48 protein-coding genes and 1 pseudogene (1 of these 49 only partly in view) are annotated in these 56,806 nt (G+C 72.1%); 30 read left to right on the top strand and 19 right to left on the bottom strand.

The window, feature by feature from the left end:
• Nucleotides 1-1,187: the 5' portion of an FAD-binding protein gene (locus tag ATL40_RS09245; RefSeq protein WP_098469289.1), read on the bottom strand. It extends 100 nt beyond the left edge of the window; 1,187 of the gene's 1,287 nt are visible here — the first part of the coding sequence; its start codon is at nucleotides 1,185-1,187; its stop codon lies beyond the left edge, outside the window.
• A gap of 73 nt (nucleotides 1,188-1,260) precedes the next feature.
• On the opposite strand from ATL40_RS09245, the gene ATL40_RS09240 reads away from it, so the two are divergent.
• Both ATL40_RS09240 and ATL40_RS09235 read left to right on the top strand, forming a co-directional pair.
• Nucleotides 1,261-1,998 (top strand): alpha/beta hydrolase, encoded by a 738-nt coding sequence (locus ATL40_RS09240; RefSeq protein ID WP_245866927.1) that lies wholly within the window; start codon nucleotides 1,261-1,263, stop codon nucleotides 1,996-1,998.
• A 26-nt stretch (nucleotides 1,999-2,024) separates the two neighbouring features.
• A complete protein-coding gene (locus ATL40_RS09235) occupies nucleotides 2,025-2,780 on the top strand; it encodes an alpha/beta fold hydrolase (protein ID WP_098469287.1) in 756 nt (251 codons plus the stop codon).
• Nucleotides 2,781-2,823: 43 nt separating this feature from the next.
• On the opposite strand, the gene ATL40_RS09230 is transcribed toward ATL40_RS09235, so the two are convergent.
• Both ATL40_RS09230 and ATL40_RS09225 read right to left on the bottom strand, forming a co-directional pair.
• Nucleotides 2,824-3,276 carry a hypothetical protein gene (locus ATL40_RS09230; RefSeq protein WP_098469286.1) on the bottom strand — a complete coding sequence of 151 codons (453 nt, stop codon included), beginning with the start codon at nucleotides 3,274-3,276 and terminating at the stop codon, nucleotides 2,824-2,826.
• Nucleotides 3,273-4,910 carry a coiled-coil domain-containing protein gene (locus ATL40_RS09225; protein WP_098469285.1) on the bottom strand — a complete coding sequence of 546 codons (1,638 nt, stop codon included), beginning with the start codon at nucleotides 4,908-4,910 and terminating at the stop codon, nucleotides 3,273-3,275. The genes ATL40_RS09230 and ATL40_RS09225 overlap by 4 nt, the downstream gene beginning before the upstream one ends.
• Nucleotides 4,911-5,127: 217 nt before the next feature.
• Between ATL40_RS09225 and ATL40_RS09220 the strand changes: the two genes are divergently transcribed.
• The 3 genes from ATL40_RS09220 to ATL40_RS09210 all read left to right on the top strand — a co-directional run bounded on the left by ATL40_RS09220 (nucleotide 5,128) and on the right by ATL40_RS09210 (nucleotide 8,460).
• On the top strand, nucleotides 5,128-6,459 hold the full coding sequence (locus ATL40_RS09220) for a prolipoprotein diacylglyceryl transferase (protein WP_098469284.1): 1,332 nt from the start codon (nucleotides 5,128-5,130) through the stop codon (nucleotides 6,457-6,459).
• Complete coding sequence (locus tag ATL40_RS09215; RefSeq protein WP_098469283.1) at nucleotides 6,459-7,454, top strand: DUF8094 domain-containing protein; 996 nt, start codon at nucleotides 6,459-6,461, stop codon at nucleotides 7,452-7,454. Before ATL40_RS09220 ends, ATL40_RS09215 begins: the two co-directional genes overlap by 1 nt.
• A 61-nt stretch (nucleotides 7,455-7,515) precedes the next feature.
• Nucleotides 7,516-8,460 (top strand): tetratricopeptide repeat protein, encoded by a 945-nt coding sequence (locus ATL40_RS09210; RefSeq protein ID WP_098469282.1) that lies wholly within the window; start codon nucleotides 7,516-7,518, stop codon nucleotides 8,458-8,460.
• Between the two features lie 185 nt (nucleotides 8,461-8,645).
• On the opposite strand, the gene glgB is transcribed toward ATL40_RS09210, so the two are convergent.
• The 3 genes from glgB to ATL40_RS09195 are packed head-to-tail and all read right to left on the bottom strand — an operon-like array spanning nucleotide 8,646 to nucleotide 16,073.
• The gene (glgB, locus tag ATL40_RS09205; protein WP_098469281.1) at nucleotides 8,646-12,308 is read right to left on the bottom strand and encodes a 1,4-alpha-glucan branching protein GlgB; all 3,663 of its coding nucleotides are present in this window, start codon (nucleotides 12,306-12,308) and stop codon (nucleotides 8,646-8,648) included.
• Complete coding sequence (treS, locus tag ATL40_RS09200) at nucleotides 12,308-14,062, bottom strand: maltose alpha-D-glucosyltransferase (RefSeq protein WP_098469280.1); 1,755 nt, start codon at nucleotides 14,060-14,062, stop codon at nucleotides 12,308-12,310. Before treS ends, glgB begins: the two co-directional genes overlap by 1 nt.
• Complete coding sequence (locus tag ATL40_RS09195; protein WP_098469279.1) at nucleotides 14,055-16,073, bottom strand: alpha-1,4-glucan--maltose-1-phosphate maltosyltransferase; 2,019 nt, start codon at nucleotides 16,071-16,073, stop codon at nucleotides 14,055-14,057. The genes treS and ATL40_RS09195 overlap by 8 nt, the downstream gene beginning before the upstream one ends.
• Nucleotides 16,074-16,338: 265 nt before the next feature.
• Here ATL40_RS09195 and ATL40_RS09190 point away from each other — a divergent pair, with 265 nt between their 5' ends.
• Nucleotides 16,339-17,463, top strand: coding sequence for a 6-phosphofructokinase (locus ATL40_RS09190; protein ID WP_098469278.1), 1,125 nt, complete (start codon nucleotides 16,339-16,341; stop codon nucleotides 17,461-17,463).
• A gap of 103 nt (nucleotides 17,464-17,566) precedes the next feature.
• Nucleotides 17,567-18,274, top strand: a complete 708-nt coding sequence (locus ATL40_RS09185) for a hypothetical protein (protein ID WP_098469277.1) — start codon at nucleotides 17,567-17,569, stop codon at nucleotides 18,272-18,274.
• Nucleotides 18,275-18,371: 97 nt separating this feature from the next.
• On the opposite strand, the gene glgX is transcribed toward ATL40_RS09185, so the two are convergent.
• Nucleotides 18,372-20,660 (bottom strand): glycogen debranching protein GlgX, encoded by a 2,289-nt coding sequence (glgX, locus tag ATL40_RS09180; RefSeq protein ID WP_098470395.1) that lies wholly within the window; start codon nucleotides 20,658-20,660, stop codon nucleotides 18,372-18,374.
• A 129-nt stretch (nucleotides 20,661-20,789) separates the two neighbouring features.
• Between glgX and ATL40_RS09175 the strand changes: the two genes are divergently transcribed.
• Genes ATL40_RS09175 through ATL40_RS09155 form a run of 5 tightly spaced genes read left to right on the top strand, consistent with a single transcriptional unit; the run spans nucleotide 20,790 to nucleotide 25,302 of the window.
• Nucleotides 20,790-21,599: an electron transfer flavoprotein subunit beta/FixA family protein gene (locus ATL40_RS09175; RefSeq protein WP_098469276.1), complete on the top strand. Its 810-nt coding sequence runs from the start codon at nucleotides 20,790-20,792 to the stop codon at nucleotides 21,597-21,599.
• A complete protein-coding gene (locus ATL40_RS09170; protein ID WP_098469275.1) occupies nucleotides 21,596-22,468 on the top strand; it encodes an electron transfer flavoprotein subunit alpha/FixB family protein in 873 nt (290 codons plus the stop codon). Before ATL40_RS09175 ends, ATL40_RS09170 begins: the two co-directional genes overlap by 4 nt.
• Nucleotides 22,469-22,475: 7 nt before the next feature.
• A complete protein-coding gene (locus ATL40_RS09165; protein WP_098469274.1) occupies nucleotides 22,476-23,420 on the top strand; it encodes a phosphotransferase in 945 nt (314 codons plus the stop codon).
• On the top strand, nucleotides 23,420-24,118 hold the full coding sequence (locus tag ATL40_RS09160; protein WP_098469273.1) for a hypothetical protein: 699 nt from the start codon (nucleotides 23,420-23,422) through the stop codon (nucleotides 24,116-24,118). Before ATL40_RS09165 ends, ATL40_RS09160 begins: the two co-directional genes overlap by 1 nt.
• Nucleotides 24,115-25,302: a cysteine desulfurase family protein gene (locus ATL40_RS09155; RefSeq protein ID WP_098469272.1), complete on the top strand. Its 1,188-nt coding sequence runs from the start codon at nucleotides 24,115-24,117 to the stop codon at nucleotides 25,300-25,302. Before ATL40_RS09160 ends, ATL40_RS09155 begins: the two co-directional genes overlap by 4 nt.
• 189 nt (nucleotides 25,303-25,491) lie before the next feature.
• Here the strand turns inward: ATL40_RS09155 and ATL40_RS09150 are convergent, their stop codons facing one another.
• From ATL40_RS09150 to ATL40_RS09140, 3 genes are read right to left on the bottom strand one after another with little or no spacing between them, the layout of a single operon-like run.
• Nucleotides 25,492-27,105: a succinic semialdehyde dehydrogenase gene (locus tag ATL40_RS09150; protein WP_169925926.1), complete on the bottom strand. Its 1,614-nt coding sequence runs from the start codon at nucleotides 27,103-27,105 to the stop codon at nucleotides 25,492-25,494.
• A 4-nt stretch (nucleotides 27,106-27,109) separates the two neighbouring features.
• Complete coding sequence (locus ATL40_RS09145; RefSeq protein WP_098469270.1) at nucleotides 27,110-28,138, bottom strand: NAD-dependent epimerase/dehydratase family protein; 1,029 nt, start codon at nucleotides 28,136-28,138, stop codon at nucleotides 27,110-27,112.
• Nucleotides 28,135-29,472: a DUF4921 family protein gene (locus ATL40_RS09140; RefSeq protein ID WP_098469269.1), complete on the bottom strand. Its 1,338-nt coding sequence runs from the start codon at nucleotides 29,470-29,472 to the stop codon at nucleotides 28,135-28,137. Before ATL40_RS09140 ends, ATL40_RS09145 begins: the two co-directional genes overlap by 4 nt.
• Nucleotides 29,473-29,605: 133 nt before the next feature.
• Between ATL40_RS09140 and ATL40_RS09135 the strand changes: the two genes are divergently transcribed.
• A complete protein-coding gene (locus ATL40_RS09135) occupies nucleotides 29,606-30,940 on the top strand; it encodes a family 20 glycosylhydrolase (RefSeq protein WP_169925925.1) in 1,335 nt (444 codons plus the stop codon).
• Here ATL40_RS09135 and ATL40_RS09130 read toward each other — a convergent pair.
• The 5 genes from ATL40_RS09130 to ATL40_RS09110 form a co-directional block, all read right to left on the bottom strand.
• Nucleotides 30,913-31,872, bottom strand: a complete 960-nt coding sequence (locus ATL40_RS09130) for an ROK family protein (protein WP_169925924.1) — start codon at nucleotides 31,870-31,872, stop codon at nucleotides 30,913-30,915. The genes ATL40_RS09135 and ATL40_RS09130 overlap by 28 nt on opposite strands.
• Nucleotides 31,869-32,705, bottom strand: coding sequence for a carbohydrate ABC transporter permease (locus ATL40_RS09125; protein WP_098469266.1), 837 nt, complete (start codon nucleotides 32,703-32,705; stop codon nucleotides 31,869-31,871). The genes ATL40_RS09130 and ATL40_RS09125 overlap by 4 nt, the downstream gene beginning before the upstream one ends.
• Nucleotides 32,702-33,658, bottom strand: coding sequence for a carbohydrate ABC transporter permease (locus tag ATL40_RS09120; RefSeq protein ID WP_098469265.1), 957 nt, complete (start codon nucleotides 33,656-33,658; stop codon nucleotides 32,702-32,704). Before ATL40_RS09120 ends, ATL40_RS09125 begins: the two co-directional genes overlap by 4 nt.
• Before the next feature lie 72 nt (nucleotides 33,659-33,730).
• The gene (locus ATL40_RS09115) at nucleotides 33,731-35,077 is read right to left on the bottom strand and encodes an extracellular solute-binding protein (RefSeq protein ID WP_098469264.1); all 1,347 of its coding nucleotides are present in this window, start codon (nucleotides 35,075-35,077) and stop codon (nucleotides 33,731-33,733) included.
• A gap of 44 nt (nucleotides 35,078-35,121) precedes the next feature.
• The gene (locus ATL40_RS09110; protein WP_098469263.1) at nucleotides 35,122-36,264 is read right to left on the bottom strand and encodes an ROK family transcriptional regulator; all 1,143 of its coding nucleotides are present in this window, start codon (nucleotides 36,262-36,264) and stop codon (nucleotides 35,122-35,124) included.
• Between the two features lie 84 nt (nucleotides 36,265-36,348).
• On the opposite strand from ATL40_RS09110, the gene ATL40_RS09105 reads away from it, so the two are divergent.
• Genes ATL40_RS09105 through metG form a run of 4 tightly spaced genes read left to right on the top strand, consistent with a single transcriptional unit; the run spans nucleotide 36,349 to nucleotide 40,656 of the window.
• Nucleotides 36,349-37,284: an ABC transporter ATP-binding protein gene (locus ATL40_RS09105; protein ID WP_098470394.1), complete on the top strand. Its 936-nt coding sequence runs from the start codon at nucleotides 36,349-36,351 to the stop codon at nucleotides 37,282-37,284.
• Nucleotides 37,277-38,236, top strand: a complete 960-nt coding sequence (locus tag ATL40_RS09100; protein ID WP_245866924.1) for an ABC transporter permease — start codon at nucleotides 37,277-37,279, stop codon at nucleotides 38,234-38,236. Before ATL40_RS09105 ends, ATL40_RS09100 begins: the two co-directional genes overlap by 8 nt.
• Complete coding sequence (locus tag ATL40_RS09095; protein ID WP_098469262.1) at nucleotides 38,233-39,066, top strand: ABC transporter permease; 834 nt, start codon at nucleotides 38,233-38,235, stop codon at nucleotides 39,064-39,066. Before ATL40_RS09100 ends, ATL40_RS09095 begins: the two co-directional genes overlap by 4 nt.
• A 45-nt stretch (nucleotides 39,067-39,111) precedes the next feature.
• Entirely contained in the window at nucleotides 39,112-40,656 is a 1,545-nt protein-coding gene (metG, locus tag ATL40_RS09090) for a methionine--tRNA ligase (protein WP_098469261.1), read from the top strand.
• A 170-nt stretch (nucleotides 40,657-40,826) separates the two neighbouring features.
• Here metG and ATL40_RS09085 read toward each other — a convergent pair whose 3' ends face one another.
• Nucleotides 40,827-41,264 carry a TA system VapC family ribonuclease toxin gene (locus tag ATL40_RS09085; RefSeq protein WP_098469260.1) on the bottom strand — a complete coding sequence of 146 codons (438 nt, stop codon included), beginning with the start codon at nucleotides 41,262-41,264 and terminating at the stop codon, nucleotides 40,827-40,829.
• Nucleotides 41,261-41,509 (bottom strand): antitoxin, encoded by a 249-nt coding sequence (locus ATL40_RS09080; RefSeq protein ID WP_098469259.1) that lies wholly within the window; start codon nucleotides 41,507-41,509, stop codon nucleotides 41,261-41,263. The genes ATL40_RS09085 and ATL40_RS09080 overlap by 4 nt, the downstream gene beginning before the upstream one ends.
• Nucleotides 41,510-41,647: 138 nt before the next feature.
• Here ATL40_RS09080 and mnmA point away from each other — a divergent pair, with 138 nt between their 5' ends.
• The gene (gene mnmA / locus ATL40_RS09075) at nucleotides 41,648-42,847 is read left to right on the top strand and encodes a tRNA 2-thiouridine(34) synthase MnmA (protein WP_098469258.1); all 1,200 of its coding nucleotides are present in this window, start codon (nucleotides 41,648-41,650) and stop codon (nucleotides 42,845-42,847) included.
• Between the two features lie 200 nt (nucleotides 42,848-43,047).
• Here mnmA and ATL40_RS09070 read toward each other — a convergent pair whose 3' ends face one another.
• Complete coding sequence (locus ATL40_RS09070; RefSeq protein ID WP_143556922.1) at nucleotides 43,048-43,983, bottom strand: hypothetical protein; 936 nt, start codon at nucleotides 43,981-43,983, stop codon at nucleotides 43,048-43,050.
• A gap of 207 nt (nucleotides 43,984-44,190) precedes the next feature.
• Here ATL40_RS09070 and ATL40_RS09065 point away from each other — a divergent pair, with 207 nt between their 5' ends.
• From ATL40_RS09065 to ATL40_RS09050, 4 genes are all read left to right on the top strand, one after another.
• Complete coding sequence (locus tag ATL40_RS09065) at nucleotides 44,191-44,565, top strand: aminomethyltransferase beta-barrel domain-containing protein (protein ID WP_098469256.1); 375 nt, start codon at nucleotides 44,191-44,193, stop codon at nucleotides 44,563-44,565.
• A 46-nt stretch (nucleotides 44,566-44,611) separates the two neighbouring features.
• Complete coding sequence (locus tag ATL40_RS09060; protein WP_143556921.1) at nucleotides 44,612-45,457, top strand: hypothetical protein; 846 nt, start codon at nucleotides 44,612-44,614, stop codon at nucleotides 45,455-45,457.
• A 42-nt stretch (nucleotides 45,458-45,499) separates the two neighbouring features.
• Complete coding sequence (locus tag ATL40_RS09055; RefSeq protein ID WP_098469254.1) at nucleotides 45,500-46,609, top strand: uroporphyrinogen decarboxylase/cobalamine-independent methonine synthase family protein; 1,110 nt, start codon at nucleotides 45,500-45,502, stop codon at nucleotides 46,607-46,609.
• A 135-nt stretch (nucleotides 46,610-46,744) separates the two neighbouring features.
• Nucleotides 46,745-47,239 (top strand): GNAT family N-acetyltransferase, encoded by a 495-nt coding sequence (locus ATL40_RS09050; protein ID WP_098469253.1) that lies wholly within the window; start codon nucleotides 46,745-46,747, stop codon nucleotides 47,237-47,239.
• A 70-nt stretch (nucleotides 47,240-47,309) separates the two neighbouring features.
• On the opposite strand, the pseudogene ATL40_RS15695 reads toward ATL40_RS09050, so the two are convergent.
• Nucleotides 47,310-47,411: pseudogene (locus tag ATL40_RS15695) on the bottom strand (type II toxin-antitoxin system VapB family antitoxin); the annotation flags it as partial.
• 72 nt (nucleotides 47,412-47,483) lie between these two features.
• Here ATL40_RS15695 and ligA point away from each other — a divergent pair.
• From ligA to ATL40_RS15430, 8 genes are all read left to right on the top strand, one after another.
• Nucleotides 47,484-49,874 carry an NAD-dependent DNA ligase LigA gene (gene ligA / locus ATL40_RS09040; RefSeq protein ID WP_098469252.1) on the top strand — a complete coding sequence of 797 codons (2,391 nt, stop codon included), beginning with the start codon at nucleotides 47,484-47,486 and terminating at the stop codon, nucleotides 49,872-49,874.
• A 55-nt stretch (nucleotides 49,875-49,929) separates the two neighbouring features.
• Nucleotides 49,930-51,498: an MDR family MFS transporter gene (locus tag ATL40_RS09035; protein WP_245866921.1), complete on the top strand. Its 1,569-nt coding sequence runs from the start codon at nucleotides 49,930-49,932 to the stop codon at nucleotides 51,496-51,498.
• A 103-nt stretch (nucleotides 51,499-51,601) separates the two neighbouring features.
• Nucleotides 51,602-52,198, top strand: a complete 597-nt coding sequence (locus tag ATL40_RS09030) for a TetR/AcrR family transcriptional regulator (protein ID WP_169925922.1) — start codon at nucleotides 51,602-51,604, stop codon at nucleotides 52,196-52,198.
• 67 nt (nucleotides 52,199-52,265) lie between these two features.
• Nucleotides 52,266-53,921, top strand: a complete 1,656-nt coding sequence (locus ATL40_RS09025) for an MDR family MFS transporter (protein ID WP_098469250.1) — start codon at nucleotides 52,266-52,268, stop codon at nucleotides 53,919-53,921.
• Between the two features lie 38 nt (nucleotides 53,922-53,959).
• Nucleotides 53,960-54,385, top strand: coding sequence for a pilus assembly protein CpaE (locus tag ATL40_RS09020; protein ID WP_098469249.1), 426 nt, complete (start codon nucleotides 53,960-53,962; stop codon nucleotides 54,383-54,385).
• Nucleotides 54,382-55,107 (top strand): 5-oxoprolinase subunit PxpA, encoded by a 726-nt coding sequence (gene pxpA, locus ATL40_RS09015; protein WP_098469248.1) that lies wholly within the window; start codon nucleotides 54,382-54,384, stop codon nucleotides 55,105-55,107. Before ATL40_RS09020 ends, pxpA begins: the two co-directional genes overlap by 4 nt.
• The gene (locus tag ATL40_RS15435; RefSeq protein WP_245866918.1) at nucleotides 55,100-55,777 is read left to right on the top strand and encodes a 5-oxoprolinase subunit B family protein; all 678 of its coding nucleotides are present in this window, start codon (nucleotides 55,100-55,102) and stop codon (nucleotides 55,775-55,777) included. The genes pxpA and ATL40_RS15435 overlap by 8 nt, the downstream gene beginning before the upstream one ends.
• Nucleotides 55,777-56,757, top strand: coding sequence for a 5-oxoprolinase subunit C family protein (locus ATL40_RS15430; protein WP_098470391.1), 981 nt, complete (start codon nucleotides 55,777-55,779; stop codon nucleotides 56,755-56,757). The genes ATL40_RS15435 and ATL40_RS15430 overlap by 1 nt, the downstream gene beginning before the upstream one ends.
• Nucleotides 56,758-56,806: the final 49 nt, after the last annotated feature.

Below are 56,806 nucleotides of genomic sequence, written 5' to 3'. Positions count from 1 at the left end.
GCCGCGAGGTCCGCGCGTTCGAAGAGCTTGCCCCAGTGCGGCCTGGCCTCGAACGGCGCGAGCGCCGCCTCGATCTCCAGGCTCGCCTCCCGCACCGCCGCCACGTCCTGGCGCCACGTGGTGTGCAGACCGATGGTGGCCCGTCCGTAGCTCCCGGACAGCCACAGGTCATCGCTCGCGACGGAGCGGATCTCGCTGATGAGGATCGTCTCGCGGTGCCGCGCCATGACCCCGGCCGCGGCCTCGATCGCCTCCGCGGCACGCTCCCGCGGGAGCAGGTACTCGCTCTGCAACTCCGCCCCGGCCGAGGGGGTGACCTCCTGGCGGAAGTGCGGCAGGCGCTCGTGCCACGGACCGGCCTCGCCGAGTTGCGGTGTGCAGGCCTGCGGGTCGCCGTCGGGCAGCGGGTGCCGCGGAGTGTCGGCCGGGCGACCGCCGAGCGCCGTGACCACACCGAGCGTGGCGTCCGGCACGATGCGGTCGGTGCGTTGCTTGCGCCACAGGGCGCACGTCCCGTCCCACCGCGTGAAGGCGCTGACGGACGTGGCGCTGGCCCACACCGTCTCCACCTCGCCCAGCACGCCCGCGAACGGGACGTCCTCGAGCACGGTGGTGGCCACGTCGTATCGCGGTTCGACCGCCAGGTCGAGGCGCAGCACCAGGCCGAGCGCCCCGAGCGAGACCACGGCACCCGGGAAGTCGGCCTCGCCCATGCGCAGGGCGTGCACCTCGCCGTCGGCACCCAGCAGTTCCAGGCCCACGACGGCGGTGGCCAGGGAGCCGGCCTCGTCGCCCGAGCCGTGGGTTCCGGTGGCGACCGCCCCGGCGACGGAGATGTGTGGCAGCGAGGCCATGGCCGGGAGGGCCCAGCCGCGCTCGTGCAGCCAGGCGGCGAGCGCGCCGTAGCGCATCGCGCCGCTGACGGTCACGACCCCGGCCGCGCCGCCGTCGGTGACGTACAGGTCCGGCTCGGTGGCGAGCTCGCGCAGGTCCACCAGCAACCCCGGGGAGTCCACGAGGTCGTTGAAGCTGTGCCGACTCCCGAGCGCCCGCAGCCGCTGCCCGGTCCGGACCAGGGCGCGCAGGCTCTCCAGCGAGTCCGGGCGCACCAGGGCCCGCGAGGCATAGGCGCGGTGGCCGGACCACGTGGTCGGGACCGGGTGTTCCGCGAGGTCATCGGGGGTCATGCGTTCAGACTGCCAGGTTTCACGCCCCCGCGAGCGTTCCGGCACGATGTCCACGCCCCATAAGGTGGGAGCGATGGCTACCGACATTGGTCCCCTGAGCGTCCTGCCCGCCGACCGCGAGGACATCGAGCTCCACACCGCCGACGGGCTCACACTGGTGGGCGAGGTCGCCCGACCGGCCGCGAGCGTGCCGGCGGCAACCCTCCTGACGCTGCACCCGCTGCCGACCCACGGCGGCTTCATGGACTCCCACGTCTTCCGCAAGGCCGCGTGGCGGCTGCCGGCGCTCGCAGACCTCGCCGTGGTGCGGTTCAACACCCGCGGCACCTCCTCCCCTCGCGGCACCAGCGAGGGGGCGTTCGACGGCGGAGAGGCCGAACGTTTCGACGTGGCCGCGCTGCTGGAGTACGGGGAGTTCCACGACCTTCCCCGGCGGTGGCTGGTGGGGTGGTCCTTCGGGACCGAACTCATCCTCAAGCACGGCGCGGACCCGAGCATCGAGGGGGCGATCCTGCTCTCCCCGCCCCTGCACCGCGCGAGCGACGCGGATCTGGACGCCTGGGCGCAGTTCGGCAAGCCCGTGACGATCCTCGTGCCGGAACTGGACGACTTCCTGCGCCCCGACGAGGCACGTGAGCGCTTCGCACGTATCCCGCAGGCCACCCTCATCGCCGGGGAGGGCATGAAGCACCTGTGGGTGGGGGAGAGCGCGGTGCGCTGGGTGCTGGAGCAGATCGTCGCCGTCGTCAACCCGGACGCCCTGCCCCTGGCCTGGCAGTGGGACGGGCCGCTGGAATCCGCCGAGTCCTGATCCACGACCCCGACCCCGGAGGCACCATGTACCCGCTCGTGCTCCTGCACGGATTCCCGTTCGACTCCTCGATGTGGGACGAGGTGGTGGACCTCCTCGGTGAGGAGGGGATCCCCACGATCGCGCTGGACGCACCCGGCTTCGGCTTCTCCGAGGTGCCCGAGGGCGAACCCTGCCTGGAGGACGCCGCCGACGCCGTGGTGGCCACCCTGGACGACCTCGGCATCGACCGGGCCGTGCTGGCCGGCCTGTCCATGGGCGGGTACATCGCCCTGGCGACGGCGCAGCGCCACTCCTCGCGGCTGGCGGGGCTCGCGCTGCTGGACACCAAGGCGAGCGCCGACCCCGAGGCGGCGCGCGAGAACCGCCTGCGGATCGCCGCCGAGGCGCCGGGGGCGGGCAGCGCCGTGGTGGCGGACATGGTGGAGAAGCTGCTCGGGGAGACCACCCGCGAGCTCGACCCGGATCTGGTGGCGCGGCACCGGGAGATGCTCGCGGCGGCACCCGTGCCCGGGATCGTCTGGGCGCAGCGCGCGATGGCGGCCCGCCCGGACCGGATGCACGTGCTGGAGGACCTGACGGTCCCGGGCCTGGTGGTGCGTGGCACGGAGGACGCGCTCGCCACCCAGGAGGATGCCGAGGCGATGGTGCACGCGATGCAGGCGCACGACGGCGATGCCGAACTGGTCCTCATTCCCGCCGCCGGCCACATGACCGCCACGGAGGACCCGGAGGGGACCGCGGAGGCGCTCGCGGCCTTCTGGCGCCGCTGCGTGGGCTGACCGCACCGGCTCCCGCCTTCGCCGGGGAGCGGCGGCGAGGGCGTCAGCGGCGCAGGTGACGCGCGAGCGCCGCCTTCATGTCGATCGTCTCGCCGTCGCCGCCCCCGGCGCCCACGATCATCGGTGGCGGTACGGCCCGTGGGGTGGTGCCGCGCAGCCGCTCCAGCAGGGTCAGGTCGGACCGCAGCACGTAGAAGCGCCCGTCGGTTCCCAGGCCCACGCTGCGGTCGACCTTGAGGTACCAGCCCGAGATGGGTGTCCGCGCATGTCCGCCCTTGTACCCCTGCACGACCAGCGGCTCGGGGGGACGGGCGCGCTCGGCTGCCGTGGCCAGGAACTCGTCGATCAGTTCCTGCGCGTGGGCGTGTTCGGCCTCCTTGCGCTCCCGCAACCGCCGCTCCTGCTCCGCGGCCGCCTCTCGGCGTTCCTGGGCCCACGTGTCCGGCGTGTGGCCGGATGGGTCGGGGGATGAACCCGGGGACGGGGTGGCGGTCACCGGTCCGCGCTCTCCTCGTCGGTCTCGGTCTCGGCCTCGGTCTCGCCGCCGCTCTCCTCGGCGGTGGCCTCGAGGACCTGGGTCTCGTCGGTTGCCGACGAGTCCGCATCGCTGGTCTCGCTGGTGCTCGCGGTGTCGCCGGTGTCCTCGGAGTTCGAGGCAGAGCCGGCATCGGACTCACCGGCGGCCCGCGCCTGGCGCAGGTTCCGCTCGGCGCGATCGGCGCCCGCGATGAGTCCCGCCTCCGGAAGGCTCGGGGAGCCGAGCAGTCCGCGGACCTCGTCCAGGTAGGCCGTGATGTCCTCGCGCTGCTTCTCCAGGTCGGAGACCTCGCCCCGGATCGAGTCGAGGCGACGCTCCGCCTCCTCCTCGGCCCGTGAGGTGGTGAGCTCAGCCTGGCGCTTGGCCTCGGTGAGGATCCGTTCGGCCTGCTCGCGCGCCGCGCTGAGCGTGGTCCGCGCGCTGGACTCGGAGGTGCCGGCAATCTCCTCCGCACGGGCGAGCGCCTTCACCACGCGCTCCTCCGCCTCGGTGACCTGTGCCTGCGCGTCGGAGATCAGGCGCTCCGCCTCCGCCCGGGCGGTCTCGTGGATCTCGGCGTTCTCGGCCTCGGCGGCCTCACGCCGTCGGGCGATGTCCAGGTCGCCGGCATCACGGGCCGCAGCGGCCTCCTCGGTGAGTTCATCGGCCCGGCGTTGCGCATCGGCGGTGAGCTGCTCGATGTCCGCGCGCGCGGCAGCCGCGGCGTCATCGGTCTCGCGCTGGACCCGCTCGCGCAGTTCCGCGGCGAAGGACTCGGCCTCGGCGCGCAGCCGGTGAGCGTGCTCCTCTGCGGTATTGCGCGCCGCCCGCGCTGCTTCCTCGGCGGCCTCGCGCGTGGTGCGCGCGAACTCCTCCGCCTCGGCGCGGGTAGTGCGGTCGAACTCCGACGCGGCCTCCCGGGTGGTGCGCGCGAACTCCTCCGCCTCCGCACGCGTGGCGCGCGCCTGCTGCGTCGCCTCGGACACGATCTCGCGCGCCTTGGCCTCGCTCGCCACGCGCTGTTCCTCGGTGGCGCGCGTCACCTCGGCCTCGCGCGAGGCAAGCGTGCGCTCCAGGGTGGCGCGACGCTCGGCGACCTCCGACTCCACGGCGCTTCGCAGCCCGGCTGCCTCACGTTCGGCGGAAGCGACGATCTCGGAGGCGTTCAGCGCTGCCGCATCCCGCGTGGCGGTCGCCTCGTTGCGCGCCTCGGTGAGCAACTGCTCCGCCTCACGACGGGCGCCGGTGACCAGGTCCCCGGCCTCGCGCTCCGCACGCTCGGCCAGCCGGGCGGCCTCCGCGCTCGCGCGGGAGACCAGGCCGTCGGCCTTCGCCGTTGCCTGCGAGAGCACGTCCGTGCTCTGCTCCTCGGCCGATCGCAGGAGGTACTCGATGCGCGAGCCGAGCCCGGCGTACGTCGGTGACTCCGCCTCGCTCAGCGCCCGCTGCACCTCACTGAGTTGCCCGGACAGTCGCATGGACTCGGCATCGGACGCCTCGACCTGCCGTCGCGCCTCGGCGAGGGCACGATTGAGATCCGCGATGTGCTGATCCACCTGCGCGCGGTCATAGCCGCGCATCACGGACGGGAAGTCGGGACGGTCCACGCTCATGTGCTCTCCGGGTCGGGGGTGCCGATGTGGGCTCTTCAGCGTATCCCGCCCAGCGGGGGATTCCGCGGGCCATGTTGTGCAGGTCCGGTGAGCGAGGTTCCCAGTCACCCTTCAGCCTTGCCGGGTAGTCTGGGATGCTGCGGTCGCCGACGCGGCCCCGGCCTGCCATGCTCACAGGCGTGCTAGGTGCGATGCGACACAGTGAGGAGACGCCCACATGGTGCGACGGATAGTCGGGATCACCTTGGTGGTCCTGGGCATCGCCGCCGTGGTGCTCGGCATTCTGTCCGCCACGGCCTGGCGCACGTCCGAGGTGGTGTCCGCGACCCACGAGAGCGCCGAGGTGCCGTTCGTGGTGGTGGAACCCGGCGTGGCCGGCATCGTGAACGACCAGGTGGACATCACGGTCACGGCCGCGGGTGCCGACCAGGCGGTCACGGTGATCGAGGGGCGTGACGTCGACGTCGAGGGATGGATCGGAGACCTGCCCTATCTCGCGATCACGGGTCTGGCGGACTGGGAGAACCTGACCACCGAACTCGTGGAACCCGATCCTGCCGACGGCGAGGCCGCCGAGGGCGAGGACGGCGAGTCCGCCGAGAGTGAGGAGATCCCGTCCCCGGTCGGCAGCGACATGTGGACCCGACTCCGCGAGGGCGAGGGGACGTTGGAGTTCCCCTGGTTCCAGCCGGAGGACCGCACCGTGCTGTTCATCGTGCGGGACGGCCAGGAGGGCGCCGCACCGACGGTGACCTTCACCTGGGACCGCGAGGTCTCCACGCCGTACGTGATGCCCCTGGTGGCGGGCGGAACCGCCGCCGTGGTGGTCGGGCTGATCCTGGTTGTCTGGTCCTTCCTCCCATCGCGCCGGCGTTCGGCCGAGGGCGAGGAGGACCAGCCCGCTCACCCCGAGTCCGCGCCGAGTGAGGAGCCCGAGGCCGCGGAGTCCGCAGACGCCGACCCAGTGGTCTCCGGCGACGTCGGCTCGCGCGGCACGGACTCCGGTGGCGCCGCGGGCCCCGCCTCCCCATCGAGCAGCGACGAGACGTCCCCTGGCGATCCCGACCACGGCCCGGTCTCAGCCACGACCGATGTGCCCACGACCGCTGTGGCGGCTCCTGGAGCGCCCCGACTCACCCGCCGCCAGTTGCGCGAGATGCGGCGCATTCATGGCGAGGACGCCAGCACCGCGGAACTCGAGGCGATCGCGGCCGAGATCCCCTTGGGGGAGGGCGCGGGCGCCGAGCACAAGCCGACCACGGACGCGGCAACCGATTACCCCGCCTGGCTGCGCGGCGAGAGCGAGGAGTCCGCGGGTTCTTCCACGCTCGACGGGGCCACGGCAGGCGAGCCGCGCGCCAGGGTCAGCATCGCGGATGCCTCGGCGTGGCGGCGGCGCTGGGGCGTGGCGAGTTCGGGCGAGGCCGCTGCGGCGTTGCCGGGAGCCTCGGACGGTCAGGACGCCGATGCGGACGCCACCACCGACGGCGCCCGGACGCAGCCCGCTGATCCCGATGACCAGACCCGATCGGAGCGTGAGGAGCGGTGATGCGCGCGCGTATGTTCTCGCTGACCCTGGCCGCCTCTCTCGGGCTGACCTTGGCCGCCTGCTCGGAGGACGTGGTCCCCGAGCTCCAGGCGCCCACCGTGCCCGAGTACGCCCCGCCGGCCCTGAGCGAGATCCAGATCCAGGACATCCTCGCCGATATCGCGGCCTCGATCGAGGCCGCGGACGAGGCGGACGACGCCGCCGAACTGGGCGATCGTGTCACGGCCCCGGCCACCGACATCCGTGAGGCCCAGTACGCCCTCGAGGTCGCGACCGGCGGTGAGACGACGCCACAGGAACTGTGGACCGAGACCGACCTCGACGTGATCACGGCCTCCGACTCCTGGCCACGGTCGCTGCTGGCGGTCACGGAGCCCGATGCGGACTCCGCGCTGCGTCTCTACCTCGGGATCGTGCAGGAGGGACCGCGCGATCCCTACCGCCTGGTCGCCTGGTCGCTGCTGCTTCCGGGCGTGGAGACGCCGACCTTCGCGGACATCTCCGTCGGCAGCGCCCCGGTCACGGCCGACCAGGAGGGGCTGGTGATGACGCCGACACAAGCCCTCACGCGTCTCGCGGACGTGCTGGACCTCCGCACCTCGGAGTACGCCGACCAGTTCGCCGACGACGACTACCGGACGTTCCTTCGCGAGGAGCTCGACGGGATCGTCGAGGGCATCGAGGTTGCCGGTGATGTGGACCAGGCCGTGGAGCCGGGAGAGATCGTCTTCGCGATCGGCACGGCCGAGGGTGGTGCCCTGGTGATGGGCGACCTCACGACCACCGTGACCCTGCGGCGCACGGTCGAGGACTCCGAGCTCAACCTCGCCGGCGAGATGGCGGAGCTGGGTGGCGAGGAGGCTGTCGAGAACGCCGCCGAGGCGACCTACCGCTCCATGGTCACGCTCTACATCCCGCCGGCCGACGCGGAGGACCAGTCCGTGCGTCTGCTCGGCGCGGAGCGCGTGCTGGCCTCGGTCGAGCGCATCGAGTAGCCGGTGCACTCGATACCGTAGGACGTCCAGGCGTAAGAACCGCAGTCAACGAGAAGGACCCATGAGCCAGCCCCACTTCGACCCGCGCGGCGCGGTCGACCTCTCGATGCTCCAGAAGCCCACCCCCGCCCAGGAGGCGGCAGCCGCGAACTCCCAGGCCGCGGCGCGGCAGGCGCCCGCCGGGGTCATCGTCGACCTGTCGCCCGAGAACTTCCAGCAGGTGGTGGAGTCCAGCGCCACAGTCCCGGTGATCGTGGCGATCGGCGCGAGCCGCACCGCCGCGGGGGAGCAGATGACCCCGTCGCTGGAGCAGGCCGCGGTGGCGGCCCGGGGGCGTTTCGTCCTGGCCCGCCTGGACGCCGACACCCAGCCGGAGATCACCCAGGCTTTCGGGGTGCAGGGAGTGCCCTGCGCCGTCGCCGTGATCCAGGGCCAGCCCCTCCCGCTGTTCCAGGGAGCGCCGTCGGCCGAGCAGATCCAGCAGGTGCTCGACCAGGTGCTGCAGGCCGCCGCGCAGGCGGGTGTCACCGGGACGGTCCCCGGGGCCGACGCCGAGCCCGAGCCCGAACCGGAGCCGGAGCCGGAGCTCCCGCCGCTGCACGCCGAGGCGTACGCGGCCATCGAGGCGGGCGACTACCCACGCGCCACGGCCGCCTACACCAAGGCGTTGAACGAGAACCCCGGTGACGTGGACGCGCGCATCGGGATCGCCCAGGTCGCGCTCATGGAGCGGCTCGAGGCCGTCGAGGACCCCGCGGCGGCGATCGCGACCGCGGACGCCGCCGGCGCCCGCGACGTGGACGCGCAGCTGCTCGCCGCCGACGTCGAGATCGGGGCCGGGCGAGCCGGCGCCGCGTTCGACCGTCTCATCGCGGTGGTGCAGGTCACCGCCGCCGAGGACAAGGAGCGCGCCCGCAAGCGTCTCGTGGAGCTGTTCGAGCTCGTCGACCCCGCCTCGGAGGAACTGCGCGCCGCACGCCGCAACCTCTCCCTCGCGCTCTTCTAGGAGCAGACCCACCCTCGCCGAGCGGGTGGTTGCGCAGGGTTTGCGCGCGCTGGGGCGGCCCAACCCCTCGCTCGGCGAGGGGGATCTCGCGCCGAGCGTGCCCTTGCGCAGGGGAAAGGGAGCAGCCGAGACCGCAGCGGGGCCCGCAGCAACGCGCTGCGGGCCCCGCTGCCGTCACCGGTGGTTCAGGCCTGCTCCTCCGGGACCAGCCACACCGCGCCGAGTGCTGGCAGCCGGATGTCCGCGGAGTAGGGCTGCCCGTAGTGCGGCGTCTCCTGCGCCTGCACCGCACCGAGGTTGCCCACGCCATAGCCGCCGTACTCCTCGGCGTCGGTGTTGAGCACCTCGCGCCACGTGCCACCCGAGGGCAGCGGGATCCGGTACCCCTCGTGGGTGGCACCCGCGAAGCTCTGCACGCACACGATCACCCGGTCCTCGAAACGCCGCAGGTACACCAGGGCGTTGCGGTCGCCGTCGTTGGAGTCCAGCCACTGGAAGCCCGCGGGGGAGTGGTCATCGCCCCACAGGGCCGGCTCGGCGGCGTAGATCGCGTTCATCCGGCGCACCAGGTCCGTCACGCCCCGGTGGCCCGGGTCGTCCAGGTGCCACCAGTCCAGGCCCCGCTCCTCGTTCCACTCCGCGCCCTGGGCGAACTCCTGGCCCATGAACAGCAACTGCTTGCCCGGGTGGGACCACTGGTAGGCCAGCAGCCCCCGCACCCCGGCGAGCTTCGTGCGGTGGTCGCCGGGCATCTTGCCCAGCAGGGAGCCCTTCCCGTGCACCACCTCATCGTGGGAGAAGGGCAGGATGAACTGCTCGGAGAAGGCGTAGATCAGGGAGAACGTCAGCTCGCCGTGGTGGTAGCGCCGGTTCACCGGGTCCTCGGCGATGTAGCGCAGGGTGTCGTTCATCCACCCCATGTTCCACTTGAAGCCGAACCCGAGCCCGCCGTGATCGGTGGGGCGGGTGACGCCGGGGAAGGAGGTGGACTCCTCCGCGATCATGACCACCCCGGGGGCGGATCGGTAGGCCACGGCGTTGGCCTCCTGCAGCAGCGAGATCGCCTCGAGGTTCTCCCGGCCGCCGTACATGTTCGGCTCCCACTCCCCGTCCTTGCGGGAGTAGTCCAGGTAGAGCATGGAGGCCACCGCATCCACCCGCAGGCCGTCCACGTGGAACTCCTGAAGCCAGTAACTGGCATTGGCCACCAGGAAGTTGCGCACCTCGGTGCGGCCGAAGTTGAACACGTACGTGCCCCAGTCCATCTGCTCCCCGCGCCGCGGGTCCGGGTGCTCGTACAGCGCGGTCCCGTCGAAACGCGCCAGGGCGAAGTCGTCCTTCGGGAAGTGCGCCGGCACCCAGTCCAGGATCACGCCGATCCCGGCCTGGTGCAGGCGGTCGATCAGGTACCGCAGCTCGTCCGGGTTCCCGAACCGCGCCGAGGGCGCGTAGTAGGAGGTCACCTGGTACCCCCAGGAGCCGCCGAACGGGTGCTCCGCGAGCGGCATGAACTCCACGTGCGTGAAACCGAGCCAGGTGACGTACTCCACCAGCTCCTCCGCGGCGCGGCGGTAGCTCATCCCCTTCTTCCACGAGCCCAGGTGCACCTCGTAGACCGACATCGCGGTGTTGTGCTGATCGATGGCGGCGCGCGCCGTCATCCACGCGTCGTCGTTCCAGGTGTAGTCCGAGTCCGTCACCACCGAGGCGGTGGCGGGCGGCGTCTCGGTGGCCCGGGCCATCGGGTCGGCCTTCTGGTGCCAGGAGCCGTCCTGATGCCGGATCTCGTACTTGTACCGGTGCCCGGCGCGGGCGCCGGGCAGGAACAACTCCCACACGCCGCTGCCGCCCAGGGAACGCATCGCGGCGGCTGAGCCGTCCCAGCCGGTGGAGTCCGTCACCACCCGCACCGCGGAGGCATTCGGGGCCCACACCGCGAAGGAGACACCGCTGACCTCCCCGAAGGCGGAGGGGTAGGTGCGCACGTGGGAACCGAGGGCGTCCCACAGCCGCTCGTGGCGGCCCTCGCCGATGAGGTAGAGGTCCATCTCGCCCACCGTGGGCCAGAACCGGTACGGCTCGTCGACCACGGAGGCCACGCCGTCGTAGGTCACCTCCACCCGGTAGTCCGGGACGCCCTCACCCGCCCATCCGGCGGCCGCCACCCAGATGCCGTCCACCTCGTGCTCGGCCTCCAGCCGCGCGGGCTCACCGCCGGCGGGATCGGCCACGAGGAAGGTGACGGACTGTGCAAGGGGGCGGCGGGTGCGGAAGGTCGCGACGTCGTCGTCGAGGTGCACACCGAGGACATCATGCGGCAGCGGGTACTCGCCCCGGGCCACGGGGCCCAGGACGGCGTGGTCGACCACGCGCGGCCGCGGTGAGGCGGACATAGTGTCTCCATCTGTGGTGGGTGATTCGGGGTCGGGGGTGCCGGTCAGCAGGCGGCGCAGCGCGGCGCGGGGGATCTCCAGCCAGTCCGGGCGGTTGCGGGCCTCGTAGACGGCCTCGTACAGCGCCTTGTCCAGTTCGAGCGCACCGAGCAGCAGTGCGGTGGCGTGGTCCTCGCCCGGCGCGTACCCGGCGAGGAACGCCTGCCGGGCGGCGGCGACCCACGCGCGTGCGTCCAGGCCCGTGAGCTCGGCGCTGCCACCCGCGTAGTCGAAGGAGCGCAGCATCCCGGCCACGTCCCGCAGCGCGAGATCCGGCAGCGAGCGCTCCGCGAGCGGCCGCAGCGGCTCGCCCTCGAAGTCGATCGCCACCCAGCCCTGGGCGGTGCGCAGCACCTGCCCGAGGTGGTAGTCGCCGTGGATGCGCTGCAGATCAGGCCAGTGCGACAGGGCGTCCAACTCGGCGATGAGGTGCTCGACGGCGTCGCTCACCTGAGGCGAGTCCCCCAACACGCTCTGGGCGTCCTGCGCGCGGCGGCGCAGGCTGGTGAGCAGGCGCTCCTTCTCCGTCTCGGTGACCGCGGTGCGACCCAGGGCCCGCGCCAGATCGGTGTGCAGGCGGGCGGTGGCCTCGCCGAGTTCACGGGCCGGTGCGGTGAAGTCCTCCCCGGCGGCGGCCGCGCGGGTCGCCACCCGCCAGGCGTCCTCCACTCCGGGCAGGAAGGTCTGGGCGAACGCCAGTTGCCCCGTGACCTCGGCGCCGCTCGTGGCCTCCTGCCAGGCGCCGTCGATCGACCCGATCACGGGCGGCACCACCGGGGACCCGAGCGCGGTGAGCGCCCCGGCCACCTCGACGTCGGGATTGCTGCCCGCCGCGAGCACCCGGAAGAGCTTGACCATGACCGGGTCCGCCTCCCCGCCCGCCGCGTGGGTGACCTGCAGGATCATGGAGGTGTTGGACTGCTCCCCGCGCAGCACCCCGTGCTGGGCGAGCACCAGGTCGCGGCGATCGGCCAGGGTGTGGCCCACCACCCGCGGTTCGGGCGTCTCGGAGACGCGTCCCGCCTGCGGCGCCGCGGTGCCGATGAGCACCCCCAGCAGGCCGGCGGCGAAGACCGGGTCGTGGGGGGCGTCGTAGATCCAGCGCGTGCCGAGCACGGAGTGGTTCGCCACCCCGAGCAGGGCGTGCGCGAGGGCGGGGTCCTCCCGCCCGCGGTAGGTCAGCGGCACCTGGTAGGTGACGGGGGAACCTCCGGTGGCCAGCGGGGCGTCGTCGGCCACGATCAGTACCTCGACGCCCACCTCGCCGGCCGGGTCGTCGATCCGGTACCCGCCGAGGTAACGCAGCGAGGGCTCACCGCCGGTCTTGTCCGCGAACCAGCGCTGCCTGGGCATCCAGCGGGCGAGCACGTCCAACTTCGAGGGACTCAGCCTCGCCTCCGGGTGCAGGATGGCCATCAGCCCACCTCCAACCAGAAGAAGTCACGGGAGCCGAAGGTGAGCATCACGCTGCCCTGCCCGCTGCCGGTGTCCACGATCGGCGGGAAGGCTGCACCGCCGAACAGATCGGTCAACGTGCCGCCGGGGATGTCCGGCAGGGTGATGGTCGCGGTGCGTGGGGTGTTGGCGAGGTTGGCCACGCACAGCACCGTCTCACCGCCCTCACGTCCGGGCAGCCGGCGCAGGAACGCCAGCACCTCCTCGGCGTCGGACTCCAAGGGCACGTACTCCCCGGCGCCGAACGCCGGGTGCGCGCGGCGCACCGCGAGCAGCCCCCGGATCCAGTGCAGCAGAGAGGTGGGCTGGGCCTGTGCGGCCTCCACGTTCACCGCCGCGTGGTTGTAGGCCAAGGACTGCACCACCGGCAGGTAGAGCTTGCCGGGGTCGGCCGAGGAGAAGCCCGCGTTGCGGTCCGGGGTCCACTGCATCGGGGTACGCACCCCGTCCCGGTCCGGGAGCCAGATGTTGTCCCCCATCCCGATCTCGTCCCCGTAGTACAGGCACGGGGAACCGGGCAGGGACATCAGCAGGGCGTGCGCGAGCTCGATCTCGGCCCGCGAGTTGCCCAGCAGCGGCGCGAGGCGCCGCCGGATGCCGATGTTGGCGCGCATCCGTGGGTCGTCCGCGTACCAGCCGTACATCGCGGCGCGCTCGTTCGTGGAGACCATCTCCAGGGTGAGCTCGTCGTGGTTGCGCAGGAACGTGCCCCACTGGGCGCCCTCGGGGATCGCCGGGGTCTCCGCCATGATCTCGCGGATGTTGTTGGCACGCTGGTCCCGCAGCCCGTAGTAGATGCGCGGCATCACCGGGAAGTGGAAACACATGTGGCACTCGGGCCGCTCGGGGGTGCCGAAGTAGGCGACCACGTCCTGCGGCCACTGGTTGGCCTCCGCCAGCAGCACCGTGCCGGGCGCCTCCGCATCGACCATGGCGCGCAGGTCCGCGAGGAACTCGTGGGTGGCGGGCAGGTTCTCCCCGTTGGTGCCCTCCTCCTCGAAGAGGTAGGGCACGGCGTCCAGGCGGAACCCGTCCACGCCGGTGCGCAGCCAGAACCGCACCACGTCGAACATCGCCTCCTGCACGGCCGGGTTCTCGAAGTTCAGGTCCGGCTGGTGGGAGAAGAAGCGGTGCCAGAAGTACTGCTTGCGCACCGGGTCGAACGTCCAGTTCGAGGTCTCCGTGTCCACGAAGATGATGCGGGCGTCCTGGTAGCCGGTGTTGGTGTCGGACCACACGTAGTAGTCGCCGTAGGGCCCCTCGGGGTCGCTGCGGGAGGCCTGGAACCACGGGTGCGCATCGCTGGTGTGGTTCATCACCAGGTCGATCACGATCCGCATGCCGCGGGCGTGCAGTTCGGTGACCAGGCGTTGGAAGTCCTCGATCGTGCCGTACTGGCTCGCGACCGCCGTGTAGTCGGCCACGTCGTAGCCGCCGTCGCGCAGCGGTGAGGGGAAGAACGGGGGCAGCCAGAGGCAGTCCACGCCCAGCCACTGCAGGTAGTCCAGCCGGTTGATCAGGCCGTTGATGTCGCCCGAGCCGCTGCCGGTGGTGTCCTCGAAGGCGCGCAGCAGCACCTCGTAGAAGACGGCGCTGCGGTACCACTGCGGATCGTCCGCCCGCCGGTCCACGGGTGCTGTGCCCGTGGACGCAGTGCCGTCGGGCATCCTGCGCTGATCGGTGGTCTCGGGGGGAGGCATGGCCACCTCAGGCATGGCTCACCCGCAGCACGTGAGCGACGTTGAATCGCGGATCGAGTCGCACGTAGTTCTCTCCTCCCCACTGCCAGGTGGCACCGGAGAGCTCGTCCGTGACGGTGAACGTGGCACCCGCCGCGGCCTGCAGCTCCAGTGCTGCCAGGTCCAGGTAAACACTACCCTCCCGGGTGGCGAACGGATCGAGGGTCACCACCACGATCACGGTGTCCGCCTGCCCGGTGGGGGAGTGCTCGGGGGCCAGGTGGTGGGAGAAGGCGAGGATCGCGTCGTCGCTGGTGGCGTGCACCGTGAGGTTGCGCAGTTGCTGCAGCGCGGGGTGGCGGCGGCGGATGGCGTTGAGCTGGGTCAGCAGGCGGGAGATGCCGATGCTCTCGGCCCGCTGCCAGTCGCGCGCCACGTACTGGTACTTCTCGTTGTCGATCTGCTCCGCCGCGCCGGGCCGGGCCACGTTCTCCACCAGCTCGTAACCGGAGTAGATGCCGTAGGTGGGGGAGGCGAGGGCCGCCAGCACCGCCCGGATCGCGAACACCGTCACCCCACCGGACTGCATCTGGGGGGTGAGGATGTCGTGCGTGGTGGGCCAGAACGAGGGCCGCATCACCGAGGCCAGGTCGCCGGAGACCTCCCGCAGGTACTCCTCGATCTCGGCCTTCTCGGTGCGCCAGGTGAAGTAGGTGTAGGACTGGTGGAACCCGATGGCGGCCAGGGTGCGCATCATCGCGGGCTTGGTGAAGGCCTCGGACAGGAACAGCACCTCGGGGTGGCTCTCGGCCACCTCGCCCAACAGACGCTCCCAGAACACCAGCGGCTTGGTGTGGGGGTTGTCCACGCGGAAGAGCGTCACGCCGTGCTCGATCCACAGCATGATCATGTCCCGCATCGCCTGGTAGATGCCCTCGGGGTCGTTGTCGAAGTTCAGGGGGTAGATGTCCTGGTACTTCTTCGGCGGGTTCTCCGCGTAGGCGATCGACCCGTCGGCCCGGGTGGTGAACCACTCCGGGTGTTCGGCCACCCACGGGTGGTCCGGGGAGGCCTGCAGCGCGATGTCCAGCGCGACCTCGAGGTCGAGCTCCCGGGCGCGGGCCACGAACGCGTCGAAGTCGGCGAAGGTGCCCAGGTCCGGGTGGATGGCGTCGTGGCCGCCCTCGGGGGCGCCGATGCCGTAGGGCGATCCGGGGTCCGCGGGGCCGGCGGTGAGGGTGTTGTTCGGGCCCTTGCGGTTGGTGGTGCCGATCGGGTGGATCGGGGTGAGGTAGATGACGTCGAAGCCCATCGCGGCCACCCGGTCCAGGCCGGCGGCGGCGGTGCGCAGGGTGCCGGAGTTCCAGGTGCCGTCGCTGTTCTGCCAGGCGCCCTCGGAGCGCGGGAAGATCTCGTACCACGCGCCGTACAGGGCACGCTCACGGTGCACGGTGAGCGGATAGGCCGCCGAGGGGGAGACGAAGTCACGCAGCGGGTCGCTCGCGAGCTCCTGATCCACCTGAGGGGCGCGCGCCGCGGCGAAGCGGGACATCGCGGGCTGGGAGAGGTCGCGCAGGTAGGTGGCCGTGCGCTCCAGCAGCACCGCCCCCGGGGTACTCGCCTCCCGCTCCCGTGCGGCGCGCTCGAGCACGATCGCGCCCTCGGCGAGCATGAGCTCCACGTCGATCCCGGCGGCGACCTTGATCTCGGCGTCGTGCACCCAGGTGGCCCACGGGTCGCTCCACCCCTCCACATGGAAGGTCCACTCGCCCTCGCTGGTGGGGACCATCTGGGCGACGTGCAGATCCAGGCCCGCGTTGACGCAGTCCATCCGCACCCGGGTCTCCTCGCCGGTCGGTGAGGTCAGCACCAGGCTGGCCGCGACGGCGTCGTGCCCCTCGCGGAACACGGTGGCGCGGATCGTGACCACCTCGCCGACGACCGCCTTGGTGGGCCAGCGGCCGTTCTCGAAGGTCGGGGCGACGTCGATGACCGGGATGCGACCGATCGGGACGCGGGGCGTGGGGCGCGGGATCTCGATGCTCACCCCTCGAACCTATCGGGGCGGCTGCCCCGGGTCACCCCCTGGGCGGCCGACACACCCATCGCCGGGTGGTGAATCCTCATCGTGAGGCAAATGCGCACGCAGGCGCGCCGCGTGGCGCGGACGGCGCGTATGTGGGGGTGGGTTGCGCGCGTGTGGTGACCCGTGCGGCCCTTGGGCGCTCGGGAATCGCTGACCTGCGTGTTGCATGCCGGACACATGGCTGCGCCACACTGGGCGTCGTCGGACACCGAGCCAGGGAGGCAGCATGGCCAGCAAGCGCGTCGGAATCCTCACCGCCGGGGGCGATTCGCCCGGCCTGAACGCCGCCATCCGCGGCTTCGGCAAGGCGGCGATCGGCTACCACGGGATGGAACTCATCGGGTTCCGCGACGGCGTGACCGGTCTGGTCGAGAACCGCACGATCGACCTGGGAGGCTCCGCGCTCTCCGGCATCCTCACGGTGGGCGGCACGATCCTGGGCACCTCGCGGGACAAGGTGCACAAGTTCCCGACCGACGAGGGGCCGGTGGACATGGTGCCGCGGGTGGTGGAGAACTACGAGAAGAACAACCTCGACGCGCTGGTGATGCTCGGGGGCGGCGGCACCGCGAAGAACGCGATGCGCCTGGTCAAGGCTGGGCTGAACGTGATCCACCTGCCCAAGACGATCGACAACGACATTGCCGAGACGGACACGTCCTTCGGGTTCGCCACCGCGATGGAGATCGCCACCGAGGCGATCGACCGGGTGCACTCGACGGCGCACAGCCACCACCGCATCATCCTCACCGAGATCATGGGTCACCGCGCCGGGTGGCTGACCCTGGGGGCGGGCGTGGCGGGTGGCGCCGACATCATCCTCATCCCCGAGATCCCCTACACGGTGGAGAGCGTGGCCGAGACGATCCGTCGCCGCACCGAGCAGGGCTCGACGTTCTCCGTGGTCGCGGTCGCCGAGGGAGCCCGCGACGCCGAGGACACCGCCGACTACGAGGCCGCCCGCCTCCTGGTGAAGAACTCCAAGGACCCCGACGCCCGGGCGGCGGCCCGCAAGCACCTCAAGCACGTGGAGGACAACCAGCGCGAGCACACCTTCAAGCTCGCCCGCGAGCTCGAGGCCAGCACCGGCCTGGAGGCGCGCGTGACGATCCTCGGGTACGTGCAGCGCGGGGGGTCACCCTCGGCCGCGGACCGCGAGCTCGCCACCCGCATCGGGTCCGCGGCCGCCGATCTGGTGGCAGAGGGCGTCTCCGGCGTGATGGTCGCGGCGCGGGGCCAGGGCACGGCGCCGGTCCCGCTCGAGGACGTGGCGGGGAGGGTGAAGCTCGTCCCCACCGACCACGACTGGGTCGCGGCGGCGCGGAAGGTCGGCACCGGCTTCGGCGACTGACGCGAGGGGGTTCTGCAGCCACCTCGAGGTGGTTCTGCAGGCGCCGGCCCGACGGCGCAGGAATCCGATTGACCCTCCCGTCACCCGGTGCGAGGCTCGCCCCATGCACATGGACTGGGACGATCCGAGCGCCGGGGAGTGGATCGCGCCGCTGCTGGGAACCCCCGGCAGCCTCGGCGGTGGCGTGCCCGAGGGCTATGAGGCGCACGTCCGCCTCCCCAACAGCGCCGACCCGCAGGACAACTCCGCCACGCTCGTGCAGCGCTCCTCCGTCAGCGAGCCCGACGAGCGCGATCAACTCGATCGCCTCCTGGCGGTCCTGGCGCCCGTCACCGGTGGGCAGGTGTGCCACTTCGCGATGTGGTCCGGCTGGGCCTGGCTGATCGACGCGGATGCCGACCCGCGCCGTCACACGGCGTCGGTTCCGCTGATGGCGTTCCCCGCCTGGACGACCCCCTGGGCGCGACGGCGCGCGCTGCGCCGGTACCAGGAGCAGCACGCGGACTCCCTGGTGCGCCGTCCGAGGGGCGGCTACCTCACGCCGTTCGGTGCGGGGCTTGGGCAGGATTTCATGCTGTACTCCGGCCCGCTCGCGCAGGCACGCCGATTCGACGACTTCCACGCCAGCCAGTCGCCGTCGATGTTCTGGCCGCACGATCGGTCCTGGTTCGTCTGGACCGACATCGACAGCGCGTTCACCGTCGTCGGCGGTGCGAGGGAGGCCCTCTCACCGCTCGTGGATTCCGGGATCGGCGGGGAATGGGTCGATCGTGAGGCCGAGTTCATCCCGGTGTGGGAGTCGCACCCGTAGGTGCCTCACACCTGAGAGGCACGACGGCGCAGCCGCCTTCCGCTGCGCAGCCGCCTTCCGCAGAAAGGTCGCCTCCGCGCAGCGAAGTCGGGCAGGCTCAGCGCGCCGGCTTCTGCTCCAGGTAGATCCGCATGCTCAGCGGCTCCAACGTCACCCGCTCGCCCGGGCGCGGGTGCACGGCCGTGGCGATCGCGGCGTCGCGCAGCTCCTCCGGTGACTCCCACACGGAGTCCCACACCAGCTCCCAGCCGCCGCCGCGGGAGGGAGCGATCACGGTGTCGACCTCGTTGAGGGCGCCGTTGATCATGACCAGCGCGTCGCGGGCCTGCTCGAGGCCGTCGGCGTCCATGGACCTGGGGTGTGCGGCCGCCCCGGAGGCGCGCCGCATCTGCAGCACCCGGCGGTGCGGGTTGTGCCACGCGGAGCCGCTCATCTCAGTGCCGTCCTCCGCGAACCACGACAGGTCCGTCAACGGCTCGTTGGAGCGCGGTCGGCCGTAGGCGAATCGCACCGGGCGCAGCGCCGGGTTGGCGGCGCGCAGTTCCAGCAGGTACCGCACGGTCCGCTCCAGGGCGAGCTGACTGCTGGAGCGGCGCCAGTTGACCCACGAGATCGGGGAGTCCTGGCAGTAGGCGTTGTTGTTGCCCTGCTGGGTGCGCCCGAACTCATCTCCCGCGGTGATCATGGGGGTGCCGGAGGAGACCAGGAGGGTGCCGAGCACGTTGCGGATCGAGCGGCGCCGCACCGGCAGGATGTCCGCGGCGGGGGAGTTGGCGTCCACCGGCCCCTCGGACCCGTGGTTCCAGGAGAGGTTGTTGTTCGAGCCGTCCCGGTTGTTCTCGCCGTTGGCGCCGTTGTGCTTGTGGTCGTAACTGACGAGGTCGGCGAGCGTGAAGCCGTCGTGCGCGGTGACGTAGTTCACCGACGCCTCGGGCCCGCGGTCGAAGTGATGGAACATGTCCGCCGAACCGGAGATGCGGGTGCCCAGGTCGCGCAGGTCGTGGGGGACGCCGCCGCCGCGGGACAGCGCGCTCGCGTCCGCCAGCCAGAACCGACGCACCGCGTCCCGGAACCGGTCGTTCCACTCGTGCATGGGGGGCGCGAACTGCCCGGTGCGCCACCCCGAGGGGCCCACGTCCCACGGCTCCGCGATCGTCTTGACGTCCGCGAGCACCGGATCGGAGGCCATCGCCACGAGGAAGGGGTGGTCGGGTTCGAACTCACCGGCCTTGCGCCCCAGGGTCACGGCGAGGTCGAATCGGAAGCCGTCCACGCCGATCACCCCGGCCCAGTGCCGCAGGGAGTCCAAGGTGAGCTGGACCACCCGCTGGCGCCGGAAGTCCAGGGAGTTGCCGGTCCCGGTGACGTCGGCGTACCGGGCCGGGCTCCCGCCGTCGTGCAGGTAGTAGCCGGTGTTGTCCAGCCCGCGCCAGCTCAGCAGCGGACCGTCCATCCCGCCCTCGCAGGTGTGGTTGTAGACGACGTCGAGGATCACCTCGATGCCGGCGGCGTGGAGCGCGTCGACCATGTCGATCACCTCACGCTCGACGGCGCAGCCTCCCGCCGCCCGGGCGGCTGCGGTGGCGTAGCGCGGCTCGGGTGCGAGGTAACCCAGGGTGCAGTACCCCCAGTAGTTGGTGCGCCCGGCGGCGGCGATCGCGTGCTCTGTGGCCGAGGCGTGGATCGGCAGCAGTTCCAGCGCCGTGATCCCGAGGCGCTTGAGGTGGTCGATCATCACCGGGTGCGCGATGCCCGCGTAGGTGCCGCGCAGGTCCTCCGGGATGTCCTCGCGCAGCAGGGTGAGCCCGCGCACGTGCGCCTCGTAGATCACGGTCTGCGACCACGGGGTCCGCGGCCGGCGCGCGAGCCGCGCCTCGACCTCGGCGTCCAGGGGATCGGGCACGATCTCACCGTGGGGGACGAAGGGTGCGCTGTCCCGGGAGTCCGGCAGGCCGAGGTCACGGTCGGTGCGCTTGACGTCGGCGACCTCGTGGCCGAACACCTCCGGCACCATGTCCAGCTCGCCGACCACGCCGCGCGCGTAGGGGTCCAGCAGCAGCTTGTGCGGGTTGTGCATCAACCCCGCGGCGGGGTTCCACGCACCGTGCACACGAAGCCCGTAGCGCTGCCCGGCCACCACGCCCGGCACGTGCGCGTGCCACAGCCCGTGCCGGGCGCGCATCAGGCCGATGCGCCGCTCGGTGAGGGCATCGCGCGTGCCCTCCAGCAGCACCAGGTCCACCGCATCCGCCTGGGCGGCCACGACCACCACGTCGACCCCGTCGCCGCGCAGGTGCGCGCCCAGGCGAGCCAGGCTGAGCGCCGGCAGGTCGGAAACGGGCGCCGGGGCGTTCATCGGGGTCGCGTGCGTCGGATCAGCAGTCATCGTCATGGTGGGGGGCATTCTTGCACCGTCATGTGAACGCCACGAAACGTCGCGGATCGGCCTCACCCGGTGCAGGTGGCCACTGGCCCGCACCGGTTCCCACCCCGCGGCAGGTGGCAGGCTAGGGGCATGCGCATCCTCGTCCTGGTGAAGCAGGTCCCCGACATCACCTCCGATCGCGGCCTCGGCGCCGAGGGCACCCTCGTGCGGGAGTCCTCCCAGGCCGTGCTCAACGAGCTCGACGAGGGCGCGATCGAGTCCGCGCTGCGCGCCGCCGACGCCCTGGGCGCGGCCGGCACCCCCGCCGAGGTCACCGCCCTGACGATGGGCCCGGCCGGCGCGGTCGCCGCGGTGAAGAAGGCACTCCAGGTCGGCGCCGGCGCAGCGGTGCACGTCAGCGACGATTCCCTGGCGGGTTCGGACGCCGTGGTCACCGCCCGTGTCCTCGCCGCGGCCGCCCGGCACCTCGAGGAGGCGAACGGGGAGCCGTTCGCCCTCGTCGTCGCCGGCATGTCCGCCCTGGACGGGCTCGGCTCCGTGGTCCCGGCCCTCCTCGCAGCTGAGCTCGGCCGCCCGATCATCTCCTGCGCCACCAGCCTCGAGGTCACCCCCGAAACGGTCACCGCAACGCGTGAGACCCCCACCGGCTCCGAGCGGCTGCGCGCCCCGCTGCCGGCCGTGGTGTCCGTCTCCGACACGATCGCCGCGCTGCGCGTGCCGAACTTCACCACGATGATGGCCGCCCGCAAGGCCGGCGTCACCACGCTGACCGCCGCCGACGTGGGCCTAGCCGCCCACGAGGTCGGCGCCGCCGGATCGCCCACCCGGATCACCGCGCACGCGCCGCGCCCCCCGAGGCCACCGGCGCAGGTGCTGGACGGCGCAGGAGCCCTGGTCGATGCCCTCGCCGAGCGTGGCCTGTTGGAGGTCGGAGCATGAGCGCGCAGCGCGTCGTCGTCATCTCGGTGGGCCCCTACACCCCGGATGATGCCCTAGCCGGACTGGAGACCATGGCCGCCGGCATCGGTGCGGTCCACACGGTGCGGGTGCCCGCCGGGAGCAGCGCCCAGAAGGCCGCCGCGATGGTGGCCGCCGTCCGCAAGGTCGGCGCCGACACCCTCATCCTGGCCTCCACCCTCATCGCCAAGGAGGTCGCGGCGCTCGCCGCACACGCCCTGGGCGCGGGACTGCTCATCGACGTGCACACCCTGCACGCCGAGGGGGAGTCCCTGGTGGCCGAGAAGCGTGAACTCGGCGGCACCTGGGACGCGACCTGCGCCGTCACCGGCCCCGCGGTGGTGCTCGGCAAGCCACTGACGACGCCGGGGGCCCAGCCGCTGAGCGAACCGACCCTCCTGGAGCTGGGGGAGGGGGACGGCGTGGAGGTGCTGGAGGTCACCGCGCACGACGGCGCAGCCGCCGGTCCCGCGCTCGGCGAGGCCGCCGTGGTGGTTGCCGGGGGCCGCGGACTCGAGGGCGACCTGACCCCGGTGCGCGACCTCGCCGACGCCCTCGGCGGCGCCGTGGGCGCCACCCGCGACATCGTGGAGGAGGGCTGGATCGGCCACGAGACGATGGTCGGGCAGACCGGCACCATGATCGAGCCACGCCTGTACATCGGCGCGGGACTGTCCGGCGCTCCGCACCACCGCCTGGGGATGCAGGCCGCCGAGGTCATCGTCGCGATCAACACCGACCCGGAGGCGCCGATCATGGAGATCGCCGACCTGGCCGTGGTGGGCGACGCCGCCGACGTGCTGACCGAGGCCGCGCGCCTGGTGCGGGAGCGCCGCGGCACCGCCGGGTGAGTCCGCGATGGCTGAGCCCGCGATGAGCAGGCGCCGGCCGACCTGGCCGCAACTGCCGGAGTCGCTGCGCGCCGCGGTCCAGCAGCGCATCGGCGCGGTCATCCAGTGGCGCAGCCACGACCACGGGTACTCGCCAGGCCCGGCCCTGACCCTGACCACCGACCACGACGAGGTGTTCCTCAAGGCAGCATTCCTGGCGGGGAACCCTCACACGGTAGCGCTCCACCGCCGCGAGGCCGAGATCGCCGCGGTGCTGCCGGCCGGGACCCCCACGCCGTCGTTGCGGTGGTCGAACGAGGTCGCCGGCTGGGTGGTGCTCGTCTTCGACGCCCACCCCGGGAGCGTGCCCCCCCTGCCGTGGCGGAGCGAGGCGCTCGACGCCGTCGCGCACCTGACCGCACGGCTCGCCGAGATCACCGCTCCTGACAGCCTGGATCGCCTCGTCGAGCGGGCGCGGTACGAGGGGCTGCGCAGGCTGGCCGGCGAACCGCACCCCGGCCTGGAGACCTTCGACCCGTGGCTGGCCGGGAACCTTGACGCGCTCGCGAGTATCGAGGGGACGTGGACGACACACTGCGACGGCGACCGGTTGTTGCACCACGACCTGCGCCGCGACAATGTGCTGCTCGATGAGAGCAACGCGGTCGCGATCGACTGGCCGCACGCCGTCGCCGGGGCGGGATTCACCGATCTGGTCGGTTGGCTGCCCTCGCTGCACCTGGAGGGTGGGCCGGCACCGGAGGAGATGCTGCGGCGACACCCGCTCGGCCGTGCGGCGGCTCCCGAGGCCGTGACCTCCTTCATCGCGGCGATCGCCGGCTACTTCGTGCGCTCCTCCCTGCAGCCGCCACCTCCGGGCATCCCGCACCTGCGGGGCTTCCAGCGGGCCCAGGGCGAGGTGTGCATCGCCTGGCTGCGTGAGCGCCTCGGTGACCGGGTGGGGGAGAACTGATGAGCAGGCGCCGGCCGAGCACCCGTGAGCCCATCACCCGGGACGTCCTGGTCCGCCGGACCGGCCTGACCTTCGTGATCGGCTCCGCGCTGTTCGCGCTCGGGGTGCTGCTGCAACTACCCCCGCACTGGCCGGCGATCATCGGGGGGCTGAGCTACGCCGTCGGCGCCGTGTTCTTCACCACCGCGGGGTTCATGCAGATCGCCCTGGCGGTGCGGGACCTGTCCATTGACAAGCGCGCCCGGCTGCCGCGCGGCGGCTGGTCCGGGGACCTGGTGGCCGCCGTGGTGCAGTCCTTCGGGACCGTCCTGTTCAACGTGAACACCATCGACTACGTGCTCACCCTCGATTCCAGCGCCCGGGTGCAGGACGTGGCGGTGTGGGTGCCGGACACCGTGGGGTCGATCGCCTTCCTCGTCTCCTCCGGCATCTCCCTCGTGCCGGCGGTGCGCGCGCTGCGTCACCAGCACGTGCCGGACCGCTCGGACTGGATCGCGTGGATCAACATGGCCGGATCGGTGCTCTTCGGGATCTCCGCCGTCGCCTCGTTCACGTTTGCCGACGGCGACCCCGTCAGCCTCGCCTGGACCAACGCCGGCACCTTCTTCGGTGCGGTGTGCTTCCTCGTGGCGGCCTGGCTGTTCGGCTACCCCTCCCACCGCTCCGAGCTTACGGACACCCGAGAGGTCGCCGAATGACCACCTACCTCGACCACGCCGCCACCGCGCCGGTGCTCCCGGAGGCCATCGAGGCCTTCAGCCAGGCGGCCGCCCGGCTGGGCAACCCGTCCTCCCTGCACGGCGCGGGTCGCGCTGCCCGCGCCGCCCTGGAGGATGCCCGCGAACGCCTCGCCGCCGCCCTGGGCGCGGAGCCCGCCGAGGTGATCTTCACGGCGGGCGGCTGCGAGTCGGACACCCTCGCGGTGATGGGCGGCTACCTCGCCGCACGCTCCGCGGATCCGCACCGCACTCGGGTGGTGACCTCCGCCGTCGAGCACCACGCCGTGCTGGATGCGGCGGAGGCGATCGAGGAGCGGCACGGCGGGAGGGTGACCCGCGTGGGGGTGACACGCGAGGGCGTGCTGGACCTGGCGGAGCTGGACGCGGCGCTCGCGGATCCCGGCTCCCTCGCGGTGGTCAGCGTGATGTGGGCGAACAACGAGACCGGGGCGATTCAGCCCATCGAGGAGGTCGTCGCTCGGGTGCGTGCGGCGGCCGGCACCGCGGTGCTCGTGCACTCCGACGCCGTGCAGGCCGTGGGCCACCTCCCGGTGGACTTCGCCGCGAGCGACCTGGACGCGCTGAGCCTGTCCGGCCACAAGCTCGGCGCGCCCGCGGGGATCGGGGCGCTGATCGCGCAGCGTACGGTTCCCCTGGCGCGCACCGTGCACGGCAGCGGTCAGGAGCGCGGTGTGCGGTCCGGGACCGTACCGGTGGCGCTCGCCGCATCCCTCGCGGTGGCCGTGGAGCACGCGGTGGGGGAGATCGAGTCGGAGTCGGCGCGCCTGACGACCCTGCGCAGCACGCTGGAGGCGAGGATCCTCGCCGAGGTGCCGGATGTCCGGGTGAACGGGCCCGACGGCGCAGGTCGCCTCCCGGGGCACGTGCACCTGACGATCCCGGGCGCCGATGTGGACGCTCTGCTGTTCTCCCTGGACGCCGCGGGTGTGGCGGCCTCGGCGGGCGCGGCGTGCGTGGCCGGCGTGACGCAGCCCTCGCACGTGCTGCTGGCGATGGGCGACGACGAGCGCGACGCCCGCAGCGTGCTGCGGCTGACCCTAGGGCGGACCACCACGGCGCAGGACGTGGAGCGGGTGGTGCAGGTGCTGCCGGGCGCCGTGGAGCGGGCCCGGGCCGCGGGAGAGATCGCCCGGCGCCGCTGAGGGCCGGGTCGGCTTCGCGCACGGCGGGTCGGCTTCGCGCACGGCGGATCTGTGAGGCGTCCTCATCCGCGCCATACCTCTGACCTGCGCGGATGCTCAGGGCTGCGCGAGCGCTGGCCGTAGAACCGCCGCCAGCGAAGCCGATCCGCCCTCCGCGAAGTCAGGCAGCGCTGGCGTCGACCCGCACGACTACCCCCAGCGGGCGAGCACGCGGCCCGCGGCCAGCACCGTGCGCGCATAGACGGCGCGGGGCAGGCCAGGCCACGGCGCCACCGGGAGCCCGCGCTGCCGGGAGATGGTCTGCGACTCGGTGTACTTGGCGATGCCCGCCACGCCGTGCCGGCGGCCCAGCCCGGAGGACTTCCACCCGCCCATCGGCGCGCCGTGTGAGCCCCACGCGGCGGCGAAGCCCTCGTTGATGTTCACGGTCCCGGCCTCCAGCTGCCGGGCCACAGCGCGCGCTGACCGCCGCCGGGTCCACAGGCTCGCGTTCAGCCCGTAGTCGGTGTCGTTCGCGCGCGCGATCGCCTCCGCCTCGGAGCCGACCACGTACACCGAGACCACCGGACCGAAGGTCTCCTCGCGGGCCAGCCGCGCCGTCTGGGGCACATCGGTCAGCACGGTCGGGGCGAACACGAACGGACCCGCCTCGGGCAGGGCGTGCCCACCGGTCAGCACCCGCGCGCCGCAGGTCACGGCGTCGGCCACGTGCGCCTGCACCCGCTCGAGCTGGGCGGCCGAGGCCAGCGAGCCGACGTCCAGGTCCCAACTCGCGCCCACGCCCACGCGCAGCGATTCGGTCGCGGCCACGAACGCGGCGGTGAACTCCTGCGCCACGGCCTCGTGCACGTAGATCCGCTCCATCGAGATGCACAGTTGACCGGCGTTGGAGAAGCTCGCGTGGGCGGCGCCGTTCGCGGCGGCCGCGATGTCCGCATCGGGCAGCACCACGAGTGGGTTCTTCCCGCCGAGTTCCGCGGAGCAGCCGATGAGCCGCGAGGCGCACCGCTGGGCCACGTGCCGCCCGGTGGCCGTGGAGCCGGTGAACATGACGTAGTCGACGTGGTCGATCAGCGCGTCGCCCACCACGGGGCCGTCGCCGATCACGATCTGCAGCACACCCTCGGGCAGTCCCGCCTCCCGCAGCAGCGCGAGCGTGAGCAGGGCGGAGTAGGGCGTGCCGAGGTCGGGCTTCAGCAGCACCGCGTTCCCGGCCAGCAGCGCCGGCACCGCATCGGAGGCGGCGAGGGTGAACGGGTAGTTCCACGGGCTGATGATCCCCACCACCCCGAGCGGGTGGCGCACCTCCACGGTCTCGGTCAGCACCGGGTAGGCGCCCCGGTGGCGCCGGGTGCGCAGCGCCGCGGGCGCAAGCCGCGCCGCCCGGCCGGCGTACACGCCCACGTCCAGGGTCTCCTCCAGCGCATCCACGCGGGACTTGCCGTTCTCGGCCTGGATCACGTCCATCGCCAGTGCCGAGTCCCGCAGCACGAGGTCACTGAAGCGCTGGACGACGGCGCGGCGCCGCCTCAGGGGCCAGGCCGCCCACTCCCGCTGGGCCGCCCGGGCCCGGGCTGCGAGTGCGGTCAGGTCGTCGGTGGTGTGGGTCGGCACCGAGCCGATCACCGCGTCGTCGGCGGGGGAGCGGACCTCGACGGCGTCGCCGTTCGCGCCCGTGACGTAGCGGGCCAGGCGCTGCGTGAGGTGCTCCGGGAGGTGGGCAACGAGGCGCTGCGAGGACGCCGGCACCCCCGCTGCGGCAGGCGCCGCCGACGGCGTCGAGAGTTCGGACTCCACGGCCACGCGCTCATTCCTCCGCGTCGTGCCGGGACAGGGCCGGGGTCCAGCCCTCACGCCGCACGGAAATGCCGCGCGCGGCGGCGCGGATCGTGCCCGTGGAGGTCCACTGGGCCCGCACCCCGAGCATCCGCTGCGACTTCTGGGTGTCCAGGGCGGGCATCGCGGCCAGGGTGTCCAGCCACTGCGGCGAGGCGCGCACCAGCCGGGTCCACCACGCCACGGTGTGACCCACGCTCGCGGCGCTGCGGGGGATGGTGATCAGGCGCTTCGCGCCGATCGCCTCGGCCACCTGCTCGCCGTCCAGCGCCTGGTCGCAGGCCAGGTTGAATGCCCCGGGCATCCGCCGCTCCACGGCCGCCACGATCGCGGCTGCCACGTCCTCGGCGTGGGCGACCTGCAGCCCCAGGCCCTCGGGCCACAGCAGCACGGGCACGTCCTCCCCGAGACCCAGCCGGGGCACAAGGGCGGACAGGTGCCGGCGCACCAGCTCGGCGCCGGCGGACTCCTGCAGGGTCGTGGCGGGGCGCAGCCGGGTGAGCGCCACCCCGGGGTGGGCGGAGGCGAAGGCGTCCAGCAGCCCCTCGAAGGCGACCTTGTCCTGCGCGAGCGGGGAGTCCGAGGCGCCCGTGGTGGGCCAGTCCTCGTCGATCGGCTCCGCGCCGTAGTTCGGCGCGTAGGCGGTGGCGCAGCTCAGTGCCACGAGCTGTTTGGCCCCGGCGGCGGCGGCGAGCACGCCGCGGGAGATGTCGCGGTTCAGGGCGGTGGTGCGTCCGGCGCGCCCGGGGCGCTCGTCGTGCGCCCATGCGAGGTCGACCACCGCATCGGCGCCGGCCGTCAGGGCACCCAGCGCCTGCGCGCCCTCGGGGGTGGCCACGTCGAGCTCATGGTGGCGCAGCGCATACCGCGTCTGCAGGGACAGTCGCCCGGGCCCGCGGCGCGAGACGGCGTCCACGCTCGTGACGCTGCTGCGGGCGGTGAGCGCGCGCAGCAGCGCGGTACCGATGTTGCCGGTGGCGCCGACGACGACGATCCTCATGTCCCTACCTTTCCAGATGGCGCGGACGCCGCGTAGTTCAGGTGCAGGTCGGAGTCCCGCACCTCGGGGCCGATGCGGATCGGTGCCGCGTTCCCCAGCGCGCCGCTCGCGCGCAGGTCCAGCAGTTCGGTGACCACGCGCTCGCGCATGGTCCACGGGTCGATCGTGTTGACGTAGATCTTTGTGCCGCCCTCGAACCCGGCCGGCACGTTGAGGCGCCATTTCAGCACGATCCGCCACGGCATCGGCTCGGGCACGTCCGGCGGCCGGTGGTGCCACTCCTCATTGGTGGCCACGTGCCCGCCCGTGACCACGTGCAGGGCGCGCAGCAACTCCGACATCGCGCCGATCTCGGCGCTGGTGTGCTCCCACGGCAGCTGGTGGGCGGAGGTGGAGTAGATCTCCAGGCTCGGGTAGCGGTGCCCCACACCGGCCACCGCGACGGCGCCGTCGGTGGCGGCCACCACGAGCTGCTCGCGCCGGGCGAGGTCGATCACCTCGTGCTGGTACAGGTTCGGCTCCTCACGCAGCATGAGGATCTCCCGCTGCGCCTGGGGCCCGTAGGAGTCGATCGCCACCAGCTGCTTGTGCAGGTGCTCCAGGCTCGCCCCGGCCGCCTTGAGCCAGTTCTGGAACACCGCCACGTAGCGTGCCGCCGGCTGGCGCTGGTAGAGGTCGGCGAGCGCGTCGATGGTGAACGCGACGAACTCGTGGTGCTCCCTGGCGCTGAGCGCCCCGGAGAAGGCCAACTCATCGGCCCGCGTGGCGCCGTCGATCACGTGCCGGCGCGGCACGATGAGGTCGTGGGCGCCGGCGAGCAGGTCCACGGTCGGCTCCAGCAGGCCCTCGGCGTCCCCGGTGGAGGGGGCGATGGCGCCGCCGGCGGCCTCGCGTGCGGCGAGCACGGCGCGCACGTGGTCGAGGCCGGCGGGATCGGCGAGATAGGCGCGCGCGGCCTCCACGCTCTCCGCCGGCGGGATGAAGCCGTGGTTGGTGCGCCAGGAGGTCATCGAGACGATCTCGAAGAGGTTCGCGAACCGGCGCAGTTCGGCCCGCGTCTCCCACAGTTCGCTCGCGGGAACCCCGCGCATCAGCTGGGGGCGACCGGCGTCGTCGTGCACCAGGCGGGCCTTCTCCGGGGGCGTCTCGAGCATCCGGTCGGCGCAGAACTGGCACATCCGCTCGCTCTCGCCGGCAGCGAGGGTGTGCGTGGGACGGTCGGCGGCCTCCAGCGGTCGGTGGGAGCGCCCGGGGACGGTCCACACCTGGGTCCCCGTGAGGGGGCTCACCTGCAGCACGGTGCCGTCGGCGAGTCGGGTCAGGGGGGTGGCCATGGTTCCCAGCATCCCAGCAGCAGGCGGGTCGAACCCCGGGAAACCGGCCGACGTCGTGTCACAAGCTGACAACAATGTGGCCTGGTACGCTAGGTTAGTTAGGAATCCTTCCAAACCCGGTCCGGAGGCGATGATGCACGACGACGTTCCCCTGGTTCCCGCACCGAGGCACCTGGTGCGCACGATCGGGCGGGCGGCCTCGGGGCAGGTGCGCCTCGAACGGGACCCGGGCCTGCCGGCCGAGGGCTTCGAGATCGACACCCGCGGCGCACAGCCGGTGATCCGGTACGCCGACGCCGCGGGCGCCACCTACGGCCGCGATGCCCTGCGCCACCTCGAGGACGCCGGGATCGCCGGGGGCATCCTGCTGCACGACAGTCCCCGGTTCCCCCACCGCGGGCTGATGATCGACCTCGCCCGGCACATGGTCGAGGTCCCCACCCTGCGCGAGGTCATCGACGCCATGGTGGGGCTGCGGCTGAACCACCTGCACCTGCACCTCACCGACGACCAGGGCTGGCGCCTGGAGATCCGCTCCTGGCCCCGGCTGACCACGGTGGGCGCCGCCGGCGGGGTCGGCGGCACCGGCGGTGGCTTCCTCACCCAGCGCGACTACCGCGACCTTCAGGCCTACGCCGCGGCGCGCCACATCACCCTCGTCCCGGAGATCGACCTGCCCGGGCACACCCACGCCGCCCTGGTGGCCTACCCCGAGCTCGCCCCGGCCGGGGTCGCGACGCAGCCCTATGAGGGGATGGAGGTCGGCTTCTCCCAGCTCGACGTCCACGCCGAGCGCACCTATGCGTTCGTGGCCGACGTGCTGCACGAGCTCGCCGACCTCACCGAGGGCCCGTACCTGCACATCGGCGGGGACGAGTGCCTGGCGATGTCGCAGGAGGACTACCTGCTGTTCGCCCGACGAGTGCTGGGGCTGGTGACCGCCACCGGCAAACGCGTGATGGCGTGGCACGAGCTCGGCCGCAGCAGCGACCTGCCACCCGGGAGCGTGGGGCAGTACTGGGACCTGACCACCCCCCGCCAGGACGGCATCGGGCACGCCGAACGCGCCCGGTCCTTCCTGGCCCAGGGCGGGCGACTCGTGCTCTCCCCGGGGGACGTGGCCTACCTGGACCACAAGTACGACGCCGACACCGACCTGGGCCTGACCTGGTCGGGGGGCCCCACCTCGCTGACCCAGGCCGCGACGTGGGAGCCGACCGCGCTCATCCCGGGCGTGGGGGAGGAGGCGATCCTCGGCGTCGAGGCCACCTGCTTCACCGAGACGATCACCACCCGCGAGGACCTGCTGCGGATGCTGCTGCCACGGCTCGCGGCCACGGCGGAGGTCGCCTGGTCCACCCCCGCGGCGCGGGAGCGCGCCGGCGACCTCGCGCCGCGACTGGTCGGGCTGCGCGCGGACTGGGAGGCGGCGGGCCTGGGCTACGAGCGGGTGCCGGAACTGGGCTGAGGCGCCAGCCGACCACCGAGGGCCGCGCCGATCGCCGGGATGCGGCCGGTGCTGCGCAGCACCTCCACCCGCGCGCTCGGTTCGAGCGAGGCGAGGAACGGGGAGTGCAGTTCCCACGAGCGCAGGGTGGTGACCACGCGGGCCAGGAGTTCCGGTCCCATCCGCGCCATCCCGCCGCCCACCACCACGGACTGCGCGTCCACGGTGAGCACGAGGAGGCGGACCGCCGCCGCGACGGCGTTGGTGAGGTTCTCCAGCAGCGTGGCGGCCAGGGCATCGGTGTGGGCCAGTTCGGGCAGGGCGGAGGCCTTCGGGGGGTCGGTCTCGCGCTGCGCGCGCCACTGCGCGGCGATGCCGGAGCCGGAGGCGTACAGCTCCAGGCAGCCGCGCTGCCCGCAGTGACACCGGGGACCGTTGTTCTGCCACGGCAGGTGCCCGATCTCGCCGGCGGCGCCCACGTGTCCGCGCCACAGTTCCCCGCGCAGCACGAGGCCGGCGGCCATGCCGGTGCCGAGGTTGAGGTAGGCCAGCGAGCACGTGTCCGGGCGCTGAGCCGCCACACCGAGCGCGGCAGCGTTGACGTCGTTCTCCACGTGCACCGCCACCCCGAGCTCGCGGCGCAGCTCACCGGCCACGTCCAGGTCGGTGATGCCGAGGTTGAGGGCCTGGGTGACGCGGCCGGTGGCCTCCTCCACGGTGCCGGGCAGGCCGGCCCCCACGAGGGCGAGATCCGCGACGGCGATCCCCGCTCGGGCGGTCAGGTCACGCACCAGGGCGCTCGCGGTGGCGAGCACCGGCTGCGCGCCGTGGCCGGAGGGACGCTTCTCCTCGGCCAGCACGGCGCCGTCGGCCCCGAGCAGCACCGCGTGGGTCTTCGTGCCGCCGATGTCCAGGCCCACCCGGGGGCCCAGACCGCCCGTCGGCGCGTTCACCCCTTCACCGCCCCGGCCACCAGGCCGGAGGTCATGCGGCCCTGCACCAGCAGGAAGAACAGGATCACGGGAACCGCCACGATCGTGGAGGCAGCCATCACCTGCGCCCAGTCGGTCTCGCGGGTGGCGCTGGCCTGGATGAAGGAGCGCAGCCACAGCGGCAGGGTGTGCGCGGCGGAGTCCGGCAGCAGCACCAGCGCCACGGTGAACTCGTTCCAGGCCTGCAGGAAGGCGTACACCCCGGAGGCCACCAGGCCGGGGGCGAGCAGCGGCAGGGTGATGCGCATGAAGGCACCGGAGCGGGAGAGCCCGTCCATCATCCCGGCCTCCTCCAGTTCCAGCGGCACCGCGGCCACGAATCCGCGCAGCATCCACACCGTGAAGGGGATCACGGCGGCCATGTAGATCACCGAGATGCCGATCACGGAGTTGAGCAGGCCGGCGGCGCTGACCATCTTGTACTGCGCGATGAACAGGCCCTCGGCGGGCAGCATCTGCACCAGCAGGACCGCGAGCACGAAGGAGGCACGGCCGCGGAAGCGGAACCGGGAGATCGCCAGCGCCGCGAGGAAGGCGAACAGCAGACACCCGATCACGGCGGTGAAGGTCACCGCGAGGCTCATGGTCAGCGCGGAGTAGAAGGAGGGGTCGGTGGCCACCGAGCGCAGGTTGCTCAGCGTGGCCGGCACGGGGAAGAACGTCGGGATGAAGGACTGCAGCACGGTGTTGGGCAGCAGCGCCGAGTTGAGCATCCAGTAGACCGGGAACACCCACACCAGGGCGATGAGGAAGGCCAGCGCCGTCAGCAGACGGCGGGAGAGGCGGGCGGTCATTGGTCCTCCTGCTTCATCAGGTCGCGCACGTAGAACCAGGACAGGGCGATCGTCAGCAGCAGCACGATGATCGAGAACGCGCTGGCCATGCCGAAGTCCTGCGCCGAGGTGGCGAGCTTGTAGATGTAGGTGCCCAGCACGTCGTAGTCGCTGGACTTGGAACCGGCGTCCTGCAGCATCGTGAACTGGGTGAAGACCCGCAGGTCCCAGATGAGCTGGAGCAGCAGCACGATCGAGAGGACCGGGCGCACCATCGGCAGGATGATGTGGCGGAAGCGCGCGAATCCGTCAGCGCCGTCGATCGCGGCAGCCTCCAGCACCTCGGGGGAGACCTGGGTGAGGCCGGCGTACATCGCGAACGCGACGAACGGCACGGACATCCAGACCACCACGATCAGAGCGACCAGGAAGAAGGTCCAGGGGTTGGAGAGCCAGTCGAACCGTTCGAACGGGAGGCCGAGGGCGTCCAGGGTGTAGTTGATGACGCCGCGGCGGCGGTCGAACAGCCAGATCCACACGGTCATCGCGGCGACCACGGGCATCGCCCAGGCCAGCAGCAGGGAGACCTGCAGTGTCATCCGCGCGGGGGTGGCCACGGCGGTCATCAGCAGCGCGAACAGGGTGCCCAGCAGCACGGTCAGGCCGGCGGCCACGAGGCAGAAGGCGATGGAACGGGCCACCACGGCCAGCAACTGCGGGTCGGTGACCAGTTCGGCGTAGTTGCCCAGGCCGATGAACTCGGCGGGGGCGCCGAACTGCTGGGCGAGGCCGAAGTCGCGCAGGGAGGTGAGTGCCTGCCACACCACGGGGTAGCCCATGCCGAGCAGCAGCACGAGCACGGCGGGTAGCAGCAGGAGGTAGGGGACGCGGGGTGTGCGGCGTCGGCGCGGCGCGCGGGCCGGGGTGGCGGGCGCGGCGGCCGACCCGGTGCGGGTGGCGGGCGCGGTGGGCATGGGTGTCCTCGGGTCGGCAGGTGCGGGCTGGGGGTGTCCCGGGCGCGGCGCTGCGCCCGGGACACCAGGCGATCAGCCCGCGAGCATCGGGGTGATCTGGGCGTCGTACTCCGCCGCGAGGGCGGGGATGTCACCGCCGCCGTTGACCTTGCCGAAGAACTCCTCCAGCAGGCCGGATCCCTCCACGGCGGCCCAGCCGGGCGCGGCGGGGGTCAGCTTGGAGTGCTCGGCGGAGGTGGCCATCGCCACGGCGAACTGGTCATCGCCCAGGGAAGAGACGTACTCCAGGTTGCCCGGGCCGAGGCCGGCGCCACCGAGCAGCTCCTGGTACTCCGGGGAGAAGATGATCCGCAGCAGTTCCTTGGCGCCCTCCTGCTTGGTGCTGGAGGCGGAGATGCCGATGTTGGAGCCGCCGGCGAACACCGGGGCCACACCGCCGTCCACGCCCGGCAGCACGTAGGTGCCGAACACGTCGTCGTTCCAGACGGCGATCTGCTGGGTGTCGTCATCCGGGTCCGGCTCGAGGTCGCCGATCGACCAGTGCGCCCAGCTCGGCGCCATGATCGTGGCGGCCTCGGGGGCGCCGGTGGCGTCGTTGTTGTTGATGTTCACCCAGGGGGTGGAGTCGGACTCGGTGACCGGGGCGAGGGAGGAGGAGGTGTAGAGCTCCTGCAGCGCCTCGAGGCCGGCGATCGTGTTCGGGTCGGACAGGGTGGAGACCCACTCGCCGTCCTCCTGCACCGCCAGCTCGCCGCCGTGGGCGAAGATCCAGGAGATCCCGTTGCGCCAGTCCTCACCGCCCAGGTAGAACCCGGACTGCGCGTCGGTGGTGAGCGCGGCCGCGGTCTCGGAGAACTCCTCCAGGGTGGTGGGCACGCTCAGGCCCTGCGCCTCGTAGAGGTCCTTGCGGTAGAACATGTACCGCGAGCCGAAGTAGTACGGCACGGTGTAGCTGGCGCCGTCGACCTCGCCGACCTCCACGAAGCTCTGCAGCAGGTCGTCCCCGCCGAGTTCCCCGAGCATGTCGGAGATGTCGGTGAAGGCGCCCACGGTGGTGAAGGTGGGGGACCAGGTGTTGCCGATCTCCACCACGTCGGGGGTGTTCGCGGCGTCCGGGAGCGCGGTGGTGAGCTTGGAGAGGGCATCGCCCCAGGACTGCTCCTCGATCGTGAGGGTGCCGCCGGTCTGCTCGGCGTAGGTGTCGGTGAGGTAGGTGCGCAGGTCCTCGGGGGTGTCCCCGCCCATCAGCCACAGGGTGATGTCCTCACCTCCAGCCGAGTCGGCGTCGCCGTCGCCTTCCTGCGCCGTCGAGCCGGAGCCGGAGTCGGTGTCCGCGTCGGACGCGGAGTCCGACGAGGAGCATGCGGCCAGCGCCAATGCTGTTGCGGTGACGGTCAGGGCCGCCAGTGACTTCCTCATGGGTTCCTCCCGGGTGGGGATTGGGGTTGGGGGACGTGACGGGGTCAGGAGACCCCGAGAAGATGGGTGACGATCGCGGCGCCTGCGCCGCGCAGCACGATGTCCTCGCCGAGTTCGGACATCCGCACGGTGACGTGGTCGTGGAAGCGGGTGCGCTCCAGCAGGGTGGCGCGGGTGGTCTCCAGGACCTCCCCGAGCAGCAGCTCCTGGGGGCCGGACAGCACGATCTGGTCGAGGTCGAGGGCGCCGATGACGGGCGCCAGCGCCATGCCGAGGCGCTCACCGGCGGCGCGCAACACCTGGGTGCGGGCGCCGGCGTCCGCACCCGCGTCCGCCAGTGCCCGCGTGATGCGCGGTACGGAGGCCCAGGCCTCCAGGCAGCCGTGCTTCCCGCACGCGCACAGCGGCCCGACGTCGGAGCCGATCGTCACGTGCCCGATCTCACCGGCCGCGCTGCGGGCGCCGAGCACCGGGGTGCCGCCCACGATGAGGCCGGCACCGACACCGTGGCCGATGGCCACCAGCATCATGTCGGGGGAACCCTCGCCGGCGCCGTGCTCGGCGAGCACCGCGGCATGGGCGTCGTTGACCACGACGGCGGGGGCTCCGAGGGCCTGGGCGAGGTGGGCCTGCAGGGGCACGTCGCTCCAGCGCAGGTTCGGCGCCGAGTGCACGGTGCCGCTGGGGTCCACGACACCGGGGGAGCCGACCCCCACGCCGAGCAGCGGGCGGGAGTGGGCCTGCGCGGCCTGCGCGAGTTCGCGGGCCAGCTCGGTGGCCAGGGCGAGGGCGTCCTCGCCGCGTGCGTCCCCGAGGGGGCGCTCGGCGCGGACGATCACCCGGCCGTCGATGCCGAGCAGGGCGCCGCGGAAGCGGGCGTGGTCGGCCAGGTCCAGGCCGATGGCGTACCGGCTGGTGGCATCCACGGACAGCACGGTGGCCGGCTTGCCGGGGCGTCGCCCCTCCTGCGGGCCGGACTCGGTCACCATGCCGTCGGCGATGAGGTCGGCCACCAGGTCCGAGACCGTGACGCGGGTCAGGCCGGTGGCGCGGGCCACGTCGGCCCGCGAGAGGCCCTCGGTGCGCAGCAGGGTCTGCAGCACCAGGGCGCGGTTGTGGCGCCGCGCGGCCTCCGGGAGGAGCTTGGCCATCGGCCGCAGGGGCCGGAGGGTCGGGGTGGTCGACATGAATGATAGTAAACCTTACTAACAATCAAAGCGCAACCCCTCGGGGCGCCCGTGATCGAGCCCGGCGGACGTATGCTCACCCGTGTGCCAGCACCCGTGATCACCGCCTCCTCCCTCACCAAGCGCTACGGCGAGTTCACCGCCGTGGACGGCATCGACTTCGAGGTGACCGCGGGGGAGTCCTTCGGCCTGCTGGGCCCGAACGGCGCCGGGAAGTCCACCACGATGCGGATGATCTCCGCCGTCTCGCGCCGCACCGGGGGAGACCTGCAGGTGCTGGGCCTGGACCCGGAGACCCACGGTCCGCAGATCCGCAGCCAGCTCGGGGTGGTGCCGCAGGAGGACAACCTCGACCCGGACATGCGCGCCCGCGACAACCTGATCATGTACGGCCGCTACTTCGGCCTGCCGCGCGCCGTGTGCCGCGAGCGCGCCGAGGAGTTGCTGGAGTTCGCCCAGCTCACCGACAAGGCCGGCGCCAAGGTGGACGACCTGTCCGGGGGCATGAAGCGCCGCCTGACGATCGCCCGCGGCCTGATGAACACCCCGCAGATCTTCATGTTGGACGAGCCGACCACCGGCCTGGACCCGCAGGCCCGGCACGTGCTGTGGGACCGGCTGTTCCGCCTCAAGGAGGCCGGCACCACCCTGGTCATCACCACCCACTACATGGACGAGGCCGAGCAGCTGTGCGACCGCCTCATCGTGGTGGACCACGGCGCGATCATGGCCGAGGGCTCCCCGGCCGACCTCATCCGCCGCTACTCCTCCCGCGAGGTGCTGGAGGTGCGCTTCGGCTCGAGCCGCAACGCCGAGGTGGCCGACGACGTGGCCGCCATCGGCGCACTCGCCGAGCGGGTGGAGGTGCTCCCCGATCGCCTGCTGGTCTACACCCCGGACGGTGAGCGCGCCCTGGAGGAGGTGGTGGGCCGCGGCCTGCACCCCACCACCTCCCTCGTGCGCCGCTCCAGCCTGGAGGACGTGTTCCTGCGTCTGACCGGGAGGAGCCTCGTTGACTGAGTTCACCCCGGCTGGGTCGACACCTGCCGACTCGACCCCTGAGCCGCCCGGCGCGGCCGTGGACCGCACCCGGGTCAGCGACGGCGCCACCATCCGCACCAATGCCCTCGGGCCCGAGGCGAGCCTGGAGGAACGGCGCCGGGCGGCGCTGGCCGGCGGGGACCGCCCCCGGCGCTTCGGCTGGTGGTATGCCTGCGAGACGTTCCTGCACTCCATGCGCGCCTACGGCTGGACCCTCGTGGTGGGCGGCATCGGCTCGCCCCTGATCTACCTGCTGGGACTGGGCCTCGGCCTGGCGGCCGTCATCCCCGTCTCGGTGGCCGACGGCGCAGCGGGACCGGTCAGCTACGTCACCTTCGTGGCCCCCGCGCTGGCGGTCACCGCCGCCGTCAGCGTGGGCATGGAGGAGTTCACCTACCCCGTGATGGCGGGCTTCAAGTGGCGCAAGACCTTCTTCGGCATCGCCGCCAGCCCCCTGGCCACCCGGGACATCCCCGCCGGGCTGGTGCTCGCCGTCGCCATGCGGATGGCGTTCGTGACCGGCGCCTACTACCTCATCACCGTGGCCTTCGGCGCCGTGGACCGGCCGCTGCTCGGCGCGCTCTCGGTGCTCACGGGGGTGCTCGCGGGTCTGGCCTTCGGCCTGCCGCTGCTGGCCTACAGCGCGAGCCTGCGGGAGGACCGCGGCCAGATGGCCCTCATCCAGCGTTTCGTCTTCACCCCACTGTTCCTCTTCTCCGGCACGTTCTACCCGCTGGCGACCCTGCCCGCCTGGCTGCAGCCGATCGGCTGGCTCTCCCCGGTCTGGCACGGCGCGGAACTGGGCCGATTCCTCACCTACGGCGCACCGACCACGGCGTGGCTCGTCGTCGTCCACCTCGCGGTCCTCGCCCTGTACGCGGCGCTCGGCGCCGTGCTCGCGGTGCGCACCTTCACCAGGAGGCTCGCATGAGCACCCCCGCCCGGGAGGCGGCCCGCGCGGCCGTGCCACGCCGTCGGCCCCTCGGCGCCATCTACTCCGGCAACGCCCGGATCGTGCTGCTGCGCGGCCTCATCGCCACCAAGTCCTCCACCTGGGCCGTGGTCGTCTCCGGCTTCTTCGAGCCGGTGTTCTACCTGCTGGCGATGGGCATCGGGTTGGGCACCTACATCGGGGACGTCACCCTGCCGGGCGGGGAGACGGTCACCTACGCCGCCTACATCGCCCCCGCGCTGCTGGCGGTCTCGGCGATGAACGGCGCGGTGTTCGACTCCACCTGGAATGTGTTCTTCAAGCTCCGATTCTCCAAGCTCTACCGCACCATGCTCACCACGCCGCTGGGCCCCCTGGACGTGGCCGGCGGCGAAATGGCCTACGCGATGCTGCGCGGGGTCGCCTACGCCGGCGGGTTCCTCCTCGTGATGCAGGTGCTGGGTCTGAACGGGTCCTGGTCCGCGCTGCTCGCACTGCCCGCGGTGGTGCTCATCGCGTTCGCGTTCGCCGCGGTCGGGATGGCGATCACCAGTTTCATGCGCACCTTCCAGCAGATGGACTGGATCACGTTCGTGATGCTGCCGATGTTCCTGTTCTCGGCCACCTTCTACCCGATCACGGTCTACCCCGAGGCGATCCAGTGGCTCGTGATGGCGCTGCCCCTGTGGCACTGCGTGGAACTGGTGCGGGGCCTGACCCTCGGGGTGATGGACGGGGCGCTCCTGGTGCACGTGGGATACCTGGTCGCCATGGTGGTCCTCGGGGTGGTGGTGGCCACGCGGCGGCTGCGGGCGCTGTTCCAGGACTGAGTGGCTGTTCCGGGACCGAGTGGGGCGTCGGTAGGCTTGACCCCCGTGACCGAGCAGCAGCCTGCCTACTACCTGACCACGGCGATCGCCTACCCGAACGCGAAGCCGCACATGGGCACGGCGTACGAGTACGTGACCACCGATGTGCTGGCGCGGTTCAAGCGCCTGGACGGCTTCGACGTGCGGTTCCTGACCGGCACGGACGAGCACGGCATCAAGATGATGCAGGCGGCGCAGAAGGCAGGTGTGGACCCGGCCACGTTCGCGCGCGGCAACTCCGACGTGTTCGAGGAGATGCAGCGCGGCCTGGGCATCTCCTTCGACCGGTTCATCCGCACCACCGACGCCGACCACATCGAGGCGAGTCAGGCGATCTGGCAGCGCATGGTCGAGGCCGGGGACATCTACCTCGACCACTACGAGGGCTGGTACTCGGTGCGGGACGAGGCCTACTACGCCGAGGACGAGACCGAGGTCATCGACTCCGGCGAGCGCGTGGCCACCGCCACCGGCACCGAGGTCACCTGGACCACGGAGCCGTCCTACTTCTTCCGGCTCTCGGCCTACACCGACAAGCTGCTCGCGCTGTACGAGGAGCACCCGGAGTTCGTGGGGCCGGACGTGCGCCGCAACGAGGTCGCCGCGTTCGTGCGCACCGGCTTGCGGGACCTGTCGATCTCGCGCACCACGTTCGACTGGGGCGTGCCTGTGCCGGGCGCACCCGAGCACGTGATGTACGTGTGGGTGGACGCCCTGACGAACTACCTCACCGGCGCCGGGTTCCCGGACGTCGACTCCGCCTCCTACCAGCGGTACTGGCCGGCGGACCTGCACATCATCGGCAAGGACATCATCCGGTTCCACGCCGTGTACTGGCCCGCGTTCCTCATGTCCGCCGGCCTGCCGCTGCCCACGCGGGTCTACGCGCACGGGTTCCTGTACGCGGGCGGGCGCAAGATGTCCAAGTCCGACGGCACCGCGGCCTCGCCACTGGAGTTCGCCGAGCGGTACGGGCTGGATGCCACCCGCTACTTCCTCACCCGGGAGTTCTCCTACGGGCAGGACGGCTCCTACTCCCACGAGGCCGTGGTCGCGCGCATCAACGCCGACCTCGCCAACGAGCTCGGGAACCTCGCGCAGCGCTCCCTGTCCATGGTCGCGAAGAACCTCGGCGGCCAGGTCCCCGAGCTCGGTGACCTGACCGAGGAGGACGAGGCGCTGCTGGCGCGCGCCGCCACGCTGCTGGAGACCGCCCGCGGCCACATCGAGGTGCAGGCGCTGCACCTCTACCTCGAGGCGCTGTGGTCGATGCTGGGGGAGACCAACCGGTACTTCTCGGCGCAGCAGCCGTGGAAGCTCAAGGAGGACCTGCCCCGGATGGGCACGGTGCTGCGGGTGACCATGGAGGTGGTGCGCACCGTGGCAACCCTGGTGCAGCCGGTGATGCCCACCAGCGCCGGCGTCATGCTCACGCAGCTCGGGCTGCCGAGCGAGGTGCCGTTCGCCGCGGTCGGCGAGCGCCTGGTGCCCGGCACCGCGCTGCCGGCGCCGAGCGGCGTCTTCCCGCGCTGGGTCGAACCCCAGGAGTAGCCCGATCCCTCCCGCGGGCCGCCCTCCCGCCGAGCGTGTGTTTGTGCAGCCCCGCTCCCGCCGAGCGTGTGCTTACGCAGGCCCACTCCCGCCGAGCGTGTGTTTGTGCAGCCCCGACGCGCGCGAACTCTGCGCAAGTACCCGGTCGGCGGGGCGGCTCGGAGGGCCGGCTAGGAGGGCATCTCCCAGTGCAGGCCGGGGAAGCGCTCGAAGTCCCGATCGAAACTGATGAGGGTGGCTCGGTGCTGGATCGCGAGGGCAGCCAGATGCGCATCGGAGACGAGGGCGCCGCCGACCCCTCCCTGTTCCGACACCGCGGCGATGAGGGACCTGACTCGGCTCAGGTGGCGGAGATCGGGCTCCGGGGTGACAGCGACCCCGCTCGAGAGCCATCCCTCCGCGAGGTCCCATGCCTGATCCATGGTGAGGGGATGCTCCATCGCACGTGGACTCGTCGCTAGTCGCACGAAACCGAGGAGCGAGTGCCAGGGGAGTCCCACGGGACGGGAGCCCGAGAGCGCGCGCAAGAGCCATCCACGAGCGCGGTCGTGGTGTCGAGACCCCCGCGCCGTGGCGTAGATCAGCACATTGACGTCGACGATGGTCATGCGCCGCGCTCGAGCTTCGCCACTGCGTCCTCGTCGTCGAGCGCAGCGAGCGCCTCACTGGACTTCGTGGGATCGAACCGGAACTCGAGGTCGTACGTCGGCCAGGTCAGATCCACGGTGGACGGTGTGGCACTGCTGCGCAGGATCGCGTCGTTGACGGCCTCCTTGAACGTGAGCCCGCGTTCCGCCATGGCGCGGCGGATGATCGCATCGGCGTCGGGGGTGAGCGTGATGGTGGTGCGCATCACCTCATCATAGTGATGCGGTGATGCGCGTGGGTCGCTCCGTGCACACCGCACGTACACTCGAGGCCGACCATCCCGGCCCGATCGCGCGGCCGGTGACCCGCGGCCCACCACGCCCGCAACCCACGAGGAGGCCCGATGCGCGTCCTGGCAGCCCTCTCCGGAGGGGTCGATTCCGCCGTCGCCGCGGCGCTCGCCGTCGAGGCCGGCCACGAGGTGGTCGGCGTCCACATGGCGCTCTCCCGCTCCCGCGCCCAGCACCGCAACGGTTCCCGGGGCTGCTGCTCCATCGAGGACGCCTCCGATGCGCGCCGTGCGGCCGACGTGCTGGAGATCCCGTACTACGTGTGGGACCTCTCGGAGGAGTTCACCGACACCGTGGTGGCCGACTTCGTCTCGGAGTACTCCGCCGGGCGCACCCCGAACCCCTGCGTGCGGTGCAATCAGCACATCAAGTTCGCCGCGCTCCTGGACCGCGGCCTCGCGCTGGGGTTCGACGCCGTGGCGACCGGTCACTACGCCCGTATCACTGAGGGCGCACAGGGCCGCGAACTGCGGCGTGCCCGGGACGCCGCGAAGGACCAGTCCTACGTGCTGGCGGTGATGGGCCAGGAGCGGCTCGAGCGCAGCCTGTTCCCGCTGGGGGACATGCCGACCAAGGACGCCGTGCGCGCGGAGGCCGCTCGCCGACGCATCGCGATCAGCGCCAAACCGGATTCCTACGACATCTGCTTCGTGGCCGACGGCGACACGCAGGGCTTCCTTCGCTCTCACCTGGGCTCGCAGCCGGGTGAGGTGGTGGACACCGAGGGTGAGGTGCTCGCCCAGCACGACGGCGCCTATTCCTACACGGTGGGCCAGCGCAAGGGCCTGGGGATCACCCGCCCCGCCGCCGACGGCAAGCCCCGCTACGTGCTGGACGTGGACACCGCCACCAACCGGGTGATCGTGGGCCCGGAGGCGCTGCTGAGCGTGCGGGAGGTCATCGCCGACGACGTGGTGTGGCTCGCGCAGGACCTGCCCCTGGGGGAGTGGGCCGAGGCGCGGGTGCAGGTGCGCGCGCACGGTGACCCGCTGCCCGCGCGGGTGCGGCGTGTTGCCCCGGCTGCCGAGGCGGGGGTGGACGACGGCGATGCGATCCTCGTGCGTCTGGCCGAGCCTCTTCGCGGGCTCGCCTCGGGCCAGTCCCTGGTCGTGTACGGGGCGGGTGAGCCGGGCGCCGTGGACGGCGCTGATCGTGTGCTGGGTCAGGGGACTGTGGCGGTCTCCGGCCGCGGCGCCGCCGCACGCATCGCCGAGCTGGATCAGGTCCGCGAGGCGGTCCCGGCCCAGGTGTGAGGTGCGTGCCTATCCGTCTCCAGATCCGGTGCGGTTTCGGGTCCTGGACCAAGCAATCCAGGCGAGAAGGAGCGCCACACATCCGGCGATAGCGCTCCCCGCGATCGGTGCCAGGCGAACCCACGTCGGCGACGGTACCGCCCACGAGAGAACGATGATCCCGGTGCTGATAGCGATGGCGACGCCAAGGACGATCGGCACTAACCTCGAGGCCAACACCACGCACCACCTGCCCATGTCGTGTTCAGCGTAACGCCCTTCCCATTCCAGTTGCACACGCCGAGGCCAGCGGCGCCGAATGCGAGCACGGCGGCGGCGATGCCAGACGGAACTGCGCCGGGACTCGTGATGACCCCCGCAGCGGCGAGCGCCGCGGCGACCCCGGCGACCCCGGCCCCTGCATTGAGTGCGCTTTGGACTCTCTGCACCTGCAGATTGCTCATGACGAACTGATACCCATACCAGCGCCGAATCAGTGGGTCCGCAACCACGGGATACGTGATGCTGTCATCGATCTCCACAACCTGTGTGAGAACGTCGCCGTCAATCTCGTACGCCGTCTCGAGTGCCTGACCGTCGGCGTCGCGCGCCCAGGGAGCATCGATCTGCGCGAGGATGGTCGCGTCATCGTCGACCACGAACACGGACCCATCTGGGTGCGCGATGAGTTCCCCGCCAGGTGGGAGGTCGAATTCGTAGGAGTAGGTGCTGCTGGCGGACTCATCCTCGATGATGGTCTGGACCCGAGCGCCGCCGCTGACTCCCTGAACAGCGAGGCTGACCGTGCTGTCGCCTTCGATGTAGGCGATAGTTCCATCCGTTGCGAGCGCTGCTGCGGCTCGTGGGTCATCGCTCGGCAATCGCACGCTGAACTCGGGCTGCCCGGGCCAGTTGAAGACGATCGGATTGTCGGCTCTTGCAGGGATGGTCAGGCGTGAGCGCCCGTCGCTGATCGAGAATCCTTCTGACGTGCGATCTGGACGAACTACGGGGGTGCTTGCAGCTTCTTGGATCAGTTGTGCGGACTGATCAGCCAACACGCCGGGTGGTGTCGCAGAAGCTGGAGAAACTAGTGCGAGCGCGGCAATCACCGCTGCGGCGAGGCTCGCGAGGCCCAGTCTGTACTCGGAAGGCATCTTTGCTCCGTTCTAGTCGGTACAACTCAGCGTGCCGGCCGATGCCAAAGGGTGTCAAACATTGCATGAGCAACTACAATTGTGTGATCTGGTGGAGAGTGGAGGCGCTCCGGGCTGCACCCGGGGCCCCGATGTGTCGGTGCGTTTCGCTAGGAGACAGGGTCGCTGTGGCGCCGGCGCGGCCTGTGAGTCGTCTACCAGGTCTGTGTGCTGAGCGTGCGGGAGGTCATCGCCGACGACGTGGTGTGGCTCGCGCAGGACCTGCCCCTGGAGGAGTGGGCCGCGGCGCAGGTGCAGGTGCGTGCGCACGGTGACCCGCTGCCCGCGCAGGTGCGCCGCGTTGCCCCGGCTGCCGAGGCGGGGGTGGACGACGGCGATGCGATCCTCGTGCGCCTGGCCGAGCCTCTTCGCGGGCTCGCCTCGGGCCAGTCCCTGGTCGTGTTCGGGGCGGGTGAGCCGGGCGCCGTGGACGGCGCCGATCGTGTGCTGGGTCAGGGGACTGTGGCGGTCTCCGGCCGCGGCGCCGCCGCACGCATCGCCGAGCTCGACCAGGCCCGCGAGGCGGTCCCCGCCCACGCCTGAGGCACGGTTCCACCTGCTCACGGCTCACTCGTGTGAACATGGAGGGATGCGGAGAACAGCAACGATGCCCTCCTGCGTGGGGGCACTCGCCGTCGCGGCGCTGCTGCTGGCGGGCTGCACGGAGTCCGGCGACGAGGACGGCGAGGAGCTCACCAGCACGGCTGACGCCACCTCTGACGACATCTCGGAGGCCACGGCCGTCGCCACGTCTGAGGAGTCCGTCGAGACCACGGCCGAGGCCACAGCCGAGGCGACCGCGACGGCGCAGGAGGCGCTCGAGTGGGACTCTCGCGACTGGGACGAGGCCGCCTGGGAGCCCACCGTCGAGATCACGCCGACGACCTACACCGAAGCCGAGTTGCAGGCGTCGTACGAGGAGGGTCTGGCCGAGCTGGCCGCGAGCCTGCAGCTCGACTCCCTCCCGGAGGTGGAGTTCGAGCGCTGGACCGAGACCGTCGAGGACTCCCTCGAGTCCGACGCACAGTGCCTGACGGAGCAGGGATTCGAGGTCAACGTGGAGGGCGGCACCCTGGGCTTCACCGACGTGGACTTCGAGAGCGAGGAGTTCCAGCGGGCGTCCTACATCTGCGCGGCGCGGTTCCCGCTCCACCCGCGGTACACCGCCGAGTGGACCGAGGACCAGAAGGCGTTGGTCTACGACTTCCAGACCGAGTTCACGATCCCGTGCATCGAGGCCCTCGGCCACGAGGTGGACGTCTCCGAACGTCCCACCCGCCAGGAGTGGATCGCCACGTTCTCCTTCGAGGACAACCCCTGGTCGCCGCTGCATGCCGACACCCTCACGCTCGGTCTCATGGACGAGGAGGACCTCGAGGCACTCGGCGCCTGCGGGAGCGGCTGGCCGCCCCTCGATGTTCTCTACGGCCTCTAGGGTCGTTCACCCGCCCGGCCCCGCGCGGGACACAATGAGCGCGTGACCCACCCGACCCTCGCCGTCGCCGGCCCCGCCGCCTGGCCCGGCCAGGACGCCCTGGCCGCCCACCGCAGCAGCCTGGACGTCCTCGCCGACCCGCCCTCCGGCCTGGTCGGCGCCCCCGGGCTGCTCGCCCTGCCCGGCCGTGGACCCTGGGCGAGCCCGCTGGCCCGCACCCTCGCGCTGTGCGAGGCGATGCCCGCCGCCCTCGAACCGCACGGCTGGCGCCTGGGCACCACGGCGGACGGCACGCTGCGCCGTGCCGGGCGCACCCTCACCGGCGACGTGGAGGCCCTGGCGCTGGCCGCGGCCGGCTATGCCGGGCCGATCGAGCTGCCGGTCCTCGGCCCGCTGTCGCTCGCCGCGGCCACCTGGCTCCCGGTGGGGGAGCGGGTGGTGTCCGACGACGTCGCCCGCGCGGATCTCGCCGCCTCCCTCGCGCTCGGTCTGAGCAGGCATGTCGCGGCCGTCACCGCCGCGCGGGACCTGGGTGTGGTGCTCGACGGCGCCGTACCCTCGGGCGAGGCGGCTGTGGGCGGCGACGCCGACTCGGGTGCGGCGTCGAGGACGGGCACGGTCGTGCTGCACGAACCGATGCTCACCGAGGTGCTCCAGGGCGCCGTGCCCACCTTCTCCGGCATGTCCCGCCTGCGGGCGCTCGAGGCGGGTGTGGTGGCCTCGACGATCCGCGAGGTGGCCGAGGCGATGCTGGCCGCCGGTCAGGTGGTGGTGCTGGCCGTGCCACCCGACGCCCGCGTCATCGACGTCGTCGGGCCGGTGCTTGCCGCCGCGGGTGGGGGCGTGCAGGTGGACGTCATGGCACTGGACCGGCGGGGGATGGAGGCGCTGGCGCAGCAGGTGGAGAACGGGCTCGGGGTGCGCTGCGCCGTCGTGCCGCACGCCGCCCCTCCACAGGCCGGCGACGTGCCCGCGGACCCCGCCCGGATCGCCACCGAGCTCCTGCAGCGCTGGCGCTGGTCCGGGGTAGTGCCGCCTCGCCTCACCGTGCTGCCCCGCAGCGGCGTCGCGTCGCTCACCCCGGCCCGGGCCCGGGAGACCCTGACACTCGCGGCGCGCTGCTCCGTCGCCCTCGGGGACGCGCTCGCCTAGTTGTGATGTCCAGGGAGGTTGTCCCGCTCGAGGTCGGTGAGCCTGCCTGGCAGGCGAAGACCTCCGGTGGTGGAGTGGAACTCACCCTTGAGCGGGTAGTTTCTCACTGCCGCCGGACCTTCCTAGGCTGAACCCGTGGCCAACGCTCTCCTCATCGCTGAACCTCGCGAGCCCACCCATGTCGCTCTGCCGGCTGGCGCCCACCTCCGTCCGCTCTCTCTGTCTGCTCTTCGGGACGTCTCGAGCGTCTACCACCAGACGTACCTCGGCACGCCTCACGAGATGACCGAGGCCGAGGCACACGACGACATCACCCGGACGTGGGCCGGTGAGTACGGCCACCTACTCACAGCGGCGTCGCTCGGCGTCTGGGTCGGGGATGAACTAGTCGGCGCGATCCTGACCGTGCAGGACCCGCCGTGGGACGACGTGCCCCCTGGCCCCTTCATCCTCGACCTGTTCGTCCTCCCCGCCCACCGTCGCACCGGCCTTGGTCGCGCCTTGGTCCAGACGGTTCAGGGAGTCCTTCGTTCCCGGATCGCGCTCCGCGTCGATCACTCCGCGCCAGAAGCCCGATCCCTCTACGTCGCCCTCGGCTTTCACACCCGAGAGGCCCCCACGGTGACGTGACTGGCCGTGTCTCCAGACCGGGAAACGAGGCCCAGTGATCCAGTGGGAAGGTCGAGGGACTTAGCCGGGCACGAAGCGCCTCCTCGATGGCGCTGGTCATCGAGGTGCCCGTGCGCTCGGCCAACTCGCGAGCGAGCTCGTGCACCACTGGCAACTTGATGTTCAGCGACATGGCCGAGCGTACGCCGACAGGGTAGAAGCGGCAGCGCCGAGGATGTCAGGGGCACCCGCCACAATGGGGGGCATGACGGCGAAGACCCCACCTTCCAGCCCCGGCCCCGAGCAGGCGCCGGAGGTCGCCTTGGAGTCGGCATCGGAGCCGGCATCGGAGCAGGCCCAGCAGGAATGGCAGGACCTCGCGGGGCGGATCAACGACGCCCGGTTCGCTTACTACCTCAAGGACTCACCCGTCATGAGCGACGGCGAGTTCGACACCCTGATGCGGCGCCTGGAGGCGCTGGAGGAGGCGCACCCCTCGCTGCGCACCCCGGACTCGCCCACCCAGACCGTCGGCGGCTCCTACTCGACCCTCTTCACCGCCGTGGATCACCTCGAGCGGATGCTCTCGCTGGACAACGCCTTCTCCGCCGAGGAGGTGCAGGCGTGGGCCGACCGGGTGGCGCGCGACCTCGGCCGCCCCGTGCGGGCCTACCTGTGCGAGTTGAAGATCGACGGCCTGGCGATCGCCCTGCTCTACCGCGGCGGCCGGCTGGTGCGCGCCGTGACCCGGGGGGACGGCACCACGGGGGAGGACGTCACCCTCAACGTGCGCACCATCGGCGTGATCCCCCACACCCTGGCCGGCGATCCCGCCACGCACCCCGAGGAGATCGAGATCCGCGGCGAGATCTTCTTCCCCGTCGAGGCGTTCGAGGAAGTCAACCGCGCCCAGGTCGCCGCCGGGAAGCCGACGTTCGCCAACCCGCGCAACGCCGCCGCCGGGTCGCTGCGTCAGAAGGACCCGCGCGTCACCGCCTCCCGCCCGCTGCGGATGTACGCCCACGGGATCGGGCGGCTCACCTGGGGCGAGGCCACCGGCGACCACCCGACCCGGCAGTCGCAGGTCTACGACCTGCTGGGCGGCTGGGGTGTGCCGGTCTCGCCCTACTCCCGGGTGGTGGAGGGCATCGCCGGTGCGCAGGAGATGATCGAGTACTACGGCGAGCACCGGCACGACGTGGAGCACGAGATCGACGGGATCGTGCTGAAGGTGGACGACGTCACCGACCAGCGCGCGCTCGGCGCAACCTCGCGCGCCCCGCGCTGGGCCATCGCGTTCAAGTACCCGCCGGAGGAGGTCACCACCCGGCTGCTGCGGATCGACGTGGGTATCGGCCGCACCGGGCGTGCCACCCCGTTCGGGATCATGGAACCGGTCCTCGTGGCGGGCTCCACCGTGCGTCAGGCCACCCTGCACAACCAGGAGGTCGTGGCCGCCAAGAACGTGCGGCCCGGCGACATGGTGGTGCTGCGTAAGGCGGGGGACGTGATCCCCGAGATCCTCGGACCCGTGGAGGCGCTCGCGCAGGACGGCTACCCGCGCGAGGACTGGCAGATGCCCACCGCGTGCCCCGAGTGCGGCACCCCGCTGCGCCCGATGAAGGAGGGCGACGTGGACCTGCGCTGCCCGAACGCGCGCAGCTGCCCCGCCCAGGTGCGCGGCCGCGTGGAGCACATCGGCTCCCGCGGCGGACTGGACATCGAGGCACTGGGTGAGGTGACGGCCGCGGCGCTCACCCAACCGGACTACCCCAGCGAGCCGCCGCTGCACACCGAGGCGGACCTGTTTGCCCTGGTGGGCTACGCCGTCGACGCCACACAGGAGGAACGCACCCGGGTGCGGGAGGCCAGCCTGCAGCGACTGGCTCCCGTCCGCGTGGTGGTGCGCGACCCCGAGACCGGGCTGCCGCGCCTGGACGAGGACGGCCAGATCCGCACCCGCCACCCCTTCCGCAAGAGCCTCACCCACTCCCGCGCCGCCCGTGAGGCCGCCGAGGCTGAGGGTCGCACCCTGAGTGACTTCGCCCCCTCCGCCGCCGCGGAGACCCTGCTGGACGAACTCGAGGCCGCCAAGACCAAGGACCTGTGGCGCATCCTCGTCTCGCTCAACATCCGCCACGTCGGACCCGTCGCCTCCCGGGCGCTGGCCACCCACTTCGGCTCCCTCGCCGCGATCCGTGAGGCGAGCCAGGAGGAGCTCGCCGCGGTCGACGGCGTGGGCCCCACCATCGCGGCCGAGATCCTCGACTGGTTCGCGGTGGACTGGCACGCCGAGATCGTCAGCGCCTGGGAGCGGGACGGCGTGCGGACCGCGATCCCGGATCACCCCGGGCCCGGCGCCGCGGCCGCGGCGGCCGCGGCCGGCGTGCTCGCCGGCCTCACGATCGTGGTCACCGGCGCCATCGACGGCTACTCCCGGGACGGCGCGAAGGAGGCGATCCTGCAGCGCGGCGGCAAGGCCGCGGGCAGCGTGTCGAAGAAGACCGACGTGGTGGTGCTCGGTCCCGGCGCCGGCTCCAAGGAGGCCAAGGCGCGCGACCTCGGCCTGCCGATCCTGGACCAGGCGCAGTTCGGCGACCTGCTCGAGCGGGGCCGCGCGGCCATCCCCACCCCCGCGCAGGACCCGGCCGACTGAGAGCGCTCCCGCCGCTCGACGCGCGGGAGCGGCGCCGCGGTGATAGGGATGATGAGTGACCGCTGATCAGCCCCAGGTGGAGCTCAACCGCCGCACCGTGTACATCATCTTCGCGGCCCTCCTGTCCGCGATGTTCCTCTCGGCCCTGGACCAGTCGGTGGTCGGCACCGCGCTGCCCACGATCGTCGGGGACCTGGGTGCGGTGCAGCACGAGGGCTGGATCATCACCGCCTACCTGCTCACCATCGCGATCGTCATGCCGATCTACGGCAAGATCGGCGACCTCTACGGGCGCCGGCTGCCGTTCCTGATCGCCATCGCGATCTTCGTGGCGGGTTCCACCGGCTCGGCCCTCTCGAGCGCCTTCGGCGAACTCGTCGCCTGGCGCAGCCTCCAGGGGCTGGGCGCCGGCGGCCTGGTCATCCTGTCCCAGGCCATCATCGGTGACATCGTCTCCGCCCGGGACCGCGGCAAGTTCATGGGCCCGATGGGCGCCGTCTTCGGCATCGCCACCGTGCTCGGACCGCTGCTCGGGGGCTGGTTCACCGAGGGTCCCGGGTGGCGCTGGTGCTTCTGGACGAACGTGCCCATCGGGGTGTTCGCCTTCATCGTGGCGTTCTTCGCCCTGAAACTCCCGCGCAGCCACGCGACCAAGCGGTTCGACCTGGTCGGCGCGATCCTGCTGACCCTGGCCACCACGGGCATCGTGCTGGTCACCAGCTGGTCCTCCATCACCGACGCCTCCGGGTACGACTGGACCGACCCGGCACTGCTGGCGATGATCGGTGGCACCCTGCTCGCCCTGGCGGGCTTCATCGTGGTGGAACTGCGCGTGCAGGACCCGCTGCTCCCGCTGCGCCTGTTCCGCAACCGCACCTTCGCCGTCTCGGTGTCCATCGCGCTGATCCTCGGGATGACGATGTTCGCGGCGCTGTCCTTCCTGCCCACCTTCCTGCAGATGGCGCAGGGCATCGGCCCCACCGAGTCCGGCCTGCTCATGCTCCCCATGACGATCGGCCTGATGATCACCGCGATCGGCTCCGGTCTGCTGATCACCAAGACCGGGAGGTACCGCATCTACCCGATCGTCGGGATGGCGATCTCCACGGTCGCCGTGGTGTGGCTGACCCGGATCACCGCGGAGATGTCCATGGTGCTGTTCGGCGCCATGATCTTCGTGCTCGGCATCGGCCTGGGTCTGGTGATGCAGACCATCGTGATCGCCGCGCAGAACGCGGTGCCACCGCAGGAACTCGGCGTGGCGACCTCCACGAACAACTTCCTGCGGGAGATCGGCGCCGCGGTCGGCACCAGCGTGTTCTCCACCGCGTTCACCACGAACCTCACCTCCAAGGTCACCGATATCGCCAAGGACGCGCCCGCGGGCAGTATCCCCAGCGGGTTCGGCCCCGCCGATCTCACCCCCGCCGGCGTGGAGAAGCTCCCCAGCGCCCTGCACACGGACGTGATCAACGCCTACGCGGAGTCCCTGGCCCCGGCGTTCTGGTACCTGGTGCCGCTGGCGGTGCTCGGCACGGTGGTCGCCTTCTTCATGAAGGAGATCAAGCTGTCCACCACCGCGGGCCTCGCGGCACGCGGTGAGGCGGTCAGCGTCGACAGCTGAGCAGTCCGGGCGCATCGGCGAGGGCCGACGGGTCTCCGGCGTGTGACCAGCGCCACGCACATTGCAGTGGCTGCAAGTCTGCAGGGACTGCAATAATTTCTGGGTGACCCAAGGCGGACTGCGCGAGCGCAAGAAGGCCGAACGCCGTGAGGCGCTCGGCCACGCGGCTCGCACCCTGGTGGCCCAGGAGAGCCTGGACGGCGTCACTGTCGAGGCGATCTGTGCGCGCGTCGGGGTCTCACCCCGCACCTTCTTCAACTACTACGAGACCAAGGAAGACGCCGTCCTGGGCCTCGGGGTCGACTCGGCACCGCCGGAGGATTCGGAGGCTCGGCGCGCCTTCGCCGCCGGTGGCCCCACGGGCGACCTGCTGACCGATGCCGCCACGGTGCTCGCCGAGTCCTTCGAGGGATGGCTGCCGCCAGGCGAGATGGAGTGCCTCGTGGGTCTCCTCTCGCGGGAACCACGGCTGCTGGCCCGTCACGTGGGCTGGATGGAACGCGGGCGGGAGTCGATGCAGCGCCTGGTCGTCGAGCGGGAGCAGGTCCTGCCCACCGGCACCCACCCCGTCGTCACCGTCTCTCTGGTCGGGGTCCTCATCCGCATCAGCGGGGAGCTGTGCCGGGAGAGTGGCTCCGGCAGCCCCACCCAGTTCCTGCCCGAGGCCGTGCGTCAAGTGCGCGCGGCCGCCCGCGCCTGACCAACCGCCACCCCGTCTCCGCCGAACCCCGCGACACCGGACGCTGTCGCGCAAACGAAGGAAGCACATGACCGACCTCATCGAGAAGGAACCCGGGCGCGCGCCCGTGGTCCTGACCCAGAAGACCGTCTGGGTGATCTTCGGCGCCCTCATGGCGTCGATGTTCCTGTCCTCCCTGGACCAGTCCATCGTCGGCACCGCGCTGCCCACGATCGTGGGCGAACTGCACGGCGTGGAGCACCAGGGCTGGCTCATCACCGGCTACATCATGGCCGTGGCCATCGTCATGCCGATCTACGGCAAGGTGGGCGACGTCGTCGGGCGGCGCTGGCCCTTCATCGTGGCCATCGGCCTGTTCACCCTCGCCTCCGCGGGCGCGGGGTACGCGCAGACCTTCGAGCAGCTCGTCTTCTGGCGCGCCGTGCAGGGCGCCGGCGGTGGCGGCCTGATCATCCTGTCCCAGGCGATCATCGCCGACATCGTGCCCGCGCGGGAGCGCGGCAAGTACATGGGGCCGATGGGCGCCCTGTTCGGCATCTCCGCGGTGCTCGGGCCCCTGCTCGGCGGCTGGTTCACCGAGGGGCCCGGCTGGCGCTGGGCGTTCTGGATCAACGTGCCCATCGGCATCCTCGCGGTCGTCATCGCCTGGGTGGCGCTGCGGCTGCCCAGCCACAAGGCCGCCCGGCCCTTCGATGTGCCCGGCGCCGCACTCATCGCCCTGGCCACCACGGGCATCGTGTTCCTCACCAGCTGGGACTCCATCACCGGCTCCGACGGCTACGACTGGTCCAACACCGCCCTCCAACTCACGGTGGCGGGCACCGTGCTGGCCGTCGCCCTGTTCATCGTGGTGGAGCTGCGCGCCACCGACCCGATCATCCCGCTGCGCCTGTTCCGCAACCGCACCTTCACCCTGGCCACGATCATCGGTCTGGTGGTCGGGATGGGCATGTTTGCCGCGCTGGCGTTCCTGCCCACCTTCCTGCAGATGTCCGCCGGGGTGGGCGTCACCGAGTCCGGGTTCCTCATGCTGCCGATGATGATCGGCGTGATGGGGACCTCGATCGTCTCCGGCCTCCTGATCACCAGGACCGGGAAGTACAAGGCCTACCCGATCGCCGGGATGCTGATCGTCGGTCTCGGGATCGCGTGGCTCACCACCATCACGGGGGGCATGTCGCTGGTGCTGTTCGGCGCCATGATCTTCGTGGTCGGCTTCGGGTTGGGCCTGACGATGCAGACGATCGTGCTGGCCGTGCAGAACTCCGTGGACCCCGGAGAGATCGGGGTGGCCACCAGCTCCAACAACTTCTTCCGCGAGATCGGCGCGGCGGTCGGCACGGCGCTGTTCTCCACGATCTTCACCTCACGCCTGACCACCAACCTCACCGAGGTCATCCCCGCCGGGAGTGGCGAGGGAGTGGGAGCCGACTCCCTCACCCCGAGTGCCGTGGCCCAACTGCCCGAACCGCTGCACACCCAGATCATCGACGCCTACGCCAGCGCCCTGGCGCCCTCGTTCTGGTACCTCGTGCCGCTGGTCCTGCTCGGCGCCATCGCGGCCATCTTCCTGCCGCAGGTGACCCTGTCCGACACCGCCGCCATGGTGGCGCGCGGCGAGGCAGTGACCGTAGGCGGTGCCGTGCCCGAGAACGAGGTCGTGACCGAGGACGGTGCCGTGACCGAGGGTTCCGCGCAGGAGGCCACGCCCGCGTCGAGCTGAGCCACGCGGTGCGGTGCGGTGCGGGAGATACTGAGGCGATGATCTCCCTGCACCGCGCCCACGCCCTCGCCGAGGCCGGCCTGCGGTGGCGGCCGGTCTCCGGGGACAGCTTCGCGATCCCGGGCAAGGACATGGACGCCGCCCGCTTCACGGTCTCCGAGCTCACCATCGAGGTGCACACCTACCCCACGGGCACCGTGCTCGGGTTCAACGGCACCACCGAGTGGGCGCTGGACTCCGTGGCCGTGGAGGACACCCTGTGGCTGCCCCGCGAGGACCAGTTGCGCGAGCTGCTCGGGGAGACCTTCGTGGCCCTCACGCGCGACGGCACCGCCTACCAGGTGCACACCCACGATGCGGTCGACGGCGAGGCCCGCGCCTACACCGCCGCCGCTCCCGCCGATGCCTACGCCGACGCGCTGCTGCATCTGCTGCGCGAGGCCGGCGCCGCGAGCACCCCATGAGGACCATCGACCTCAATGCCGACCTCGGGGAGGGGATGGGCGACGACGAGGCGATCCTCGCCGTGGTCACCTCCGCCTCCATCGCCTGCGGCGGGCACGCCGGTGATTCCGCCTCGATGGCGCTGGCGGCCCGGCGCTGCCGCGAGGCCGGGGTCGCGCTGGGCGCGCACCCCTCCTACCCCGACCGGGAGGATTTCGGACGGCGCCGCCTGGGCATTCCCGCGGATGCGCTGCGCGCCGACCTGCTGCGGCAGGTGCGCGACCTCGCCGCCGCCGCCGAACGCGTCGGGGTGGGACTGACCCACCTCAAGGCGCACGGCGCGCTGTACAACCTGGCGATGGTGGACGACGACGCAGCCCACCTGGTGCTCCAGGTCGCCGCCGACGCGCTCGAGCGGGCGCTGCCCGTGTACGCCCTGCCGGGCTCGCGGGTGGCGAGCCTCGCCGCCGAGCACGGCATCGCCGTGGTCCCTGAGGCCTTCGCCGACCGCGCCGCCACCGCCGCCGGCACCCTGGTTCCCCGCTCCGAGCCCGGGGCGGTCATCACCGACCCCGCCGCGGTCCGCGAGCGGATGGGGCACCTGGATGCGCGCGCCCGCACCGTCTGCGTGCACGGGGACACCCCGGCGGCGCTCGACCTCGCCCGCGCGGCCCGGCGGGGGCTGCTGGACGCCGGCTTCACCCTCGCGCCGGCCACGCCGGGGGCGGGGCGTGGTGAGTAGCAGGGGGGTCGGCGCCGTGCGGCCCTTCGGCGAGCGCGCCCTGCTCCTGGACGTCGCCGACTCGGCCGCCGCCCGCTCGCTCGCGCCCCTGGTCGCCGCGGCGCCCGGCGTGCTGGACGTCGTGCCCGGCGCCGCCTCCCTGCTCGTGCGCTGTGGCGACGCCGCGGCCGCCCGCGACCTGGCGCGGGCCTGGGCCGCCGAGCCACCGCGGGTGCAGGACGGCGCCGCCGCCACCGGCCGGGAGGTGCGGATCGGGGTGCGGTACGACGGCGCGGACCTCGCCGAGGTGGGACGCCGCACCGGCCTCGGGGAGGCCGGGGTGATCGCCGCTCACACCGGCGCCACGTACGTGGCCGCGTTCGCGGGCTTCGCCCCGGGATTCGTCTACCTGGAGGGACTGCCCGGTGTGCTCCAGTTGCCCCGCCGGCACGACCCGCGCACCCGGGTGCCCGCGGGTTCGGTGGCGATCGCCGCGGGCTACACCTCGGTCTACCCCCGCTCCTCGCCCGGCGGCTGGCACCTTCTCGGCACCACCACGGCGGTGCTCTTCGACCCCGGCCGCGATCCCGCGGCGCTGATCCGGCCCGGGGACACCGTGCGGTTCGAGCCCCTGCCGGACCCCATTCCGGATCCCATGCCGGAGCCCCGCCGTGGCGAGGAGCCGGCGTGATGGCCCGCCTGCACGTGGAGCACCCGGGCCCCCTCACCCTGATCCAGGACGCCGGGCGCACCGGCGTGGCACACCTGGGCGTCTCACCCTCCGGTGCGTTCGACCGGGCCGCGCACGCGCGGGCGAACGCCCTGGTGGGCAACGACCCCGGCGCCGCCGCGCTGGAGGTGCTGCTCGGGGGCCTGAGGCTGCGCGCCGAGGGCACCGTGCTGGTGGCCGTGACGGGCGCGAGGCTCGCGATCGACGTGGACGGCCTGCCGTTGGCGCCCGAGCGGGTGATCGCGGTGCCCCACGGGTCGCTGCTCACCCTCGCGCCGGGGCATGCGGAGGCGGCCGCCTCGCCCCGCGGGCTGCGCGCCTATCTGGCGGTCGCCGGCGGCCTGGACGTGCCGCCCGTGCTGGGCTCCCGCTCCCGGGACACGCTCGGTCAGCTCGGTCCCGCACCGCTCACCGCGGGGGACGTGCTGCCCATCGGGCGCGACCACGCCGCTTCCCGAGGTGAGTCCAAGCGCCCGGGCGGGGCTGCGCCGTCGGGTGCCCTGCCGTCGGGTGCCATGCCGACGGGCGCCATGCCGTCGAGTGCCACCCCGTTGGGCGCGGTGTCCTCGGGCACCGAGGGCCTGCCAACGGCCGGTACCGTGCTGGAGGTCCTGCCCGGTCCCCGGCCCGAGGAGTTCGACCCCGATGCGCTGGCGCGCCTCACCCGCGGTGCCTACCGGGTGACCGACCGCGCCGACCGGGTGGCCGTGCGGCTGGAGGGTGAGGCCATGGCCACCGCGGCCGTCGACTCGCGCGGGTCGGAGGGCCTGGTCGCCGGGGCGATCCAGATCCCGCCCTCCGGGCAGCCCGTCGTCTTCGGCCCCGACCATCCCCTCACCGGTGGCTACCCGGTCCTCGCGGTCCTCACCGACGCCGCCCTCGGCACCCTCGCCCAGGTGACGCCCGGGGAACGGGTGCGCTTCGCCGTCGTCTCCCTCTAGCCGCGCCCCGGGATCGCGCGCAGCCCTAGACTGGCGCCGAAGGCCCCCC

This window comes from Serinibacter salmoneus (assembly GCF_002563925.1).
GTDB lineage: Bacteria > Actinomycetota > Actinomycetes > Actinomycetales > Beutenbergiaceae > Serinibacter > Serinibacter salmoneus.
This window is presented reverse-complemented; position numbering and strand designations above follow the sequence as displayed.

Bases quoted from the DNA above. Each gene is read 5' to 3' on its own strand.
- ATL40_RS09240 (WP_245866927.1), top strand. From the start codon at position 1,261: ATGGCTACCGACATTGGTCCCCTGAGCGTCCTGCCCGCCGACCGCGAG.
- ATL40_RS09235 (WP_098469287.1), top strand. From the start codon at position 2,025: ATGTACCCGCTCGTGCTCCTGCACGGATTCCCGTTCGACTCCTCGATG.
- ATL40_RS09225 (WP_098469285.1), bottom strand. From the start codon at position 4,910: ATGAGCGTGGACCGTCCCGACTTCCCGTCCGTGATGCGCGGCTATGAC.
- ATL40_RS09220 (WP_098469284.1), top strand. From the start codon at position 5,128: ATGGTGCGACGGATAGTCGGGATCACCTTGGTGGTCCTGGGCATCGCC.
- ATL40_RS09215 (WP_098469283.1), top strand. From the start codon at position 6,459: ATGCGCGCGCGTATGTTCTCGCTGACCCTGGCCGCCTCTCTCGGGCTG.
- ATL40_RS09210 (WP_098469282.1), top strand. From the start codon at position 7,516: ATGAGCCAGCCCCACTTCGACCCGCGCGGCGCGGTCGACCTCTCGATG.
- glgB (WP_098469281.1), bottom strand. From the start codon at position 12,308: ATGGCCATCCTGCACCCGGAGGCGAGGCTGAGTCCCTCGAAGTTGGAC.
- treS (WP_098469280.1), bottom strand. From the start codon at position 14,062: ATGCCTGAGGTGGCCATGCCTCCCCCCGAGACCACCGATCAGCGCAGG.
- ATL40_RS09190 (WP_098469278.1), top strand. From the start codon at position 16,339: ATGGCCAGCAAGCGCGTCGGAATCCTCACCGCCGGGGGCGATTCGCCC.
- ATL40_RS09185 (WP_098469277.1), top strand. From the start codon at position 17,567: ATGCACATGGACTGGGACGATCCGAGCGCCGGGGAGTGGATCGCGCCG.
- glgX (WP_098470395.1), bottom strand. From the start codon at position 20,660: ATGACTGCTGATCCGACGCACGCGACCCCGATGAACGCCCCGGCGCCC.
- ATL40_RS09175 (WP_098469276.1), top strand. From the start codon at position 20,790: ATGCGCATCCTCGTCCTGGTGAAGCAGGTCCCCGACATCACCTCCGAT.
- ATL40_RS09170 (WP_098469275.1), top strand. From the start codon at position 21,596: ATGAGCGCGCAGCGCGTCGTCGTCATCTCGGTGGGCCCCTACACCCCG.
- ATL40_RS09165 (WP_098469274.1), top strand. From the start codon at position 22,476: ATGGCTGAGCCCGCGATGAGCAGGCGCCGGCCGACCTGGCCGCAACTG.
- ATL40_RS09160 (WP_098469273.1), top strand. From the start codon at position 23,420: ATGAGCAGGCGCCGGCCGAGCACCCGTGAGCCCATCACCCGGGACGTC.
- ATL40_RS09155 (WP_098469272.1), top strand. From the start codon at position 24,115: ATGACCACCTACCTCGACCACGCCGCCACCGCGCCGGTGCTCCCGGAG.
- ATL40_RS09145 (WP_098469270.1), bottom strand. From the start codon at position 28,138: ATGAGGATCGTCGTCGTCGGCGCCACCGGCAACATCGGTACCGCGCTG.
- ATL40_RS09140 (WP_098469269.1), bottom strand. From the start codon at position 29,472: ATGGCCACCCCCCTGACCCGACTCGCCGACGGCACCGTGCTGCAGGTG.
- ATL40_RS09135 (WP_169925925.1), top strand. From the start codon at position 29,606: ATGCACGACGACGTTCCCCTGGTTCCCGCACCGAGGCACCTGGTGCGC.
- ATL40_RS09125 (WP_098469266.1), bottom strand. From the start codon at position 32,705: ATGACCGCCCGCCTCTCCCGCCGTCTGCTGACGGCGCTGGCCTTCCTC.
- ATL40_RS09120 (WP_098469265.1), bottom strand. From the start codon at position 33,658: ATGCCCACCGCGCCCGCCACCCGCACCGGGTCGGCCGCCGCGCCCGCC.
- ATL40_RS09115 (WP_098469264.1), bottom strand. From the start codon at position 35,077: ATGAGGAAGTCACTGGCGGCCCTGACCGTCACCGCAACAGCATTGGCG.
- ATL40_RS09110 (WP_098469263.1), bottom strand. From the start codon at position 36,264: ATGTCGACCACCCCGACCCTCCGGCCCCTGCGGCCGATGGCCAAGCTC.
- ATL40_RS09095 (WP_098469262.1), top strand. From the start codon at position 38,233: ATGAGCACCCCCGCCCGGGAGGCGGCCCGCGCGGCCGTGCCACGCCGT.
- ATL40_RS09085 (WP_098469260.1), bottom strand. From the start codon at position 41,264: ATGACCATCGTCGACGTCAATGTGCTGATCTACGCCACGGCGCGGGGG.
- ATL40_RS09080 (WP_098469259.1), bottom strand. From the start codon at position 41,509: ATGCGCACCACCATCACGCTCACCCCCGACGCCGATGCGATCATCCGC.
- mnmA (WP_098469258.1), top strand. From the start codon at position 41,648: ATGCGCGTCCTGGCAGCCCTCTCCGGAGGGGTCGATTCCGCCGTCGCC.
- ATL40_RS09070 (WP_143556922.1), bottom strand. From the start codon at position 43,983: ATGCCTTCCGAGTACAGACTGGGCCTCGCGAGCCTCGCCGCAGCGGTG.
- ATL40_RS09060 (WP_143556921.1), top strand. From the start codon at position 44,612: ATGCGGAGAACAGCAACGATGCCCTCCTGCGTGGGGGCACTCGCCGTC.
- ligA (WP_098469252.1), top strand. From the start codon at position 47,484: ATGACGGCGAAGACCCCACCTTCCAGCCCCGGCCCCGAGCAGGCGCCG.
- ATL40_RS09025 (WP_098469250.1), top strand. From the start codon at position 52,266: ATGACCGACCTCATCGAGAAGGAACCCGGGCGCGCGCCCGTGGTCCTG.
- ATL40_RS09020 (WP_098469249.1), top strand. From the start codon at position 53,960: ATGATCTCCCTGCACCGCGCCCACGCCCTCGCCGAGGCCGGCCTGCGG.
- pxpA (WP_098469248.1), top strand. From the start codon at position 54,382: ATGAGGACCATCGACCTCAATGCCGACCTCGGGGAGGGGATGGGCGAC.
- ATL40_RS15430 (WP_098470391.1), top strand. From the start codon at position 55,777: ATGGCCCGCCTGCACGTGGAGCACCCGGGCCCCCTCACCCTGATCCAG.